The organism is Streptomyces sp. NPDC088246, from assembly GCF_044741025.1.
In the GTDB taxonomy this organism is placed as follows: Bacteria; Actinomycetota; Actinomycetes; order Streptomycetales; family Streptomycetaceae; genus Streptomyces.
Genome location: NZ_JBIURV010000027.1, coordinates 1 through 55267, shown reverse-complemented (window position 1 = coordinate 55267; position 55267 = coordinate 1). Strand labels below are relative to the sequence as shown.

General features: G+C 68.8%; 51 protein-coding genes, 10 pseudogenes and 1 riboswitch (1 of these 62 cut by a window edge). Of the genes and pseudogenes, 21 read left to right on the top strand and 40 right to left on the bottom strand.

The features are described from left to right. Both ACIPEK_RS31330 and ACIPEK_RS31325 read right to left on the bottom strand, forming a co-directional pair. Positions 1–922: the 5' portion of a DUF885 domain-containing protein gene (locus ACIPEK_RS31330; RefSeq protein WP_402002917.1), read on the bottom strand. Its footprint begins 764 nt before the window's first position; the window shows 922 of its 1686 coding nt (coding positions 1–922); the start codon lies at positions 920–922; the stop codon falls past the left edge of the window. A gap of 48 nt (positions 923–970) precedes the next feature. Further along, on the bottom strand, positions 971–1468 hold the full coding sequence (locus ACIPEK_RS31325; RefSeq protein WP_327276536.1) for an Lrp/AsnC family transcriptional regulator: 498 nt from the start codon (positions 1466–1468) through the stop codon (positions 971–973). A gap of 59 nt (positions 1469–1527) precedes the next feature. Here ACIPEK_RS31325 and ACIPEK_RS31320 point away from each other — a divergent pair, with 59 nt between their 5' ends. Next, complete coding sequence (locus ACIPEK_RS31320; protein WP_402002913.1) at positions 1528–2844, top strand: trans-sulfuration enzyme family protein; 1317 nt, start codon at positions 1528–1530, stop codon at positions 2842–2844. Here ACIPEK_RS31320 and ACIPEK_RS31315 read toward each other — a convergent pair. From ACIPEK_RS31315 to ACIPEK_RS31295, 5 genes are all read right to left on the bottom strand, one after another. Next, complete coding sequence (locus tag ACIPEK_RS31315) at positions 2780–4213, bottom strand: GNAT family N-acetyltransferase (protein ID WP_402002910.1); 1434 nt, start codon at positions 4211–4213, stop codon at positions 2780–2782. The genes ACIPEK_RS31320 and ACIPEK_RS31315 overlap by 65 nt on opposite strands. A 309-nt stretch (positions 4214–4522) precedes the next feature. Next, positions 4523–7195 carry a DUF6493 family protein gene (locus ACIPEK_RS31310; protein ID WP_402002907.1) on the bottom strand — a complete coding sequence of 891 codons (2673 nt, stop codon included), beginning with the start codon at positions 7193–7195 and terminating at the stop codon, positions 4523–4525. Then, a complete protein-coding gene (locus ACIPEK_RS31305; protein WP_402002904.1) occupies positions 7192–8565 on the bottom strand; it encodes an SWIM zinc finger family protein in 1374 nt (457 codons plus the stop codon). The genes ACIPEK_RS31310 and ACIPEK_RS31305 overlap by 4 nt, the downstream gene beginning before the upstream one ends. Positions 8566–8638: 73 nt before the next feature. Further along, a complete protein-coding gene (locus tag ACIPEK_RS31300) occupies positions 8639–10219 on the bottom strand; it encodes an alkaline phosphatase D family protein (protein ID WP_402002901.1) in 1581 nt (526 codons plus the stop codon). Positions 10220–10310: 91 nt separating this feature from the next. Beyond that, the gene (locus ACIPEK_RS31295; protein ID WP_402002898.1) at positions 10311–10838 is read right to left on the bottom strand and encodes a hypothetical protein; all 528 of its coding nucleotides are present in this window, start codon (positions 10836–10838) and stop codon (positions 10311–10313) included. Between the two features lie 9 nt (positions 10839–10847). On the opposite strand from ACIPEK_RS31295, the gene ACIPEK_RS31290 reads away from it, so the two are divergent. Both ACIPEK_RS31290 and ACIPEK_RS31285 read left to right on the top strand, forming a co-directional pair. After that, complete coding sequence (locus ACIPEK_RS31290; RefSeq protein ID WP_402002895.1) at positions 10848–10976, top strand: hypothetical protein; 129 nt, start codon at positions 10848–10850, stop codon at positions 10974–10976. A 51-nt stretch (positions 10977–11027) separates the two neighbouring features. Beyond that, positions 11028–11186: pseudogene (locus ACIPEK_RS31285) on the top strand (EamA family transporter); the annotation flags it as partial. Between the two features lie 105 nt (positions 11187–11291). Here ACIPEK_RS31285 and ACIPEK_RS31280 read toward each other — a convergent pair. Then, positions 11292–11399: pseudogene (locus ACIPEK_RS31280) on the bottom strand (alpha/beta fold hydrolase); the annotation flags it as partial. Here ACIPEK_RS31280 and ACIPEK_RS31275 point away from each other — a divergent pair. Then, positions 11395–11832 (top strand): annotated as a pseudogene (locus tag ACIPEK_RS31275) (RNA polymerase subunit sigma-24); the annotation flags it as partial. The pseudogenes ACIPEK_RS31280 and ACIPEK_RS31275 overlap by 5 nt on opposite strands. A gap of 318 nt (positions 11833–12150) precedes the next feature. After that, a complete protein-coding gene (locus ACIPEK_RS31270; RefSeq protein ID WP_402002892.1) occupies positions 12151–12918 on the top strand; it encodes a GntR family transcriptional regulator in 768 nt (255 codons plus the stop codon). A gap of 49 nt (positions 12919–12967) precedes the next feature. Here the strand turns inward: ACIPEK_RS31270 and ACIPEK_RS31265 are convergent, their stop codons facing one another. The 3 genes from ACIPEK_RS31265 to ACIPEK_RS31255 all read right to left on the bottom strand — a co-directional run bounded on the left by ACIPEK_RS31265 (position 12968) and on the right by ACIPEK_RS31255 (position 16053). Further along, positions 12968–14125: an ROK family protein gene (locus ACIPEK_RS31265; protein WP_402002889.1), complete on the bottom strand. Its 1158-nt coding sequence runs from the start codon at positions 14123–14125 to the stop codon at positions 12968–12970. 100 nt (positions 14126–14225) lie between these two features. Continuing rightward, positions 14226–14876 (bottom strand): response regulator, encoded by a 651-nt coding sequence (locus ACIPEK_RS31260; RefSeq protein ID WP_402002886.1) that lies wholly within the window; start codon positions 14874–14876, stop codon positions 14226–14228. Continuing rightward, on the bottom strand, positions 14848–16053 hold the full coding sequence (locus ACIPEK_RS31255) for a sensor histidine kinase (protein ID WP_402002883.1): 1206 nt from the start codon (positions 16051–16053) through the stop codon (positions 14848–14850). Before ACIPEK_RS31255 ends, ACIPEK_RS31260 begins: the two co-directional genes overlap by 29 nt. Before the next feature lie 108 nt (positions 16054–16161). Between ACIPEK_RS31255 and ACIPEK_RS31250 the strand changes: the two genes are divergently transcribed. The 3 genes from ACIPEK_RS31250 to ACIPEK_RS31240 all read left to right on the top strand — a co-directional run bounded on the left by ACIPEK_RS31250 (position 16162) and on the right by ACIPEK_RS31240 (position 18377). Next, the gene (locus ACIPEK_RS31250) at positions 16162–17100 is read left to right on the top strand and encodes an ABC transporter ATP-binding protein (protein ID WP_402002881.1); all 939 of its coding nucleotides are present in this window, start codon (positions 16162–16164) and stop codon (positions 17098–17100) included. Between the two features lie 2 nt (positions 17101–17102). Continuing rightward, the gene (locus ACIPEK_RS31245) at positions 17103–17840 is read left to right on the top strand and encodes an ABC transporter permease (RefSeq protein WP_402002878.1); all 738 of its coding nucleotides are present in this window, start codon (positions 17103–17105) and stop codon (positions 17838–17840) included. Positions 17841–17939: 99 nt separating this feature from the next. Further along, positions 17940–18377, top strand: a complete 438-nt coding sequence (locus ACIPEK_RS31240; RefSeq protein WP_402002876.1) for a hypothetical protein — start codon at positions 17940–17942, stop codon at positions 18375–18377. A 228-nt stretch (positions 18378–18605) separates the two neighbouring features. Here ACIPEK_RS31240 and mug read toward each other — a convergent pair whose 3' ends face one another. From mug to ACIPEK_RS31220, 4 genes are all read right to left on the bottom strand, one after another. Beyond that, on the bottom strand, positions 18606–19169 hold the full coding sequence (mug, locus tag ACIPEK_RS31235; protein ID WP_402002873.1) for a G/U mismatch-specific DNA glycosylase: 564 nt from the start codon (positions 19167–19169) through the stop codon (positions 18606–18608). A 19-nt stretch (positions 19170–19188) separates the two neighbouring features. Next, the gene (gene purB / locus ACIPEK_RS31230; RefSeq protein WP_402002870.1) at positions 19189–20631 is read right to left on the bottom strand and encodes an adenylosuccinate lyase; all 1443 of its coding nucleotides are present in this window, start codon (positions 20629–20631) and stop codon (positions 19189–19191) included. Positions 20632–21300: 669 nt separating this feature from the next. Next, entirely contained in the window at positions 21301–21669 is a 369-nt protein-coding gene (locus tag ACIPEK_RS31225) for a hypothetical protein (RefSeq protein ID WP_402002867.1), read from the bottom strand. A gap of 226 nt (positions 21670–21895) precedes the next feature. Further along, entirely contained in the window at positions 21896–22348 is a 453-nt protein-coding gene (locus ACIPEK_RS31220; RefSeq protein ID WP_402002864.1) for a MerR family transcriptional regulator, read from the bottom strand. 24 nt (positions 22349–22372) lie between these two features. On the opposite strand from ACIPEK_RS31220, the gene ACIPEK_RS31215 reads away from it, so the two are divergent. Next, complete coding sequence (locus tag ACIPEK_RS31215) at positions 22373–22816, top strand: MFS transporter (protein ID WP_402002861.1); 444 nt, start codon at positions 22373–22375, stop codon at positions 22814–22816. Further along, a pseudogene (locus tag ACIPEK_RS31210) lies at positions 22704–22934 on the top strand (hypothetical protein); the annotation flags it as partial. The gene ACIPEK_RS31215 and the pseudogene ACIPEK_RS31210, both read left to right, overlap by 113 nt. A gap of 67 nt (positions 22935–23001) precedes the next feature. On the opposite strand, the gene ACIPEK_RS31205 reads toward ACIPEK_RS31210, so the two are convergent. The 4 genes and pseudogenes from ACIPEK_RS31205 to ACIPEK_RS31190 form a co-directional block, all read right to left on the bottom strand. Next, positions 23002–23559, bottom strand: coding sequence for a GNAT family N-acetyltransferase (locus ACIPEK_RS31205; protein ID WP_402003043.1), 558 nt, complete (start codon positions 23557–23559; stop codon positions 23002–23004). A gap of 126 nt (positions 23560–23685) precedes the next feature. Then, positions 23686–24096, bottom strand: a complete 411-nt coding sequence (locus ACIPEK_RS31200) for a hypothetical protein (RefSeq protein ID WP_402002858.1) — start codon at positions 24094–24096, stop codon at positions 23686–23688. Between the two features lie 291 nt (positions 24097–24387). Further along, positions 24388–24636, bottom strand: a pseudogene (locus tag ACIPEK_RS31195) (DUF664 domain-containing protein); the annotation flags it as partial. Between the two features lie 237 nt (positions 24637–24873). Further along, a pseudogene (locus ACIPEK_RS31190) lies at positions 24874–25038 on the bottom strand (1,3-beta-glucanase); the annotation flags it as partial. 636 nt (positions 25039–25674) lie between these two features. Here ACIPEK_RS31190 and ACIPEK_RS31185 point away from each other — a divergent pair. Next, on the top strand, positions 25675–26847 hold the full coding sequence (locus tag ACIPEK_RS31185) for a PP2C family protein-serine/threonine phosphatase (protein WP_402002855.1): 1173 nt from the start codon (positions 25675–25677) through the stop codon (positions 26845–26847). 25 nt (positions 26848–26872) lie between these two features. On the opposite strand, the pseudogene ACIPEK_RS31180 reads toward ACIPEK_RS31185, so the two are convergent. Beyond that, positions 26873–27453, bottom strand: a pseudogene (locus tag ACIPEK_RS31180) (IS481 family transposase); the annotation flags it as partial. A 192-nt stretch (positions 27454–27645) separates the two neighbouring features. Between ACIPEK_RS31180 and ACIPEK_RS31175 the strand changes: the two are divergent. Continuing rightward, the gene (locus tag ACIPEK_RS31175; RefSeq protein WP_402002853.1) at positions 27646–29082 is read left to right on the top strand and encodes a ricin-type beta-trefoil lectin domain protein; all 1437 of its coding nucleotides are present in this window, start codon (positions 27646–27648) and stop codon (positions 29080–29082) included. A 153-nt stretch (positions 29083–29235) separates the two neighbouring features. Here the strand turns inward: ACIPEK_RS31175 and ACIPEK_RS31170 are convergent. Both ACIPEK_RS31170 and ACIPEK_RS31165 read right to left on the bottom strand, forming a co-directional pair. After that, positions 29236–29577 (bottom strand): annotated as a pseudogene (locus ACIPEK_RS31170) (transposase); the annotation flags it as partial. 57 nt (positions 29578–29634) lie between these two features. Further along, positions 29635–30426 (bottom strand): SMI1/KNR4 family protein, encoded by a 792-nt coding sequence (locus ACIPEK_RS31165; RefSeq protein ID WP_402002850.1) that lies wholly within the window; start codon positions 30424–30426, stop codon positions 29635–29637. A gap of 184 nt (positions 30427–30610) precedes the next feature. On the opposite strand from ACIPEK_RS31165, the pseudogene ACIPEK_RS31160 reads away from it, so the two are divergent. The 3 genes and pseudogenes from ACIPEK_RS31160 to ACIPEK_RS31150 form a co-directional block, all read left to right on the top strand. Continuing rightward, positions 30611–30868: pseudogene (locus ACIPEK_RS31160) on the top strand (integrase core domain-containing protein); the annotation flags it as partial. Between the two features lie 254 nt (positions 30869–31122). Next, positions 31123–31929, top strand: coding sequence for a MerR family transcriptional regulator (locus ACIPEK_RS31155; protein ID WP_402002847.1), 807 nt, complete (start codon positions 31123–31125; stop codon positions 31927–31929). Beyond that, entirely contained in the window at positions 31926–32939 is a 1014-nt protein-coding gene (locus tag ACIPEK_RS31150; protein ID WP_402002844.1) for a BtrH N-terminal domain-containing protein, read from the top strand. The genes ACIPEK_RS31155 and ACIPEK_RS31150 overlap by 4 nt, the downstream gene beginning before the upstream one ends. Before the next feature lie 15 nt (positions 32940–32954). On the opposite strand, the pseudogene ACIPEK_RS31145 reads toward ACIPEK_RS31150, so the two are convergent. The 7 genes and pseudogenes from ACIPEK_RS31145 to ACIPEK_RS31115 all read right to left on the bottom strand — a co-directional run. Then, a pseudogene (locus ACIPEK_RS31145) lies at positions 32955–33113 on the bottom strand (IS5/IS1182 family transposase); the annotation flags it as partial. A gap of 92 nt (positions 33114–33205) precedes the next feature. Further along, entirely contained in the window at positions 33206–34054 is an 849-nt protein-coding gene (locus tag ACIPEK_RS31140; protein WP_402002841.1) for an SGNH/GDSL hydrolase family protein, read from the bottom strand. Positions 34055–34147: 93 nt separating this feature from the next. Beyond that, positions 34148–34804: a LysE family translocator gene (locus tag ACIPEK_RS31135; RefSeq protein WP_402002838.1), complete on the bottom strand. Its 657-nt coding sequence runs from the start codon at positions 34802–34804 to the stop codon at positions 34148–34150. 141 nt (positions 34805–34945) lie between these two features. Beyond that, on the bottom strand, positions 34946–35965 hold the full coding sequence (locus ACIPEK_RS31130; RefSeq protein ID WP_402002836.1) for a hemolysin family protein: 1020 nt from the start codon (positions 35963–35965) through the stop codon (positions 34946–34948). Continuing rightward, complete coding sequence (locus tag ACIPEK_RS31125) at positions 35962–37299, bottom strand: hemolysin family protein (RefSeq protein ID WP_383068512.1); 1338 nt, start codon at positions 37297–37299, stop codon at positions 35962–35964. Before ACIPEK_RS31125 ends, ACIPEK_RS31130 begins: the two co-directional genes overlap by 4 nt. A 174-nt stretch (positions 37300–37473) precedes the next feature. After that, on the bottom strand, positions 37474–37899 hold the full coding sequence (locus ACIPEK_RS31120; RefSeq protein WP_402002833.1) for a GNAT family N-acetyltransferase: 426 nt from the start codon (positions 37897–37899) through the stop codon (positions 37474–37476). A 62-nt stretch (positions 37900–37961) separates the two neighbouring features. Further along, positions 37962–40691: a SpoIIE family protein phosphatase gene (locus ACIPEK_RS31115; RefSeq protein ID WP_402002830.1), complete on the bottom strand. Its 2730-nt coding sequence runs from the start codon at positions 40689–40691 to the stop codon at positions 37962–37964. Between the two features lie 271 nt (positions 40692–40962). Here ACIPEK_RS31115 and ACIPEK_RS31110 point away from each other — a divergent pair, with 271 nt between their 5' ends. Together ACIPEK_RS31110 and ACIPEK_RS31105 are read left to right on the top strand one after the other, a co-directional pair. Beyond that, positions 40963–41190 (top strand): antitoxin, encoded by a 228-nt coding sequence (locus ACIPEK_RS31110; RefSeq protein WP_093893369.1) that lies wholly within the window; start codon positions 40963–40965, stop codon positions 41188–41190. Continuing rightward, entirely contained in the window at positions 41187–41558 is a 372-nt protein-coding gene (locus tag ACIPEK_RS31105; RefSeq protein ID WP_093551070.1) for a fic family toxin-antitoxin system, toxin component, read from the top strand. Before ACIPEK_RS31110 ends, ACIPEK_RS31105 begins: the two co-directional genes overlap by 4 nt. Before the next feature lie 30 nt (positions 41559–41588). Here ACIPEK_RS31105 and ACIPEK_RS31100 read toward each other — a convergent pair whose 3' ends face one another. From ACIPEK_RS31100 to bioB, 4 genes are all read right to left on the bottom strand, one after another. After that, positions 41589–42266, bottom strand: coding sequence for a class I SAM-dependent methyltransferase (locus ACIPEK_RS31100; RefSeq protein ID WP_402002827.1), 678 nt, complete (start codon positions 42264–42266; stop codon positions 41589–41591). Positions 42267–42345: 79 nt separating this feature from the next. Next, entirely contained in the window at positions 42346–43035 is a 690-nt protein-coding gene (gene bioD / locus ACIPEK_RS31095) for a dethiobiotin synthase (protein WP_402002824.1), read from the bottom strand. A 1-nt stretch (position 43036) separates the two neighbouring features. After that, positions 43037–44341 (bottom strand): adenosylmethionine--8-amino-7-oxononanoate transaminase, encoded by a 1305-nt coding sequence (locus ACIPEK_RS31090; RefSeq protein ID WP_402002821.1) that lies wholly within the window; start codon positions 44339–44341, stop codon positions 43037–43039. Continuing rightward, positions 44334–45500: a biotin synthase BioB gene (gene bioB / locus ACIPEK_RS31085; protein ID WP_402002818.1), complete on the bottom strand. Its 1167-nt coding sequence runs from the start codon at positions 45498–45500 to the stop codon at positions 44334–44336. Before bioB ends, ACIPEK_RS31090 begins: the two co-directional genes overlap by 8 nt. A 142-nt stretch (positions 45501–45642) precedes the next feature. Here bioB and ACIPEK_RS31080 point away from each other — a divergent pair, with 142 nt between their 5' ends. Further along, positions 45643–46785 carry an 8-amino-7-oxononanoate synthase gene (locus ACIPEK_RS31080; RefSeq protein WP_402002815.1) on the top strand — a complete coding sequence of 381 codons (1143 nt, stop codon included), beginning with the start codon at positions 45643–45645 and terminating at the stop codon, positions 46783–46785. On the opposite strand, the gene ACIPEK_RS31075 is transcribed toward ACIPEK_RS31080, so the two are convergent. Then, on the bottom strand, positions 46778–46984 hold the full coding sequence (locus ACIPEK_RS31075) for a DUF397 domain-containing protein (RefSeq protein ID WP_383068528.1): 207 nt from the start codon (positions 46982–46984) through the stop codon (positions 46778–46780). The genes ACIPEK_RS31080 and ACIPEK_RS31075 overlap by 8 nt on opposite strands. A gap of 24 nt (positions 46985–47008) precedes the next feature. Beyond that, positions 47009–47869 (bottom strand): helix-turn-helix domain-containing protein, encoded by an 861-nt coding sequence (locus ACIPEK_RS31070; RefSeq protein WP_402002812.1) that lies wholly within the window; start codon positions 47867–47869, stop codon positions 47009–47011. A gap of 204 nt (positions 47870–48073) precedes the next feature. Between ACIPEK_RS31070 and ACIPEK_RS31065 the strand changes: the two genes are divergently transcribed. After that, the gene (locus tag ACIPEK_RS31065) at positions 48074–48505 is read left to right on the top strand and encodes an ATP-binding protein (RefSeq protein ID WP_402002809.1); all 432 of its coding nucleotides are present in this window, start codon (positions 48074–48076) and stop codon (positions 48503–48505) included. A 43-nt stretch (positions 48506–48548) separates the two neighbouring features. Here the strand turns inward: ACIPEK_RS31065 and ACIPEK_RS31060 are convergent, their stop codons facing one another. Then, positions 48549–49487 carry a LysR family transcriptional regulator gene (locus tag ACIPEK_RS31060; RefSeq protein ID WP_402002806.1) on the bottom strand — a complete coding sequence of 313 codons (939 nt, stop codon included), beginning with the start codon at positions 49485–49487 and terminating at the stop codon, positions 48549–48551. A 72-nt stretch (positions 49488–49559) separates the two neighbouring features. On the opposite strand from ACIPEK_RS31060, the gene ACIPEK_RS31055 reads away from it, so the two are divergent. After that, entirely contained in the window at positions 49560–50195 is a 636-nt protein-coding gene (locus ACIPEK_RS31055) for a LysE family translocator (protein ID WP_383068535.1), read from the top strand. Between the two features lie 83 nt (positions 50196–50278). On the opposite strand, the gene ACIPEK_RS31050 is transcribed toward ACIPEK_RS31055, so the two are convergent. From ACIPEK_RS31050 to xerC, 4 genes are all read right to left on the bottom strand, one after another. Beyond that, on the bottom strand, positions 50279–50752 hold the full coding sequence (locus tag ACIPEK_RS31050) for a C40 family peptidase (RefSeq protein ID WP_402002803.1): 474 nt from the start codon (positions 50750–50752) through the stop codon (positions 50279–50281). A 3-nt stretch (positions 50753–50755) separates the two neighbouring features. Continuing rightward, positions 50756–50936: riboswitch (cyclic di-AMP (ydaO/yuaA leader) on the bottom strand. A gap of 426 nt (positions 50937–51362) precedes the next feature. Then, positions 51363–51671 (bottom strand): hypothetical protein, encoded by a 309-nt coding sequence (locus ACIPEK_RS31045; RefSeq protein WP_402002800.1) that lies wholly within the window; start codon positions 51669–51671, stop codon positions 51363–51365. Between the two features lie 7 nt (positions 51672–51678). Beyond that, positions 51679–52314, bottom strand: a complete 636-nt coding sequence (locus tag ACIPEK_RS31040; protein WP_402003040.1) for an ATP-dependent Clp protease proteolytic subunit — start codon at positions 52312–52314, stop codon at positions 51679–51681. 186 nt (positions 52315–52500) lie between these two features. Then, complete coding sequence (gene xerC / locus ACIPEK_RS31035) at positions 52501–53688, bottom strand: tyrosine recombinase XerC (protein ID WP_402002797.1); 1188 nt, start codon at positions 53686–53688, stop codon at positions 52501–52503. 1271 nt (positions 53689–54959) lie between these two features. Between xerC and ACIPEK_RS31030 the strand changes: the two genes are divergently transcribed. After that, positions 54960–55267, top strand: a 308-nt coding sequence (locus ACIPEK_RS31030; RefSeq protein WP_402002794.1) for a hypothetical protein, incomplete at its 3' end; no start/stop codon positions are given.

The window sequence follows — 55267 nt, the reverse complement described above, 5'->3', positions numbered from 1 at the left end:
TCTGCAGCCAGGCCTGGACCTCATCGACCCCTTCGATGTGCTTGCCGTGCACATCGAGATGGGCCAGCGCTTCCCAGGGACCCGCGCCGGGCAGGATCTTCTCGGCCTCGGTCCTCATCTCGGCGAGCAGCCGGTGGTACTCGGACCAGCCGTACGCGTACGCCTCGTCGAGGTCCAGGTCGGTGCCGTTGAAGTAGCGCGACCAGCGCGCGTACCGCTCACGGCCCACCGTGTCCGGCGCGCCCTCGACCGCGGGGGCGTACACATCGCGCATCCAGTCGCGCAGCGCCACGACCGACTCCGTAGCCCGGCGGGCGCCGTCGTCCAGATCTGTACGCAGGGACGCCGGGCCGGCGGCCGCGAAGTCATGGAAGAAACCCGTCCCGCCGTCACCGGCCCACTCGTCGAGCTGGCCGATGAAGGTGGCGGTGGCGCGCGGGCCGCCGAACAGCTTGCGCTCCAGGCCGAGCGCGAGCGACTCGCGGTAGCCCTCCAGCGCGGCGGGAACCGCACGCAGCCGGTCCACGACCGCCGCCCAGTCCTCGTCGGTCTCGGTCGGCGTCACCGTGAACACCTCACGGATGCTGTGCGGCGGGGAGGAGAGGTTGGAGACGGCGCGCAGTCCCTCGTCGGCCTCATGGACGGCGAGTTCTGCCGTGAGACGCTCGCGCAGCAGGCGGCCGCAGCGGCGCTCGGCATCGCTGTCCGCACCAGGCAGCTGTTCAGCGGCATCGAGCTTCGCCAGGGTGGTACGGGCGAGTTCGGCGAGGGCTTCCTGCCCCGCGGGGGAGAAGTCGGGAAGGCGGCGCGAGCTCTCCGCGACACCCAGGTAGGTGCCGGCGATCGGGTCGAGCTCGATGAATGCGTCGACGTAGGTGTCGGCGACCTGGCGGGGCAGCGCGTTGCTGGGAATATCTGACATGCGGACATCCTCGTACGGCGGGGGCCTCCGCGTCATCATCATTCGGCCTCAGTGGCCTGTCCCGGACGATCCTGCGGACGGTGGCAGCAGAGGTCCGCACTCCCACTGCTGGAATATCAGCCGGGTCTCGACCCTGGCCACTTCGCGGCGTGAGGTGAATTCGTCCAGCACGAGACGTTGCAGATCCGCGGTGTCGGTGACCGCGACATGTACCAGGTAGTCGTCGGGCCCGGTCAGATGGAAGAGCGCGCGGGACTCGGGCAGCGTCCTGATGCGTTCGACGAACGGGCCGATGAGCTCTCTGCGGTGCGGACGGACCTGCACGGAGAGCAGCGCCTCCAGGCCGCGGCCCAGCTTCGCCGGGTCAAGACGCAGCTGATGGCCGAGAATGACGCCGGAGCGGCGCAGCCTGGTCACCCGGTCCAGACAGGTCGACGGTGCGACCCCGACTTCGGCGGCCAGCTCGCGGTAGGTGGTCCGGGCATCGTTCTGCAGCAGTCGCAGAATGTGCAGGTCCACCGGGTCCAGAACGACTGAATCGGCCATCTGTCGAACGTAACACGGAGCTTTCGCATATAGACCCGGTGTTTGTTCAGGGTTATGTCATGGACACCGAATCCTCGATGGCGCCCTCGACGACAACCCGCTCCAGGGCGCTGGCCACCGAAGCCGTGCACGCAGGCCGCGACGATCTCGCGGCCCTGGGCCTGCATGCCCCGCCGATCGATCTGTCCACCACCTACCCCTCGTACGACTCCAGGGGCGAGGCCGAGCGGATCGACACCTTCGCCGCCACCGGAGCCAAGCTCGAAGGACCGCCCGTCTACGCACGGCTGGACAACCCGACGACGGCCCGCTTCGAGACCGCCCTCGCCCGGCTCGAAGGAACAGAGAGTGCCGTGTCGTTCGCCAGCGGAATGGCGGCGCTCACCGCCGTCCTGCTGGTCCGGGCGAGCATGGGGCTGCGCCATGTGGTCGCCGTCCGGCCGCTCTACGGCTGCAGCGATCACCTTCTCGGCGCCGGTCTGCTGGGCACCGAAGTGACCTGGACCGACCCTGCGGGCATCGCGGAGGCCATCCGTCCGGACACCGGGCTGGTGATGGTGGAGACGCCCGCCAACCCGACGCTCGCCGAGGTCGACATCCGCGCGATCGCGCACTCCTGCGGTTCCGTGCCGCTGCTCGTCGACAACACCTTCGCCACGCCCGTACTCCAGCGACCCGTCGAGCACGGCGCACGGTTCGTGCTGCACAGCGCCACCAAGTACCTCGGTGGGCACGGCGATGTGATGGGCGGGGTCGTCGCCTGCGACGAGGAGTTCGCGGCCCGCCTGCGGCAGGTGCGCTTCGCCACCGGCGGGGTGCTGCACCCGATGGCCGGGTATCTGCTGCTCCGCGGTCTCGCTACGCTCCCGGTCCGGGTGCGGGCGGCCTCCGCGAGCGCCGCCGAACTGTCCCGCAGGCTGACGGCCGATCCGCGTATCGCCCGGGTCCACTACCCGAAGCTCGGCGGGGCGATGGTCTCGTTCGAGGTGTACGGGGATCCGCACCGGGTGATTTCGGCCGTACGGCTCATCACGCCCGCGGTCAGTCTCGGCAGTGTGGACACCCTGATCCAGCATCCGGCCTCCATCAGCCACCGCATTGTGGATGAGGGAGACCGGCAGGCGTCCGGCGTCGGGGACCGGCTGCTGCGGATGTCGGTCGGTCTGGAGGATGTCGAGGATCTGTGGGCCGATCTGTGCCAGGCGCTGAGCTCACAGGAGGTCGGTCGTCAGGAAGTCCTCCGGCATGAGCCCCTCCGTCCGGAAGTCCCCCGGCATGAGGCACTCCGTCAGGAAGTCCTCCGCCAGGAGGTCAGCGGCCGGCCTGCTCGTACGGCGGCAGCGAACGAACCGGAGTCGCGTCCAGTCGTGCGGTGATGACCAGCGTGCCCTCCTCGATCTGATAGTCCAGCGGCAGGGACAGCGCACGCATGGCCGCGACCATGCCGGTGTTGGACGCCTGGGTGACGGCGTAGGCGCTCTCGCAGCCTGCTTCGATGGCGAGCGTCACCAGTCGGCCGAGGAGCTCGGATCCGATCCCGCGGCGCTGCCATTCGTCCTCGACGAGGAGGGCGACCTCGGTCTCGTTGCCGTCCCAGAGGAGGTGGCCGAGGGCGACAAGCCGGCCCGAGGCCGTCTGCACGGCCAGGGTGCGGCCGAAGCGAGGGCTCAGCAGATGGTCCAGGTAGCGGTCGGCGTCACGGACCGGGCCGTGGTACCGCAGCCGCAGCGTCTGCTCGGAGCAGCGGTTGTGCATGGCGCGGGCCTCTTCGAGGTCGCTGCGGTCCGCGCGGCGCACGGTGATCTCGTTGCCCTCGGGAAGGGTGAGCACCTGCTCGCTGCGCGGCACACGAGGGCCGAGCCGGGCGTCGAGCTCTACCAGGGCGCGGGCCCGGGCGAACTCGGTCGGGGTGAACGGAAGGTAGGGCCGTTCGATGGTGATGGCACCTCCGGACGGGTCGCGCAACCGCATCAGCGTCTCCTCCAGCACGCCCTCGACGGGCGCGGTCTCACCGGTTGCGCGGCCGGTGAGCGAGACGCCGGGCAGCGAATGGATCGTGCAGCGGCCGAGCAGCTGACGCAGAGCGAGGGGAAGTTCGGCGGCGTCCAGGGCCGTGCGTGTGGCGAGGCCCAGGATGCGCGTCGGGGCGTCCACCAGGTCGTGCGCGTCGGCCCGCTCGATCCAGGTGGAGCCGCCCCCCGCGGTGGAGATCGCCCGGCTCAGCTGCTGGGCCTGGAGCGGGGCGGGGGCGCGCAGCAGGAACTCGTCGACCGTGCCCTCTGCCAGCGGGTGCGTCTGCAGGGTCAGGATGTCGACCCGGTGCCGGGCGAGCGCGATGCACAGCGCGGCCAGACTGCCCGGGATGTCCCGAACGGTGGTACGCATCCGCCACAGCACCGTGTCCTCGGGGGGCAGGGCCGGGCCTGCGGCGGTGGGCGTGGTCACGAGCGCGGTCGCGGCGGCGTCGATGCGGTGCGACACGCTGTCGCTGTCGGAGATGAGGTCGGTGCGGGTCGGCGGCGGGGCGTGGCTGTGGCGACGTGCCCACCAGGTGTGGAACGCGGCTGTCACGGCCAGGGCCACGGCCGAGGCGATCAGGAGATACGGTCCGTCCGGCTGGTGTCCGATCAGGTTGGCGATCGCGTCGGCCACCGCGACCGCGGTGAACAGTGCGGCCAGCTCCGTCGCGTCCCGCCGCCAGTGGTGGGAGCGGCGGGCAGTCTTGGCGGATGTCACATCAGTCATGCCTTCACTGTGACTGAGCGGTGTTGCCTGATCGCGAACGCTCTGTGACTGATGGGTTAAGTGTGGATCTGGTCCCCTATCGTCTGTTTTGGTGGACTGATGTCTTGATCGATTGTGGGTCGCAGCAGTACTGCAGCCTCCTCCGGGCCCGGGCCATGAGCCGGCGGCACGGCAGCTCCCGTCCGGGCCCGGACCCCCGGGCGTCGGGCCCGGACGGGAGCCGTCGCGCCGGACGGGACCTGCCCGGCCCGGGCAGCGCCCATCGGCCCGGACGGGTCCCTGCGGGTTACGCCAGGATGTCCTGGGCGGTCATGTCAGTACCGGACCTTGTTCCCAGGACGCCTTCAGGCGCGCTGCTTGGCGTACCAGCTGCGAGGATCCGCCGCGTGCGGCAGTTTCGGCGAGCCCGGGTATCGGCTCGGTACATGTCGCACCACAGTGCTCCACGCATCCGGCTGCCACGGAGAGCAGGTCGCTCAGCCCGCGAGGTCCCTTCTTGTGCGCCAGCAGCCCCGGCAGAGCGACGGTCAGCACGGAGAGCACTGTCCGGTATGCCCCGGTGGCGGCCGCGGCACGGGCGGAATCCGCGAGACGGCTGGGCTTCACCAAGCTGTGGTCGAGGAGGATCGCAAGCTTCTTGCCGAGCAGCGCCGCGTCCAGCCGGTGCTGGGCCGCGAGTATCAGCAGGGCGTCCACCGCCGACAGCCGGTCCTCCGGATGCCGGGCTCCCAGCCCGTACGCCACGGCCAGATGTATGGCCTCGGAGGCGGGCCCGTCGAGTTCGACGAGTGCGGTGAGCGGCTGGGCCGCGCCCCTCAGTTCGTCAGTCGCACAAGTTGCGATGGACGGCAACAGCCATGCGGCCAGTGTCTCGCCGTCCTCGGGCAGCGTGGCGAGCCAGGACCCAGGGTGGTCGCCCCAGTGGTAGCAGATGCGATGGCGCGGCGTATGCGGATGGCCCAGCCAGTGAAAGGAACGAGGGAACTCCCGCTGGATGACCGGGCGTTCATCGCTGGCCATCAGGACACGCAGGGTCCAGTCGGTCGGCTGCCGCATCTCCCAACCATGGGCCAAGGACTTCTGCTTCTCCAGATCGAACCGGAACACAGGCGCGAGTGGCTCGTCGGCCTGCAGCCAGGCGGCCAGCCGGTCACCCTCCGGGGTGCCGAGCAGGGTGGCCGCCGCCGCGGCCTCGTGCTGACCGTTGCGCCGCACGCGCAGCAGGGCCTGGGCGAAATCCGCGCCGCCGGGCCGGATTCCGAGCTGCTGATACGTACGCAGCCGCTCGACCAGCACAGCAGGGTCGAGTGAGCCGGTGTGCCACGTCGGAAAGGCCAGCAGGAACGGTGCGCTGCCGCTCAGCACGGCATCGGCGGCCTCCCACAGCCGGGCCTTCATCACCCCCTCGAGCGCGGCATGGACGCAGGTCCCGGTGCCGGTCCAGGCGGCGCGTCCGTCATGCACGGCCTGCACCGACACCCGTCCGAGCAGTACGCCCACGACGAGCTCGATACCCGCCTCCGAGCGGAGCCGCCGCTCGACCTCCGGCAACGGTTCGTCGTCGAGCCACCACTGACCCGCCAGCGCATCACGCAGCGCGTCGGCCAGCGCCGACCGATCGGTGTGGGCATGGCGGACCAGCCCGTCCAGCGCCCGCTCGAAGGCGGTGACATCCCGCGATGCGGATCTCGCCAGGACCACCACCTCCTCGACGAGCTCGGGCAGCGTCGCCGGTGCCGGTTCGAGACGTTGCAGGGCCGGAGCGGGTGGCAGCAACTCCTCGTACGGCTCCGCCGCCGACCGGTCGTCCAGCAGGTCGCCGAACACCTCGGCCGCAGCTGTGCGGTGTGCCGGCCCCAACAGCGGGGCGGACAGGGCAAGGTCTTCCCTCACCGGGTCACCGACGCCGGGCAGGTACTGTGCCACGAGTTTGAGCGCCCGCTCCTGGATGGCGATGTCCTCATGCCCGAAGGCCTCCGCGACGACGGGCAGCAGTTCGTCGGCCGTCGACGGATCGCGGCGCAGTGCCTTGCCGATCAGTACGAGCTGGGCCCGGACCAGCTTCTTCTCCGTGCGGAACAGCACCGAACCCGACACATCCGCCAAGGCCCGCACGGGCAGTTCTCCGCGCTCGTCCAGACGGCCGAGCACCTCCTGGGCACGGCCGGCCACGGTGGAGATCCCGTCCGCAGCCATTCCGATCCAGTCGGCGACCCGCCCGGCCTCCTCCCGCTCGGTCGGCGCGAGCCGGCGCAACACGGCCAGGAAGAACCGGAGATCGCCGGGTTTTCCGCCACGCAGCAGCCGGGTCACACAACTGTCGACGAGCACCGAGCGCTCCAGCACGCCCTCGTCCGCGAGGACGGCCAGCGCCTCGGGCCAGTGGCACGGGTTGTCGGGTTCGTCGATCCAGGTCACCTGTGGCGGCAGTTCCGCCACCTCGAAGAGCCGCGGCACCATAACGGTCAGATGCGGATCGGCACGGAGGATGTCGCGCAGTGGTTGCGTCCTCTGCCGCCGCCACGGTGCGGTCGATACAGTCTCGGCCCAGCCCTGCACGAAGCCATCAGCGGTGGGCACCGGGCATTGAGCGATCTTCACCAGCCCGGCGATGAGCTCGTACGCGGTCTCCGCTGTCGCGGCCCGCCCCGCCAGCCGATGCGCGACGTCGCCGAGCCAGGCGGGGTCACGGTCCGCCAGGACTTCGAGAACCAGCGGGTACGGGGACCGTGCCCAGCCCAGCAGATCCCGGCCGCCGATCCAGGTGGCGCAGGCCGCGGCGCCGGTGTGACAGCCTGCCCCGGCCACCAGCAGGGCCTTCCGGATCTTGTCCTGTTCGCGCCAGTTCCAGCTCCGCGCCTCCTTGCGGAGCGCCTTCAACTCCGCCAGCGCCGACCTGCGTTCGGCGCTGTCCAGCCGGGCCAGCAGCGGTGGCACGTCTTGCTTGCGACCTTCCCGTACCGCGGTGAGCAGTTCCTTCATCGCACGCCTCCGGCGACCGGTGCACCGCGACGGACCATCCGGACGGCCAGCGCGTGCTTGCACGGGCCCCGCCGTCCGCGGTAGTCCGCCCACCACTGGCACGTACAGCTCAGCATCCCGCCCTTCTCCCTCACCTGGTAGCGGCGCTCGCCCGAGGCCACGGCCGCCACGTCCCCGTCGAGTACGACGGCGCCCGAGCCGGCCAGCTGCCGGGCCGCCATCAGCCGCGGATTGTGCCGCTCGGCCCGGTCGGCGTCGTACGGCAGCTCGCGGTGGAAGTAGGCCGCGTCGGCGAGGTCGTAGCCGACCCGGCCCGCTGTCCCCAGCCGGGTGAGCGCGGCCCGCACCCGCTCCACCGTCAGACCCGACTGCTCCGCGAGGTCGGCGGGTTCGATCCGTGGCTCCCAGGCCAGGAGCACGGAGACCAGCTCGGCGTCGGCCGCGGCATCGTCGGTGGCCAGCGCATCGAGCACCCCGCCCTCGCCGGAGAACCCGCGCGAGGCGTCGGGCGACAACGTCAGGGTGAGCCGCATGCCCGGCAGCACCACCTCCCAGGCGCTCGCGGCCACCGCCCCGTCGGCCACCGGTCCGTACACCCGCAGCGATGTCGCATGACGCAACACCCGCTGCAGTGCCCCCAGCCGCTCGGGGCCCGGCAGACACACCGCCCCCGCCACCGGCCGTGTCGTCGGCCGCAACGTCTTCCCGGCGGGAACCACCCACTGCGCGCCCCGAGAGGCATTCCCCGATGAACGAGGCAGCGAACGCAGGAACCGCACAGCCTCCGCGGCCGACAGCTCGGCCCGCAGATCGAAACCGGCGGACGCCACCTGCGCCTCGGCGAAGCCGCGCAACCACCGGTCGGGCAGGGGCACCTTCTTCTCCACGACCGGACCGTCCATGGTGGTGACGGCCAACTCGTCCGGGCCCACCCGCATGTGCAGAGGATCGTCGCCCGCTATCCGCGAAAGTGCCTCCCGCAGCGGATTGTTCACATCCACATTCGTCGTACCGTGACCCGTCTGCGCGCCGTCCAGACCGTCCCGCAGGACATCGAGGCGCGCATACACCCCGCAACAGCCGGAGAACGATTCGAAGCGCAACCGGTCGCCGTTCCCCGTCACCACCGGGTCGAGCGACGAGGGCAGGGCGCGCTGGTAGTAGCGCGCGGATGCCACGTCCGCCACGGCCAGCAGGCCGCGGGCAGCGATCCTCGGCGATGTGAGGAAACCGGAGAAGAACCGGGGGTGGGGCTCGGTGCCCCGCGGCGTGCGACCCCCGGCGGTCTCCAGGCCGAGGAGCTGTCCGGCCCGCGAGGACTCCAGAGCGGACGGGCGTGAGTAGGCCAATGCCTGAACGGATCGGGTCATGCAAGAACCGTAGAACCCACCACTGACAGCCGGCCTCCGATTACTTCCCGGGGCCGACTGTCAGCGTGCCGGTTCACTGTCCGACGCGCCCCGGCTGCAACACCTTGCTGAACAGCACGGAACCGCCCTGCGCCCGCAGCCGCACGGTCAACTCGCCGCTGCCGCCGTCGATGTCGACCTCGCCGAAGAACTGCGGAGACTCCATCGGCGACACGTTCGCGCGGTCGGGCGCCCGTACGAAGACCTGGTCGGGACCGAACGTTGCGTCGAGTGCATTGGCAGGGAACTGACCGGAGGCCAGCGGTCCGGACACGAACTCCCAGAACGGTGCGAAGTCCTTGAACGCTGCGCGCTCGGGCTCGTAGTGCTGCGCCGATGTGTAGTGCACATCGGCCGTCAGCCAGACCGTGCCGGTGATCCGCCGGTGCTTGATGTACCGGAGCAGTTCCGCGATCTGGAGTTCACGGCCGAGCGGGGCTCCGGGATCGCCCTGTGCGACCGCTTCGAAGTCCGTCGCACCATCGGTGACCACCAGTCCCAGCGGCATGTCCGCGGCAATCACCTTCCACACCGCGCGGGACCGCGACAGCTCGTGCTTGAGCCAGCTGAGCTGCTCGGCGCCGAGGATGCCGGTGGTGTCGTCGGGCTGCCGGCCGGGGGAGTTGGCGTTGCGGAAGGACCGCATGTCGAGGACGAACACATCGAGCAGTGGACCGTGCCGCACCACGCGGTGCATCCGGCCCTCGCCCGACGAGGCATGCAGAGTGGACACCGGGAAGTACTCGCAAAACGCCCGCATCGAACGATCCGCCAGCACATTGACGTTCTTCTCGGTGTAGCGGGAGTCGTCGAGGATCTGCCCGGGATACCAGTTGTTGCGTACCTCGTGGTCGTCCCACTGAACAATCGAAGGCACCTGCGCGTTGAACGCGCGGAGATTGCGATCGAGCAGGTTGTAGCGGAAGTTCCCGCGGTACTCGGCAAGAGTCTCGGCGACCTTCGCCTTCTCCTCCGTGGTGACATTGCGCCAGACACGCCCGTCAGGCAGGGTCACGCTCGGCTCGATCACCCCGTCCGCGTAGATGTTGTCACCGCTGCAGAGAAAGAAGTCCGGGTCGAGGCGGCGCATTTCTTCGTACACCACGTAGCCGCCGATGTCCGGGTTGATGCCCCAGCCCTGGCCCGCGATGTCGCCGGACCACAGGAAGCGCACCCCGTCCCGGCGCCGGGCGGGCGCGGTCCGGAAGGTTCCGTACACCGGTTCGCCGGTGCGGCGGGGGTCTTCAGGGTCGGCGAGCGTCACCCGGTAGTGCACCTGCTCACCCGGCGGCAGCCCGTACAGCGGTGCCGTTCCGGTGAAGTCCGTGGCGGAACCGATCAGCGGACCGTGCCATGTGCGGGCCCGCCGGAAGGACTCCGTCGCCGATGTCTCCACGACCATCCTGGCCGGACGGTCCGACCGGACCCAGACCAGCGCGGACGACGCGGTGACATCGCCGACCTGCACGCCCCATGCCGCGCGCGGCCTGCCGGACAGTGCGAAGGCGGGGGCCGCAGCGCCCACCACGGGGAGCGTGAGCGCCGCCGACGCGACGAGTGAACCGCGCAGCACACCGCGGCGGTCGAGGGACGGAATACGCGGACGGTACGACATCGAGGCGCCTCCGGGGCAGTGGACAGCGGACGAACGGGTGGCTGGTCGACCGACCCCACCCTTGTGCCCGTCGGCGGCGCGCACACCAACCTCAGATGAACACCCGGCCCCGGCCCTCACCGATGTCCGGTCTCGCGTCCCGCTGAGCCGCCGTCGGCAACCGCACACCCTGCGCGATGTCCTGGGGAGCCAGATGTGCGTAGCCGAGAACCAGGCTCACGGTTCGGTCCGTGGAGGACACGGTGCCGAAGTCGCCCAGTGGCCGCAGGGCCACTCCGGCACCGGTCGCGCGCGCCATGAACACCGGCTCGGGGCCGTACCGTTCAGGCAGTTGGGCAATGATGTGCAGACCGGCGGCGTTCCCGCTCACTTCGGTGCCGGGGAAGTGCTCGGCCGGCGCCGCGGTCAGGGTGTCGCGCCGCTCACGGTAGGTGCGCCGGCAGTCGTCGGCGTGGTCGGCTTCAACCTGGCTGTACTCGGAGCGGAACGATCCGCGGAACCTGCCGTTCCAGGGGTGCTCGTCGGCTGCGCCCCGATCCTCGTATCGCTGCTTGGACGGCCGTCGCCCGATGCGCGCGGTCCTGTAGGAGGCCGCGCTCGTCGCCGCCGGGGCCTTCACCGTTCAGGGGTGGGCCGTACGGATCCGGTGGGAATCCTCTGCTCGGTCGGCGCGCTGGAGGGCGAGGTCGGCTTCGCCGTCCTCGCCGTACCGGTGCTGCTCCCGCTGGGACCGAAAGTGCTGTCCGCCACGGTCTGAGGCATCGCCGCCGCGGAGTCCGTGCTGCTCGTCGGCGGGGCCGTTCTGCCGATGCCCACACCCGGCGAAACCAGGGAGCTGCTCTGGCAGGCAGCCGTGGTCACCGCCGCCGGCTTCGTCTGCTGGTACATGGGCATGCAGCGCATCGGCGCCGAACGCGCCACACTCTTCTCCGGCCTGATCCCGGTCTCCGCCGCGCTCGCCGGCACCGGTTCGTACGGGATCCCGCAGGCCTGCGGCAGCCTTCTGATCGGGCTGGGTGTGGTGCTCGGCTCGGGCATCCTGCCTCGGAGCGGAGCGGCGCGGGATGTCGACTCAGCGGATGGTATCGAGAATGACGCGCGCCACGAGCGCCGGATCAGTGTTCATCGGAACATGTCCACAACCGGGCAGCCGCACCAGCCGGGCACCGGGAACGGACCGGACCGAGGCCGCGGTACGGCAGCTCACGGCGCGTGCGCGGCACCATGCCGAGGAGCGCAAACCGCGCTACGACGTCGACCCGGCCCAGCGCCGTGACCTCACGGAGCGGTTCCTCGCCGCGGCGGCGGGCGGTGACATCGAGGGGCTTCTGGCCCTGCTCGCGCCCGATGTGCGCCTTGCCGGCGACAGCGGCGGAAAGTCCAAGGAGCCGCTGCGGGTCATCGAGAGCGCCGACAAGGTCGGCCGCTTCCTCATCGCCGTGGCTCACGGCCGGACCCAGGACCTCGACATGCGGTTCCTGGGGCTCAATGGTGCGCCGGGCCTGCTGGTGCTCTCGGGCGGAAAGCCCGACTCCGTCTTCCAGGTGGACGTCAGGGACGGGCTCATTCAGTGCGTATATATCGTGCGCAATCCCGACAAGCTTGCCAACCTCGGCGGAGTCTGGCCGGACCTCCCGGCCGCTGGTCGCGCTCCCAACCGCCGCAAGGGCCTCCGGTTCGCCCGGGGATCCCTCTGCTGTCCCTGCCCGAAGCCCCACGGTCTGCCCGGCCGCGGGGCCTTGTGCTGCGGGCGGCTCACGGCACCACGAACGTCCTGTGAACGCTCTGTGGCAGAGGGCCGTTTCGCTGCGTGACCGAAGGAGGATTGGTCTTGACCAAGGGTGTGTCCCGTCCTATGGTCTCAACGTTAAGACAGGAACCTTTAATAAATAACGTCGCGGAAAAGCCGCTGGGCGATTGCGGAGGACAGGGTGGGGACCACGCAGCTGGAAACGGTGCAGGAGCCGAAGTACTGGCACCTCAAGACCGTCCTCAGTGAGGCACTCGACTCGGACTTTGCGGTGGGCGAGATCCTGCCCAACGAGCGCGAGCTCGCCGCCCGGTTCGGAGTAGCCCGAGCCACGCTCCGGCAGGCTCTGGAACAGCTTGAACTCGAAGGCAGGCTGCAGCGCCGCCGCGGCGTCGGGACCACCGTCGCCCCGCCGCGCGTCGGGGTCGCCGTCTCCACGGCACAGCGGGACTGGTCCGACGGCGGTGTCGGCGAGGCATGGCAGCCCGTGGACTGCACGACGGCGGTCGCACCGGCATCTGTGGTGGCCATGCTCGACGTGGACGGTGACGAGCCGGTGCACATCGTCCGCCGGATCCGGGTCACCCACGGTCAGGCGGTCGCGGCGGAACTGCTGTACGTCCCGTCGTCGTCCGTGCCCGAACTCTCCGCGATCGACGCCCCGTCCGGTCCCGCCCGGGCCCGCAGTGTCCTGCGCGAACTGCACCGTCTCGGCCTCGACGGCCAGGACCGTTCGGTGGAGCTCGGTTCGGCGCGCGTGGACGACGCCAAGGAGCTCGACCGGCTTCCCGGCGCCCCTGTTCTCGTCGTCACCACCCGTTATCTCGTAGCGGGCGGCACCGCGGCACTCTCCGTCGCCACCTACCGGGCCGACACCTGCCGGCTCACCTTCGGTGACTCGGGCGACCTGGAGATCAGCCATCACGGTCAGGAGCGCCAGGCCTCCTGAGCACGACCGGCTCCGCCGGTCCGCCATGTCTGTGTACGGCCCGTCGCACTCAGCGGCGGGCCGTCACCGTTCCCTCCACCGCGAACAGCTGCTCCTCGACATGGTCGAGAGCCAGCCGCAGAGCGCCCGTGGCCACCGCCGCCTCACCGAGCAGCGACAGCGTGACCCGCGGCGGCCGGAGGCAGTATCGGGACAGCTCACGGCGGAGCGGATCCAGCACACCGTCCAGCCCCGCGGCCCAGCCGCCGATCACCACAAGCTCGGGGTCCAGCGCCAGCGCCAGCGCCGCGACGTCATGCACCAGGCGCTGAATGAACCGCTCGACCGCCGCCTGCGCCCGGACATCGCCATGCCGTGCCTTCGCGAACACGGCGGCGACCGCAGGCTCGTCCAACGGGTCCAATGGTGTGTCCGTCGTCGACAGGAGCTTCTCCGGTGTCGCCTCGCGGCCGAGGAGATGCAGTGCGCCGATCTCCCCCGCCGCACCTCCGAAACCGCGGTGCAGCCGCCCGCCGATCAGCGAGCCGGCGCCAGGGCTCAGCCCTGCCAGGACGAACACGATGTCGTCGGACTCGGTGGCTGCCCCCTTCCAGTGCTCCGCGACCGCCGCGGCATTGGCATCGTTCTCCACGAGGACGGGGCAGCGGAAGGAGCGCCTGAGCCGCTCACCCAGCGCCAGGCCAGTCCAGTCCGGCAGTGCGGTGCCCAGCCGTACGGTCCCGTCGGCCTCCACGATGCCCGGGCTGCCGACCCCGACCGCACGCAGACTGCTCCGGGCCACGCCCGTCCGTCGCAGGACATCGGCGACCACTGCCCTGACCTTGTCGAGCCGGTCGTCGGCGCAGGCAGTTTCCGACACCTCGCGTGAGCCCGCCCCGATGATCCGGCCGTCCAGCCCCGACAGCAGTGCGGAGATCCGATGCGGGCCGATCTCGATGCCGAGCAGATGCCCGGCCTCGGCGCGGAACCGGAACCGGCGGGCCGGTCGCCCCTGACGTCGGGTCTCACCCCCGTCGGGCAACGACTCCACGACCAGTCCGGCCTCGAAGAGCCCCTCCATGACGCCCTCGACCGTCGGCCGGGACAGACCTGTGATCCGGGTCAGGTCCGTGAGGGTGGGGGAGCCGGCGCCCCGGAGGGCATGCAGCACCACCGCGGAATTGATCCGTCGCAGCAGTGACGGATCCCCACCGGTCAGCCGGCTCACGGTGTGTCCTCCCAGCTCGTGCGCATGTCAGGCGGATGCTACTCGCTGCCCGGGTGCAGGGCGACTGCGGGCCGGAACGGGTATCCAGGGCCGGCGGCCCTCAGCTCGGAGCGACGAACCCGGACTCGTACGCCGCGATCACCGCTTGGGTACGGTCCCTCGCACCCAACTTGGCCAGTACGGAGCTGACATGGGTCTTCACCGTCTCGACACCGACCACGAGCTTGGCGGCGATCTCCGCGTTCGACAGGCCACGGGCCATCAGCCGGAGGACCGCGGCCTCACGCTCGGTCAGCGACGCCCGGTCCATGGCCTCCCGCGCCTTGCTCGTGCCGTACTCGGCGGCCAGTTGCCGGACTGCCGCCGGGAACAGCAACGACTCGCCCTCTGCGACCAGGCGCACCGCATGCACGATCTCGGCGGGCCGGGCACGCTTGAGGAGAAAACCGTCCGCTCCGGCGCGCAGCGCCTCGTACACGTACTCGTCGTTCTCGAATGTGGTGACTACCAGGATCTTCGGTGGTTCCGGCACGGTCCGCAGCACCACCCGCGTCGCCTCGATGCCATCCATCAGCGGCATCCTGACGTCCATGGCCACCACATCGGGGCGCAGCTGATGCAGCAACGGGATCACTGCGGCGCCGTCACCCGCCTCGCCCACCACCTCGATATCGGGCTGAGCCTCAAGAACCGCGCGCAGCCCCGCGCGGACGAGGGGTTCGTCATCGACCAGAAGAACGGTAACCGGCATCAGGCCAGCCTAGGCCGTTCAACGGAAGACTTGCGTGCACCCTCCATTCGCCGTCGTACGGACCTGTCTTGGCCTTTCCGCCCAACAGCGCGGCCCGCTCGCGGATGCCCCGCAGCCCGCTCCCACCGCCCGGCGTACCCATCGAATCAGTGAGCGGATTGGTCACCTCCATCTCCAGCCGGCCGTTCGCGACGCTGATCCGCACCCGGACGGGAACCGCCCCGGAGTGACGGAGCACATTCGTGAGAGACTCCTGAAGGATGCGGTACCCCTCACGAGAGACCGCCCCCGGAACCTGCTCCAGCGGACCGGAAACGTCCGCATCGATCTTCGCCCCCGAACCACGCGCGGAGTCCAGGAGCCGGTCCGCTTCCGCGAGCGTCGGCCGCTGCCCCACCGGTGTTCCCGATTCGCGCAGCACCCGCAGAACCCGCTCCAGATCGTCGAGTGCGTCCCTGCCGGTCTCCTCGATCGCGGCCAATGCCCGCTCGGTGAACTCCGGGTCGTCAGCCGCCCGGGCCGCACCCGCCTGTACGACCGCGACCGTCAACGCGTGCCCGATCGAGTCATGCAGCTCCCGTGCGATGCGATTGCGCTCCAGCAACTGCTCGGTGCGCTCCTCCAGAGCGGTCAACCGCTGCACCGGTGAGGGACTGAGGAGCCGACGGGCGGTCGCAGTGATCAGCTCTCCGCTCGCCGCAACCACGGCAAGCAGTACGAGGATGGGCAGAGGTGCCAGCAGGGCGTACCACCAGCGCGGCTCCAGTCCACGGACCAGCCATTCGCCGCTCGGGCCGTCGCCCGCCGCGGCGAGGACGAGATCAACCGTGGTCGCCGGCAGCCACACTGTTGCGAACCCCACGGCGACGCAGAGCAGCAGTCGTATCTCCAGCCACAACACGGTTCGCCGGCGATCCGCCCAAGTGGCCGCAGTGCTTGTGGAGATCGCCGCATGGGGGCTGTCCCGTTCGGCAGGCGTGAGCAGGAGCTGTGCCTGAACACCCTCGGCCAGCCGCATGGCGGGCAACAACCCCACTGGCACAGCGAAGACCATGGGCACCCACGGAGTGTCCGGGGAGATGAACTCCCACACGCTGTAGACCGCACCCGGGATGAGGAGATGCAGCCACCGGGTGTAGATGACAGGTGCGGCGAGCGGGCGGAGAAGGCGGAACATGCTGCCATCGTGTCAGCCCGCACGGGCCCGGCGTCTCCCCCGAGCGGGGGAGACGATCCCCACCCCCGGGGGAGGCCGGGCTCCGGGTGTGACCGCGACGCTGAGGACATGACCAGCATCGATGTCCATGAGCTCACAAAGGAATACGGCACGACCCGCGCCGTGGACAGCCTCACGTTCAGCGTGCGACCCGGCCGCGTCACCGGCTTTCTCGGCCCCAACGGTGCCGGGAAGTCCACCACCATGCGACTCGTTCTCGGCCTGGACCGGCCCACCGGCGGCACGGCCTCGATCGGCGGGCAGCCCTACGCCACGCTCGACGATCCGCTGCGCCGGGTGGGCACCCTGCTCGATGCCCAGGCCGCCCATGGCTCGCGTACCGCACGGAACCACTTGCTGGCCCTCGCAGTCAGCAACGGCATGGGTGCGCGCAGAGTGGACGAAGTCCTTGAGGAGGCAGGCCTCGGCGCGGTCGGTGGAACGCGCGTCCAGAGGTTCTCACTCGGCATGCGGCAGCGGCTGGGCATAGCGGCCGCCCTGCTCGGTGAACCGGAGGTCGTGATGCTGGACGAACCGTCGAACGGGCTGGATCCGGAAGGCATCATCTGGATCCGCGAGTTGATGAAGCGGCTCGCCCGAGAGGGCCGCACGGTCCTGGTCTCCAGCCATCTGATGAACGAGACATCATCGTTCGCCGACCACCTGGTGGTCCTCGGCAGGGGCCGGCTCCTCGCCGACCTGCCGATGCAGGATTTCCTTGACTCCCGCAGCCGGCCCCGGGTGCGGGTGCGCACGACCGAATCCACTCGGCTGCGTGATGTCCTGATCCGTAAGGGATATGAGCCTGCGCAGGGTGACGACGGTCGTTGGACCGTCGAGGGCGCGAAGGCCGGGGAGATCGGCGCGATAGCCGCCGCCGAAGGCATTCCCGTTCTTGAACTCATCGACGAGCAGGCCACGTTGGAACAGGCCTACCTCGACCTCACCTCCGACGCCATGGAATTCGCGTCTGCGGCGACCTCGTCCACCAACCGTCAGGAGGCCTGACCATGTCGACCGCCGCAGTTCTGCGCTCCGAGTGGATCAAGATCAGATCGGTGCGGTCCGTCATCGGATCCTTGATAGCGGTCCTGCTCGTGACGCTTGCCGTCACAGTGCTCGCATTCGCCACCGTCGGCCAGGCCGAGGCGGACAACGCGGACGCCGAGCCGCTCTTCAACGCCTTCTACGCATTGAACTTCGGCCAGATCGCGGCCATCAGCTTCGGGGCAACCGCGATCTCTTCCGAGTACCTCAACGGCGCCCTGCGGATATCGCTCGCCGCCGTGCCGAGCCGCAATCTCTTCTACGCGGCCAAGATGACTCTCGTCGGTGCACCGGCTCTCGTCGTCGGCCTTGTCGCCAGCTTCAGCGCCTTCCTGGTGGGACAGATGTTCATGGGGAAGTACGCGATCGGCCTGGGGGAGCCGGGTGCCCTGCGGGCGGCCTTCGGCGGAGGGATATATCTGGCCCTGATGGCTCTGTTCGCAGCCGGATTGACGGTACTGCTCCGTAGCGCCGTGGCCGTGCTCAGCCTGCTCATCCCGTTCATCCTCATCGTCTCCTTCGTGGTCGGAGATGTCGCAGGTGGTGCGGCACAGTATCTGCCCGACCGGGCAGGACAGTTGGTGCTCCACCAGAACCCCGGAGGCAGTTTCGGACCGTGGAGCGGACTCGCTGTGGCAGCGACGTGGGCAGCGGCCGCACTGCTGGCAGGCTGGTGCGCGATCCGGCGAAGGGACGCATAGCCCGCTGCTACGTTCTCAAAGATGGAGCAAGACGGCTGAAAGCCCCTCAAAGCTCATGACGCGGAGCGGCTTGTCAGTGCTGGGCGGTTTACTAGCGGCATGACCACCGCACATCACCTCCGCCTCATCGACGGGATGCGCACCCGGGACTTCCCCGCGGAGCGCATCCGGTCAGGCTCGGGAGTCAGCGGGCCCGGCTATCACACAGCGTCCTTGCACGCGGACATCGATCACTGGGACGACGACGAGGTAGGGCGACTGGAGCACCGGGCCCAGTGCCTCGCAGAGCATGACGCGCTGCTGACGCTGCTCGCCGGCCGCTGGGGCGAGCCGCAGACGATCAGTCTGTGGACTGCACAGGAGCGGATGATGGCCGGTGAGGAGATTCCGGAGGCGTGGGCCGAGACGGTTGGGGGCTGCGAGTACCTCCAGCTCTGGTGGATCGAGGACCGATGGGTTGCCATGGGGCTCTACCTGGAGGAGGAAGGTCCCGGTTGCGAGCTGAGCGTTGTGGTGACGGAGATAGATCCGCCGTGACAAGAGCAGGCTGCTGCCCTCTGAGGCGGAACGCGGCAGCCGTCCGCTGAGTCGGCCCGGGTATCCGCCTCCCGCGGACGGGTCCTGTCACCAACCCTCCGCGACGGGCAACCCTCTGCGACGGCCCCGCCGCCGCTCACCGTGATGGGCCAGGCACCAGACCTCTGTTACGGGCACAACCACAACCGGACGGCCATCGGCGTCAAGCGCCGTGCAGGCGCCGGAGCGTCAGGCTCCTTCGCTGGTGATGACGCCGTCGCACTCGACAGAGGTGCGGAGGCGTCCGTACTCCTCCGCCATCGTCTGAGCGGTCCAGTGGGCGTTCAGGCCGCTGGGGTTGGGCAGGGCCCAGACGCGGGCGCCGCCGACCGTGTGGTCCTGCGGACCGATCCGGGCGGTTCGTTTGCCGAAGGCGGTGCGGTACGCAGTGATCCCCACGACTGCCAGCCACCGCGGTCGCAGCTGCTCGACCTTGGCTGCCAGGATCTGTCCGCCCTCGCGGAACTCCGCGGTGGACAGCTCGTCCGCCCGTGCGGTGGCCCGGGCGACCACATTGGTGATGCCCAGGCCATATCGCAGCAGTTCGGTCTGCTCTGCAGGCTTCAGCTGCCGAGGGGTGAAGCCGGACCGGTGGAGTACCGGCCAGAAGCGGTTGCCGGGGTGGGCGAAGTGGTGGCCCGTTGCCCCTGTCATCAGGCTCGGGTTAATCCCGCAGAACAGCACACGCAGGCCGCCCGCGACCACATCGGGAACGGTGCTGTCGCAGGCGGCCTGGAGCTCTTCGGGTGTCATCCGGCTGTGGCGGCGGCCGTCAGAGGATGGAGCCCGGTGTGTATGCGGCGGCCTCGGGGTGCTGCTTGGTGATCTCCTCGATGCGGGAGATCAGCGCGGTGACCTGATCGCCCGCCGCTCCCGTGAAGGAGAGCTTGTCGGCCATCAGTGCGTCCAGCTGTGCGCGGTCCAGCGGGATGCGCTCGTCGGCGGCCAGCTTGTCGAGCAGCTCGTTGCGCTCGGCGCCCTGCTCGCGCATGGCCAGGGCCGAGGCGACCGCGTTCTCCTTGATCGCCTCGTGGGCGACCTCACGCCCGACACCGGCGCGCACCGCACCCATCAGGACCTTGGTCGTGGCGAGGAATGGGAGGTAGCGGTCCAGCTCGCGGGCGACGACGGCCGGGAACGCCCCGAACTCGTCGAGCACTGTCAGGAAGGTCTCCAGGAGACCGTCGAACGCGAAGAACGCGTCGGGGAGCGCCACGCGGCGGACCACGGAGCAGGACACATCGCCCTCGTTCCACTGGTCGCCGGCCAGCTCGCCGGTCATCGACGCGTAGCCGCGCAGGATGACCATCAGGCCGTTGACGCGCTCGCAGGAGCGGGTGTTCATTTTGTGCGGCATCGCGGAGGAGCCGACCTGCCCCGGCTTGAAGCCCTCGGTCACCAGCTCGTGCCCGGCCATCAGACGGATCGTCTTCGCGACGGACGAGGGCGCCGCGGCCAGCTGCACCAGTGCCGTCACCACGTCGTAGTCGAGCGAGCGCGGGTAGACCTGACCGACCGATGTGAAGGCCTGAGCGAAACCGAGGTGCCCGGCGATGCGCTGCTCCAGCCCGGCGAGCTTTCCGGCGTCGCCGCCCAGCAGGTCGAGCATGTCCTGGGCCGTGCCCACGGGGCCCTTGATGCCCCGTAGCGGGTAGCGGCCCAGCAGGTCCTCAAGCCGCCCGTAGGCCACCAGCAGCTCGTCCGCCGCAGTCGCGAAGCGCTTGCCGAGCGTGGTCGCTTGCGCGGCGACATTGTGCGAGCGGCCGGCCATGACCAGCTCGCGGTACTCGCCCGCCAGCTTGCCGAGCCGGGCCAGGACCGCCACCGTGCGGTCGCGCACCAGCTCCAGGGAGAGCCGGATCTGAAGCTGTTCCACGTTCTCGGTGAGGTCACGGGAGGTCATGCCCTTGTGGACCTGCTCATGGCCGGCGAGGGCGTTGAACTCCTCGATGCGGGCCTTGACGTCGTGACGGGTGACCTTCTCGCGCTCGGCGATCGAGGCCAGGTCGACCTGGTCGACGACACGTTCGTAATCGGTGAGGGCGGCGTCCGGCACCTCGATCCCGAGGTCCTTCTGAGCGCGCAGCACCGCCAGCCACAGCTGGCGTTCCAGCTTCACCTTCTGCTCGGGGGACCAGAGGACGGCCAGCTCCGTGGAGGCGTAGCGGCCGGCCAGGACATTGGGGATGCGAGGCTTCGCAGACACAGCAGTCACGTGTCCAGAGCTTACCTGCCGTCCTCAGTGGTTCGTGAGCGTCCACAAAGTCCATAAGATCCAGGTCAGAGGCTCCTGGACCACCGTCTCACACACAGCGTGTGAGACACGCGTGAGACGAAACGGCCCCGGGCCGGTGATTCCAGCACCGCCAGGGCCTCGAGACGAAACCCTTCTGATCAAGGGAGTCGAAGTGCCGGGTCCGGCAGAACGCGTGAGACGACGAAGCCCCGCCGGGAAATCCGGTGGAGCTTCGTGGCGCACCGGGCTACGACGGCGTGCAGCGTCCGGCGCGGGCACCGTTGTACCCCGGTTCTCCGCTTTCGAGCGCGCGGAGTAACGATGTGGTGACGACACGTGTCGTGCGGTCGATGCGTAGCACGCGGCACGGGAACTCCCCGCGACGAACCAGGTCGTAGCCCTTCGCCCGCGAGAACCCCAACGCCCTGGAAGTGTCCTCTCACGCTCCCGGATCCGCCCCAGGTGGCGCGGATGCGCGAAGGGCTGTATTGGGTGCCTGCACCTCGTCGACCTGACCTACGGCACCGTCCGCTGGACGGGCCCGCTCAGCACCATCGACAGCGAGAAGCGCTGGGCCGATGCCCGGTGCCTCCTCCACGACGACACGCTGCCCACCCCGGACCGCGTCGCCGGATTGCTGCTGATCCTCTACGCACAGAAGATCGCCACCATCAGCCACCTCACCGTCAACGACGTCCACATCAACGACGACACCGTCGCGATCACGTTCGGCACCTTGCCGATCGTCCTTCCCGCGCCGCTGGCCAGTCTGGTCCGTGAGCTCGTCGTGACCCGCCGCGGCAAAGCCAAGATCGACAAACCTGACGACGTCCCCTGGCTCTTCCCCGGCGGCTGTCCCGGACGCCCCTCGGTGATGGCCGGATCCGTCAGCGTCTCCACAAGATCGGGATTCAGCCCCGACAGGACCGCTCCACCGCCCTCTTCACCCTCGCCGCCGAACTCCCCGCAGCCATCCTCGCCCGGATGCTCGGCGTCCATATCCAGGTCGCCGTCCAATGACAGAAGGTATCCGCCGGAGACTGGGCCGCCTATGCAGCCGACGTCAGCCGTCGCAACGGCGTCACGGAATCGGAATAGCATCTGCGGTTATCTATGACGGGACCTCTGCTTGTCAGACCTAGGTGTTGCGGGACAGCACGTTGTTGATGGCGGCGGCATGCCGTGGCGTGCTTCCGCGGAACCAGGCGATGACCGGTGGTTTCGGGCCCGGTCGAGGGGATACCTAGCGAGCAGCCGGTGTGCGGTTGGGCGCCCATAGCTGGTCGGCGTCGCCGACGGCGAGTCGGCTTTGGTAGACGTCGACCTTGTGGGCGATGAGTTTCAGGTTCTCCTGGAGTTCGGCAATTTTGGCGAGCACCTGGTCATGATGCGACTCAAGCAAGTCCAATCGCTCGTCTTCGTTGCCGTGCCCCGCCGCGACGAGTTCGGCGTAGCGGCGGATGCCCTTGATGGGCATGCCGGTCGCCCGGAGCCTGATGCAGATGGTGATCCACTCCAGGTCGAGGCGGTAGCGGCGCCGGCCGCCGTGGGTGCGGTCGACGGGGGTGACGACCAGGCCCGCACGTTCGTAGTAGCGCAGGGTGTGCGTGCTCACTCCGGTACGGCGAGCAGCCTCGGCGATGCTCAGCCCCATTTCGGGCACGGGCTCGGGAAGTTGTTGGTCGACTTCGACCACGCTCTAAAATCTAGCGTCCCGGACATGCCCGAATCCATGCCTGTACTCAGTCCTCGCCGTCGGCTCGTGGTGCTCGCGATCTGCTGCGCCAGCGTGATTGTCGTGGTGATGGACATCTCTATCGTCAACGTCGCACTGCCGTCGATTCGTCGCGACCTGCGGGCCTCGGTGTCCGGCCTGCAATGGACGGTCGACGCGTACACCCTGGTGCTGGCCAGCTTCTCGGTGCTGGCCGGGTCCACCGCTGACCGGGTCGGCCGTCGGCGCATCCTCCAGGTCGGCCTCGCTGCCTTCGGGCTCGGCTCGCTGCTGTGCGGCCTGGCGCCGAGCATCGGTTGGCTGATCGCGGCGCGTGCTCGGCCTGCTCAAACTCGACGTCCTCGGGGTACGGATGCAGTCCGCGATGGCATGCGCCGTCACCGAGATCCGCCGCATGACCGGGCGCCAGATCGATCTCGACAACCCTGACCACGTCGACCTCAACGACCGGTTCGCCTTCGAGCTCATTCAGAGCTCGGACACCGTCGGCATGTTCCGACTGGAGTCGCCCGGGCAGCAACTCCTGGCCGGCCGGCTCCAGCCCCGCTTCTCCAGGCTTCGGCATGTCTCATGAGAAAGGTATGGCCTCGGAGTGGGTCGCCTGAGTCAGGCACTCAGAGTTCGCTCATCGAGTGCAGCTGCGCGAATTCGTCAGCAACCATGCCCATCACGACGAGATCATGGTGCCGCCCGGCGAAGAACACATGATCTCGGAGGCGACCTTCCTCGACGAAACCGAGTCGACGATGAAGTGCCAGCGACGCCTCATTGTGTGCGAAGATCCGCGCTTCGCACTTGTGATATCGCCGCTCGGCGAACATGAAGCGCAACAGCATCACCACGGATTCTGCCGCGTATCCCTTGCGCCGATGTTCAGCGCCCATCGTGACGCCGTACTCGAACCACCCCGCACGGGGATCGGCCTGGTGCGAGCCGACAGCACCGACCACTTCCCCCGTTTCGATGGCTTCGATTGCCAACCCGAAGCAGTCGCCCTCGGATTTGGCCGTGGACTGCTCCTTCGCCCAGATGCGGAAGTTCTCGGCGGAACGGGGTGGGTGCAGCAGGTCTCCCAACCGCTCCTCGTGCATGGCGAAGCGCATGAACGAGGTCCAGTCGTCGGGCTCGATTCCGCGCAGTCGTATCCGTTGACCAGTCCAGAAAGATGCCATCGCCCATTCGATCACGTCGAAGTGTGCGATGGATAGATCTTTCGTCATCCTGGAACAGCCCGTGACCTGGCACTTCGAGGTCGCCAACACTCACCCGTGAACTGGCCTGGCGTGAGAACGCAGCCGTCACTCACGGGTGGCCCGGCTGAGAGGAAGTGGGACAACAGCGGCTGAGCGGTTCGCCGCGTGTTCGCGGAGTGCGGCGCTCTCGGCGAGGAGGGCCATGATGACGCTTGTGGCAGCGTCGACCTGGTCTTGAAGCTGATGGCACTCGCCGCGGCTTTTGCGGTGATTGCGGCGAAGCTCGGCGAGTTCAGCGTCGCGCTGTTGTTCCTGGAGACCGGCGAGGCTGGTTCCGACTCGGTTGTCGCACTCGGCGAGGAGTTCGGTGGCCCGGTTCATTGTCGCCCTGCTGGCCTGGGTCTCGCGGCAGAGATTGTTCTTGGTCAGCTTCCCGTCGGTGTGCTGGGGGTTGCTCGTGAGGAGTCGTTCCATCGCGTCGCGGAGGGCCTGCTCGGTCTTGGGCGAGACGGTCACTGCTCAGCCTTTCTGATCACGAGGGACGCTGTTGGCGCATCGGGACGGTTGGCAGCGGTCCAGAAGGGGCCCGTGGTGTCCGTCGGAGGCCATCGCCGAAGTCACCAGCCTGCTTTCACCCGGCGATACCTGCCGCTGAGATCCTGCAGACGTTCACTGCCTGGCTTGGTTCACTTCCAGCAGCAGCGTTTGCCGACGCGTTTTGACAGCAGTTGTTGATCAGAGGGGCGGCGGATGTTCGCGAGAAAATGACGTCAGTGGCCGCAGCGCGCATGTCGGCCGAATGCGTCGTCAGGCCGGTGGGTGGTCACCGGTTGCCCCGTCGATGAGTTCTCGCAGGATGTCCATGTGGCCGGCGTGTCGCACGGTGTCCTCGATCACGTGGATGAGAGCCCAGCGCATGGAGACGGTGTTTCCGTTCCAGGATGTGCCAAGGGTTGAGAGGCTGAGCTCGCTGATTGTCTTGTCAGCAGCGGTGCAGGCTCGGTCGTAGAACTCCACCATTTTTTCGGTGGATTCGTGTGCGGCTATCGCCGGTCGGGGTGACTCCTTGGGTGTAGTCGGCGGCGGCCTGTGCGGGCGTGGCCTATGGGCGTCAGGAGGACGGTCAGGGCGGTGGCCAGGGGCCGATTGCGCAGTGGATGTCTGGTCATGGGCGACGACTCCTGGCGGTCAGCGGCCGAAGTCGAACCAGTCGATGTTCACGAAGCCGGCGGGCTGACCGCTGGCGAAGGTGAGGTAGACGTCGTGCTTGTCGGTGACGGCGCCGATGTTGCTCGGCCAGTTCCACCAGTTGCCGCCGTGGTGGGCCCCGAGCATCCAGAAGGCAGGCCAGTAGCCCTTGGCGGCTGCGCCCGTCACGTTCGGCATCTGCAGCCGGGCCTCGACGCGTAGCTTGACGCCGGCGGGCGGCTGGAAGTCGGACCGGATGGTTTCGACGCGGACCTCCGGCCGACCGGTCGCCCACGTGGCCCGCGGCCTCGGCATCCACAAGGAAGCAATGCGAGGCCGGGTCCGTCAGGCCGAGGCCGACCAGGGCAGCCGGCCCGACCTGCCGACCATCGCCGAGCGGACCGAACTCACACAACTCCGCAAAGAAATAGCCGCGGTCCCGTCCGTGCGGTCGCCGGAGTCGTCGATCACGAACACTCCGCCCGCTGGACGTGACTGGTCATCACCGCCCATACCCAACTCCGCCTCGGTCGGCCCCTCGCACAGAACCCTGCGGCCGCACCCGGTACTCCGGTCGGCCTGGTGTTCTCTCACAAGCCGTCCGGCCCCCCACATACTCAGGCGGTTGATGCCGCACTCCACCGCGTGCCGCTTGAGACCCGGTCCCAGGGGCCATGGCCCTCCAGCACATCACGCCAGGGATATCTCGTCCGCGTTCGCCACCGGTTCCCACCGAGCAGTTGCCGACGAGGCCACTTCCCGGGCCCACCAGCCGGGCTTGCCGCCTGCCGGCCAGAGCAGCTCCAGCCGGCAAACCGCGCCTTGCGTTCTGGTGGACGGCCCATCGGCCAACGGACATATGGTCCGCAGTCGTCGACTGCTGCCGGAGGGTGCACTGTGGAAGGTGTGGACCCCGGACAACGCCTTACCGATCTGAAACAGCCATGGCAACGGCGGCACGCACTCCTCGCGATACCGGTCGTGCTCGTCGTGGTGATCACACTAGTGGACCTGCTGGCCCCCCAGGACATCCACCTCGGACCGATCCTCGTCATCGCGCCCGCGATCACCGCGTCTTTCGCCGGCACCGGGCTGACCGGACTGACCGGGCTCCTGGCCGTCGCCGCCGAGGTATACATCGGCGTGCAGGAAGGCACGCTGGACTCCCGGAACGTAGCGGTCCAGGTCGCTGCACTCGCCCTGCTCACATGCCTGATCATGTTCTTCTGCTCCGTGCGCGAGCGGAAAGGCAGAGAGCTGGAGAAGGCGCGGTCGGTATCCGAGGCCGCCCAGCAGGTGCTGCTGTGGCCGCTCCCTGACCGGATCGGTCCGTTGCGTACAGCGTGCCTATACCTGGCCGCTGAGGAGGAGGCCCAGATCGGAGGCGACCTGTACGCAGCGATCCACGCCGACGGCCGGGCGCGCGTGATGATCGGCGACGTGCGAGGCAAGGGCCTGGGAGCCCTCGGCGAGGCCGCCCTGCTGCTCGGCGCCTTCCGCGAGGCCGTCCACCAGCACACCACCCTGCCGGCCCTGGCAGCCGCCCTGAACCGCAGCGTCTGCCGCTACCAGGCCGACTTCACTCCCAAGGACGAAGCCGGAGAAAGCTTTGTCACCACCCTGCTACTGGAGATACCCGACCAGGAACGCATCACCCGAATGACCAGCTGCGGGCACCCCGCACCCCTGCTGCTCAGACCGGACCATGCCGTCACCGTCCCGGACCTGCACCCCGCGCCCCCGCTCGGAGTCTGCGCGGGAGAGGCGACGCCCGGCGACTACACCGTCGACGAGGTGCCCTTCGAACCCGGCGACACGCTTCTCCTCTACACCGACGGCGTAATCGAGGCCCGCGACCGGCACGGTGGCTTCTACCCCTTCGCCCGACGCGCCGCCCAGTGGACCGGCAGCCCTCCCGAGGTCCTGCTTCACCACATCCGGCGCGACCTCCTGGCCCACGTCGGTGGCCACCTCGACGACGACGCCGCCCTCATCGCCCTCTGTCGCACATCCGCCCACCCACCCCGGCCACCACGTACAAGTCGTCCGGTGGGCGGGCCCCGGCGAAACAGCGAGTGATCTCGCCTCCGCCGACGCGCTGTGTTCACTGCACTGTGAGGTCGGGGACGAGGCCGGGGGGTGGTTGGCCCTTGAGCGGGGTGTGTCCGCGGTGGTGATCGTAGGTATGTAGCAGGCTCCGTTGTCGGCGCGTACTCGTTCGACGGTGATCCCGCACGGGGTGAAGAAGGTCTGGGCCCGCTGCCGGAAGTCGGTGGCGGATTCCTTCTTCTCATCGGCCAGGGTCTCGCTGTGGGCGAGGCGGGAGTGGTCGTCGACGGCGGTGTGATGGAGCAGCAGCCGGCCCCGGAGCGGGTCTTGCAGCCCGCCCGGCGGCCAAGCGTTCTGTGGCCGCCGCGGGGATATTGCCGAGCTTCTTGATGTCCACGTGCACCGGTTCGCCTGGCCGGTCGCTTTTGTTTCGGCGTATGAGACGGCCGGTTGCCCGGTCGAGGTGGGGCAGACGGGCCAGGCCGAAGCGGGTCAGCACGCGGTACACGGTCGAGGGGGACCAGGCCCAGCAGGTGGGCGAGCCGGCCGGGCCCAACGTCGCAGGAGCCGGACCTCGATGATCCGCCGTTCGGTCCGCGTCGGGGTCCGGCGCGGGTTGGTGTGCGGGCTGCTTGAACAGTGTCGACCGGATGACGGTAACCCGAACAGCGATGGCGGGGGCAGGTCGATCCGAAGGCGGATGCTCCGAAGGACAACAGGTGCACTGCGTCCGGCCGCCGGCCGGGTGTCCGTGCGGCGAGTCGCTTGGCTCTGTCCGGCCCGTGCGGTGATCATCCGCTGGAGAGGCACACGGTGAGGAGGTCGCGGGTGAGCGGAAGCCGTCGTCGTCCACGACGCGTGTCCCGCGCGCTGTCGGCCGCTGTGGGCATCTGTGCCGTGCTGGTCTCCGGCTGTTCCCCCGAGCCGGTTCTGTCCCCCGACCCCGGCACGGTGGCCGCTTCGCAGAAGGAGCCTTCTCGGTGCCTTCGAACCCTGGTGGGTGTGGCGCACCCCGACGACGACCTGTTCTTCCTGAATCCCGAGATCATGCGGACCATCCGGGCGGGGTGCCCGGTGGACACCGTCTATTTGACCGCGGGCGACGATGACATCAGGAACCGTGTGAAGGCGCTGGAGTACGTGGATCGCAGGGAGTACGGGGTGCGGGCGGCCTATGCCGAGATGGCGGAGGCGGCCAATCGCTGGGACCAGTCCGACGTGCAGTCGGGCGGCTTCCGGGTCCGGTCGTTTCAGCTCGCCGACCGAGCCCGAAGCGCCGACGTACGGCTGACCTTCCTGGATCTCCACGACGGCCTTCCCCAGGGGCAGGAGGCGAACAGCGTGCTCAGGCTCTACGACGCAAACAGATCGAGCGTCTACGGGTTCCTGGGCGGCGTGAGCTTCAGCGAGGAACGACTGCTCACAACACTTTCCGGATTGGTCAGGCGCAGCCGGGCGGAACGCATCCTCACCATGGACTACGACAATGCGTCCTTCGCCTTCGGGCTCGGCGGCGGCGTCGACCACAGCGACCACGGCATCACGGCCCGGTACTTCCGGAGGGTGAGCTACGCCCTCGGAGTTCCCGTCACGTCGTACCTCGGGTACAGGATGTCGGCGAAGCCGGCGAATCTCACCCCCGGACAGGCCACCGAGAAGGGTGAGGTGGCTCGCTGGTACATCGCCAGCCGGAAGTGCCGTGTCACTGGCTGGTGCACGAATGTCCAGCCCTACCGCGGGCCTTTGCAAAGAGATTGGGACCTGTGGACTCACCGGCAGTACGAAGAGGTTCACCGGGCTCCACGAGCCGGTGAGATCCTCGGTGACATCGGCCGCACCACGTTCTTCACCGGCGCGGATCCGGCACAGTGCCTCGACGCGGCCGACGGTCCGAGCGGAGCCCGGGCGGTTCGCATCCACGCATGCGACGGGTCATCCGTGCAGCAATGGGAGATGAGGCGCGACGCCACCATCAGGCTCCGGCACGAGCCGGTCCTCTGCCTGACGGCCATCGGCCCGGGGGTCGGGCTCGAACCGTGCCGCAAGGACAGTGGGAGTCAGAAGTGGGCACGTGCGCCGTGGAAGAGCACAACATGGAAGCGCACAGCATGGCGGATCGAGGGGGACGGCAACCGCTGTCTGTACCAGGACGACCGCGAACTCCCTGCCCGATGGGATGACCGGAGCCGGCAGAGCCCCCGGCTGACACTCTCCGTCTGCGGCACGCCGGCGCGGCCCGAACAGTACTGGCAGTGGGGCGACTGACCTCGCCGTTTCGGTCGGGATGAGGCGGCTTCACTGATCACCGACTGTGGGGAGGCGATTTTGGTGCCTGGGCATGGCCGGGCCCCGGCGCGGTGGTCGGGTTCTCCGGATTCTTCGGGTCGTGGGTGGAAAGGGGACGGCGGGTCGGTCAACTGGTCGGGGCAGTGCGGCGAGGCGGTGGAAGGCCGTGGCCAGTTCGTTTCTCCAGGGCCAGATCGTCGAGATCCGTAGGCGGAGGAGGCGTCCGCCGCGGGTGAGGCGGGCAGCGACGTGCAGCAGCCGGTAGCGGAGTTTCCTGGGTTCGGCAGCGGCGAGTTCGCCGTCCAGCAGGAGGACGCGGGTCCAGGCGAGCAGTTCGATCGCCGCGAGGCTGAGTTCGAGCCAGGTGGCGTTGATGTCGAAGTGGCGGGAGGGGAAGCGGCCGAAGCCTGTGCTCTTGCCGCACCGGATGTGGTCTTCGACGGTGGCGTGTCCGCGATGGCGGACCTCCACGTAGTCGCCGTGGGACAGGCACGCCCGGATGTGATGGTCGGCCCTGCCTCACCACATGCCTTACTGGCTGAGGATCTGTGAGTTGGGTGCGAAACGATTCCTGTCTTCCGGGCCGATGATGTCGTCGAGGTCGGTGAAGTAGAACGACGTCGTCATGCCAGCCACCACATCGAGGAGGAACTGGCTGCACGAGACCGAATGTGCCTCCCGGAGCGGGCCGCGCCCCTCATTGAGGATGACGGTCCATTCCTCCGGTTCGACATCAGGCCGGACCAGCCAGTACAGGAAGTGTCCCGCACCTTCCGCGTACCCCCAGGGCACCAGCCTGGCGTTGCCCTCATGAAGTTCCGACGGCTTGTCCTCGCCCGCCTCCCATAGTTCGGCGAGGATCTCCTCGCGTTCCGCGGTCTGGGCGACCAGGTCGTACATCGCATCCGGGCAGCCCGGTTCGAGCAGCCAGAGAATCCCTGCGAAGAGCCCGCCGCCGTATATCTCGACGAGCCGCTTGTAGTCGGCCGGCAGGGCGGTGCCCAACGCCTCCTCCACAGCGGACCACTTCACGGTTCGGCCACCGCCGGGCGGCGGACAGAGGCGCACCAGAGGTTCGGTATGGCGCAGGCTCCGGGCCGTCCGTATATCGCTCGGCAGGGCGCTGAACCGTGGCGGGGTCCTGGTGGCGTCAAGTACCACCGCACGCATCCGGTCGCCGACCGCGGCGCGGGGGGTGTCCGACCACCATGAGGGGTGTTTGGTCCGGTCGATGAAACCGTCGTGCCCGTCTGCGTGGACGGCGGTCCCTACCGGAGCCACGGCCGTGACGACCACGTTGAACTCCTGATGATCGGCCAGCATGACGTCCACCCTGCACCATGCCGGCAGGCAGGCAGGAACACAGCGGGTAGCTGGGTCGGTGCCTCACGCCACCCCCGCGCGCCCAGGATCGCTGAGACAGAAGGCCGAACGACTCGGTTCGCTGAGAAGACGACTCGATTCAGTGAGACGGGACACGAGCATCTACTCTTGATCCAGGAAACCGGTGTTGCGACGACCGATTGAGTCCGGGCAGTACACGAGCGGGGCGTTCGCCGGCGCCTGCCGCCGGGCGGGCGTGATCCAGAGCATGAGCGCCGTCGGCAGCTCGGCGCACAACGCGCTTTCCGAGTCCTTCAACGCGACCTGCTGGCGGGAAACGCTCCAGGCCCGCGGTGCCTGGGCCGACGAGCGCGAAGCCCGCCTCGATCTCTTCCGCTGGCTGCACCGCTACAACACCCGACGCCGCCACTCCAGCCTCGGACAACGCAGCCCCATCGCCTACGGGACAGCACGCGACACACCATCAACTACCCTCCAGCCGCATAGCCCGTGCCCAAGATTCCGGGTCAAGCCCCGTCCACTCCTGGACCGGGTTCCTCGACTCCTTCGGCCACGTCTCCGAGCCCCCCGCGTGCCCCGGACGCCCCGAGTGATGGCGAAGAGGAGTAGGGCGGCCTTGGGGCCAATGGGTACAGCGGTGGACTGTCCCACCGTGGGAGGGTCCACCATGATGGCGTGCACGACGAACTTCTCACCATCGGGCGCTTCGCCCGCCTGTGCCGGCTCAGCGTCAAGCAGCTACGGCACTACGACGAGATGGGGCTATTGGCTCCGGCTCGCGTGGACGCCGGCTCCGGCTACCGCTATTACGCACCTGAACAGGCACGTGATGCCCTGACCATCGCCCTGCTCCGCGAGATGGATCTACCCCTGGCTGTGATCGCCCAGGCGCTGGCTGCCGAGCCTGAGCACAGGGCGCAGATCCTGCGCGCTGAGCGGGACCGGCTGGCCGAGCGGATCAGCAGGGACCAGGCACGGTTTCAGATGCTGGAGCGGCTGGCGGAAGGTGGCCTGCCCGGCTATGAGGTGACGATGAGCAGGGAGCCGGAGCGACGGCTGGCAGTGGTGCGAGCGGTCTGCACCCCTGCGGAGATCGGGGAGAGGGTCGAGGAATGCATAGGCCGGCTGCTGTCCGTGCTCGGCAAGGCGGGAATCGCATGGGAGCCACCGCTGTGGGGCTTGTACCCGCTGGACCTGGGAGAGCGGATGGCGATCGCCGTCGGAGCGCAGACGCCGCAGGGGCAGGGGGCACCCGGCCTGGAGCTCGAGGCGCTGTCCGGCGGACTCGTTGCCGAGACCGTGCACATCGGGCCCTACGCCCAGCTGCCCCTGGCCTACAACGCACTTTTCGCCGCCGTCCACGAGCGCGGACTGCGCCCGCAAGCACCCGTACGTGAGGCCTATCTCGTCGGACCGGCAGAGGCACCGCAAGAGGAACTGATGACCCGGCTGATCATCCCCGTCCAGGAGAGCATGGCATGACCACGATAAAAGACATCGATGCCCGCGGTACGCAGCACTGCGAGACGACAACTCTGGGGGTGCTGCTGCGGCACCAAGGACTCGATCTGTCCGAGCCCATGCTCTTCGGCCTCGGCTCCGGCCTGTCGTTCATCTACTGGGACAGCAAGAACATGGGCTTCCCCTTCCTCGGCGGACGGGTAAAACCTTTCGACCTCACCAGAAACCTGGCCACCAGACTCAAGCTGGAGCTCCTGGTCCAGGAGACCGCCTCGCCCCGCAGGGCATGGGAGAGCGTGGCGGCTCCCATCGACGCAGGCCACCCCGTCGGACTGCAGCTCGACAGCTACTACCTGGACTACTTCGGGTCGAAGGCGCACTTCGGCGGTCATGTCGTCGCCATGTACGGCTACGACGACCATGACGCCTACCTGGTGGACACCGACCAGCAAGGCGGAGAGGTGTCCACCAGCCTGACCAGCCTCGCCCAGGCCAGGGCCGCGCGCGGCCCGATGACCGCCAAACACCGGTCCTTCACCCTCACCGCTCCGAGGGACCTGCCCTCCCCGCAGGGCCAGATCATTCCCGCCATCACCGCCTGCGCCGACGCCTTCCTCGACCCGCCCATCGCCAACCTCGGCCACCGAGGCATTGAGAAAGCCGGAAAGCTGGTACACACATGGCTCCAGCGCACCGACAACCCGGAGCGGGACCTGCCGCAGGCTGCCCTCCTGATGGAGAAGGCCGGCACCGGCGGCGCCCTGTTCCGCAACCTCTACCGCGACTTCCTCGCCGAATGCACCCAACTGATCGACAGCAGCCACCTGCGCACCGGCCACGCGCTGTACACGGAGGCAGCCACCCTGTGGACGGAAGCCGCAGCACTGATCACAAAAGCCGGTGAAACAGGCGATGCGCAGTGCCTCGTACAGGCAGGCACCATCCTGTGCGATCTTTCACGAATGGAGCGCGAGGCCATGCAGGCGCTCAGCTGCCTGGGGAGCGATACCCCAAGCGCAATCCAGCCCTGACAGCGAGCGTCTTCCGCTGGCCGGATGCAGGCAGAGGACGGCCTGGACGAGGTCCGTGATCCGGGTGGTTGAGCAACGGAGCTTGCGGAGGAGCCGACAGGACTTGAATGCGTTGAAGGCCTGCTCGACGAGGGCGCGGATCTTCGCGTGGGATCGGTTGGCAGCCTTCCATCCTCGCGCGGCACTCGTGCCGCAGCTACTTCGCTGTGAACGGTGTGCCGGACGTCGTCAGGCCAGCGCCGCGGTCCGGCTTGTGGGTTGCTACGTCAAGAGAGCGGCGTCGCATCCACCTGGCGCCACGTCGCCACCGGGCCGGGGGTATGGGCGTCCTCGGGGGTGACCCAGAACGCTCTTCCCAGTTCGGCGCTGTACTGGGCGCCCGTCCGCCCGTCTCCGGACGAACGGCCGGTCAGACGGCGGCCGATCCAGGGCATGAGGTGCCGGCGGGCAAAGCGGAGGTCCTCGACGCGTCGTATCGCCCATTTCGGAGGTATGGCGGCCGGGAGCGCCATCCGCCAGTCGTTCTCCGGCGGCAGCCCCAGCGTCTGCCAGACCGCCTCCGCCACGCGGCGGTGGCCGTCGGCCGTCAGATGCAGCCGGTCGACGTCCCACAGACGGGGATCGCCCAGGGCCGGTGCTCCGTAAAGATCGACGACCGACGCTCCGTGGCGGGCAGCCAACTCGTCGACCAGGGAGAACAACTCCTCCATCCGAGGACGGAATCGTTCCATCACCGGGCCGTTGCGACCGGGGCTGCGCATGAGCACAAGCTTCCTGCACGAGGGCGCGAGACGCTCCACGGCCTCTTCGAGCCTTCCGCGGACCATGCCCATGTCGCAGTTGGGCCGCAGCGTGTCGTTGAGACCGCCGACGAGCGTGATGACATCCGCCTGCATGGCGGCGGCCGCATCGACCTGCTCGTCGACGATCTGGGCGATCAACTTGCCCCGTACGGCGAGATTCGCGTACCGGAATCCCGGAGTGCGGACCGCGAGCCGTCCGGCGAGGACGTCTGCCCAGCCCCGGTATGAGCCGTCGGGCAGCAGGTCCGACATGCCCTCGGTGAACGAGTCGCCGACCGCGACAAGACTGGTGTAGGAGGCATTCATTTCCATGGCGATGCGATCGTATCGCGGTGGGGTCCCGCCCGTTCCAGAAGGCGAGGGCCAGGTACCGAGCGCCGCAGCGCGCTGTCGGCGGTTGCGTCCTCAGTCGCTCAGGGCCAGCCGCAGCCCGAACCCGGCGATGACGGTCCCGGTGATCCGGTCAAGCAGCTGACGGGCCTGCCGGCGCTGCAGCCAGCCCCGCAGCACCTGCGCGAAGGCGACCAGCAGGGCCGACCAGAGGAAGCCGAGCGCGATGTGCACCCCGGTCAGCAGGAGGCCTGTGGCGAAGTGCGGGGCGCCTGCCGGGATGAACTGGGGCAGGACGGCCACGTAGAACACGCCCATCTTCGGATTGAGCAGATTGGTCAGGGCGCCCTGCCGCCACCCGGCAGCGAGCTTGTCGGTTCCTTGAGAGGTCAGGGCACAGGCCTCGGCCCCCGGCGCCTCCACCCCCTCGGCGCCCCGGCCGCGCAAGGTGTTGATGATCATGCGTCCGCCCATCCAGAGCAGATACGCGGCTCCGGCGTAACGCAGCGCTTCGTATGCGACGTGCGAGGCGGTGAGCAGTGCCGTGACACCGAGCGAGGTGAGTGCGCCCCAGACCAGGGTTCCGCTCTGGATGCCGAGGACGACACCGAGTGCACGCTTGCGGCGACCGAGCGCCGAGGTGCGAAGGATGAGGGCCGTGTCGAGGCCCGGAGTGAGGGTGAGGACTCCTACGACCAGGGCGAATGACCATATTGCAGTACTGATTGCCATGGACTGTCAGCTTAACCGAGCCGCGGGGTGGCCCCTTCTGCGGGAGGGCGCAGCCGAACCCGCACCGCGCCCCCGCCGGCCACAGGTCGGCCGGCCTGCGATTGAACCCGCACCTGGCCCCCAGCGGCCCTCAGTCACCGGTCAACGCGCCTGTGTTCGGCCCACCAGTTCGCGTAGCACGTCCTCCATCGTGACCATTCCGGCGAGTCGATCGTCCTCGTCCAGAACCGCCGCCAGATGTGTGCGACTGCGCCGCAGCGCGGTCAGCACGTCGTCGAGCGGTGTGGCGGCCCGCACGCGGGCGATCGGCCGCATTGCCGACACGGGGAACGGCACATCGCGCGGTGTGGCGTCCAGGGCGTCCTTCACATGGAGGTAGCCCAGGATCCGCTCCTCGCTGTCCATCACCGGAAAACGCGAGAAACCGGTCTCGTACGAGAGTTGTTCCAGCTGTTCCGGCGTCGTCCCGATCCTCGCGTACACCACCCGCTCCACCGGCATCACCACATCCCGCACCGGGCGACGGCCCAGTTCAAGGGCGTGGTGCAGCCGCTCGGCCGCGCGGTCGTCGACCAGCCCGGCGTCCCCGGCGTCCTTCACCAGCCGGGCCAGTTCGTCGTCGGAGAACGTGGCGGACACCTCGTCCTTCGTCTCGACCCGCAGGAGCTTCAGCAGCCCGTTGGCGAAGGCGTTGACGGCGAAGATCACCGGACGCAGCGCTCTGGCGAGGGCCACCAGCGGCGGTCCGAGCAGCAGCGCGGTCCGCACGGGCTCGGCCAGAGCGATGTTCTTCGGCACCATCTCGCCGAGCAGCATGTGCAGATAGGTCGCCACGGACAGCGCGATCACGAACGAGATCGGATGGATCAGTCCGTGCGGCACACTCACCGCGGTGAAGACAGGTTCCAGCAGATGCGCGATGGCCGGTTCGGCGACGATGCCGAGGACCAGCGTGCAGAGGGTGATGCCCAGCTGCGCCGCCGCGAGCAGCGCCGATACGTGTTCGAGGCCCCAGATGACGCTTCGCGCCCGCCGGTTCCCGTTCTCGGCCTCCGGCTCTATCTGGCTGCGGCGTACGGAGATCAGCGCGAACTCCGCGCCGACGAAGAAGGCGTTGACGACCAGTGTCATCAGTCCGATGAAGAGCTGGACGGCGGTCATCGTGCGTCCTCCGTCTGCTCGTCGTCTCCGGGCAGCGGCGCATGCAGCAGGGCTCGCGCGGCGCGGCGTCCGGAGGCGTCCACCACATCGAGCCGCCAGCCGGCCAACTCGATCGAATCACCGACGGCAGGGATGCGGCCGACCTCGGTGGCGACAAGTCCGGCGAGTGTCTCGTACGGTCCGTCCGGCACCCGCAGTCCGATCCTCTTCAGCTGATCGAGGCGAGCGGCGCCGTCGGCCGACCACAGGGTCCGTCCGTCGGCATCCTCACCCGCCGGTGCCAGGTCCGGCGTCTCGTGCGGGTCGTGCTCGTCACGCACCTCGCCGACCACCTCCTCGACGATGTCCTCCAGAGTCACGACGCCGGCCGTGCCGCCGTACTCGTCGATGACGACGGCCATGGCGAGCTTGCCGGACAGCCGGTCCAGGAGCCGGTCCACCGTGAGGGTCTCCGGTACGAGCAGGGGCTCGCGCAGCATCTCCGAGACGCGTGTACGGGGCCGCTGCTCGGCGGGGACGGCCAGCACGTCCTTGATGTGTGCCACGCCGACGACGGTGTCCAGGTTGCCCCGGTAGACGGGGAAGCGGGACAGCCCGGTCGCACGGGTGGCGTTCGCGACGTCCTCGGCGGTCGCCTGCAGCTCAAGTGCGGTGACCTGCACCCGCGGGGTCATGACGTTCTCCGCAGTGAGCTCCGCCAGATTGAGGGTGCGGACGAACAGTTCCGCGGTGTCGGCCTCCAGCGCGCCCGCCTTCGCCGAGTGCCGGGCCAGCGCCACCAGCTCCTGCGGGCTGCGGGCGGAGGCCAGCTCCTCGGCAGGTTCCAGGCCGATGCGACGCACGATCCGGTTCGCGGTGTTGTTGAGGTGGCTGATGAACGGCCGGAAGATGGCGGTGAACGCCCGCTGCGGGGTCGCCACGGCCTTCGCCACGGCGAGCGGGGAGGAGATCGCCCAGTTCTTCGGGACGAGTTCGCCGACGACCATCAGGAACACGGTGGACAGTGCGGTTCCCAGGACGAGGGCCAGGGAGGATGCCACGCTGGGGGACAGGCCCACAGCCTCCACCGGACCGCGGATCAGCTTCGCGATCGACGGTTCGGAGAGCATGCCGACCACCAGGTTGGTGACGGTGATGCCGAGCTGTGCGCCGGAGAGCTGGAAGGTCAGGCTGCGTACGGCCTTCATGGCGCTCGCCGCGCCGCGCTCACCCTGCTCCACGGCCCGTTCGAGCTGACCGCGCTCGACGGTCGTCAGAGAGAACTCAGCCGCGACGAAGGCGCCGCAGGCGAGCGAGAGCAATACCGCCACGAGCAGCAGAAGCACTTCGGTCATCGGTTCACCTCCGTCCCATGATCCGGCAGGGGCAGGAGGATCGCTCGATGTCGGGGATGTCGACTACTGGGAGGCTCGCCCATGGGCGGACGCTCACACCTTTCGGAAGGATCGGTCAGGAGACCACCCATCGTAAAGGATCGGCAAAGTTGTCCGCTCTTTCGGGTGATCGTGTCAGTCCGTGAGGGGCTTCACCCAACGCCGCCAGTGATCCTCGCGGTGGTAGCCACCCGCAGCCCACGTGTGGTGTGCCCGTTCGTTGGCTTCCAGGACCATGGCGTCCACCCGTCGCCCGCCCAGGGAGACGAACCGCTGTTCCGCTGCTTCCATCAAGGCGGTGGCGATGCCTTGCCGGCGGCAGTCCGGGTGTACGGCCAGCCGGTAGGCGGAGCATCGCCAACCATCGAAACCGGCTATGACGGTTCCCGCGAGAAGGCCGTCGCGCTCTGCGAGAAGCAGGGCCCCGGGGTCCCTCGAGATGAGTCGCGCCACCCCGTCCTGGTCGTCGCTGATGCCCGTTCCTTCCGCGGCTTCGCGCCAGAACCGCAACACGGGGTCGATATCGATGAGGCCGGCGCAGCGGATGTGGAGATCACTCATGGGGCGAGCCAAGCAGAGGAACGGCCCGCCCGGCGAACGATTTCCGTGCGGAGATCCGGCCGTCAGAGTTCCGCGTCGAGGATGTTCAAGAACGCCGTGCCGTCCACACTCCCGTCGGGTCGGGGCAGTGCCAGCTCCGCCCAGATGACCTTGCCCTGGGGGGTGTAGCGGGTGCCCCAGCGTTCGGACAGTTGCGCGACGAGGAACAGGCCGCGGCCTCCCTCATCCAATGCAGCGGCATATCGCAGATGGGGCGAGGTGCTGCTGCTGTCGGCCACCTCGCAGGTCAGGGTGAGGTCGCGCAGCAGCCGTATCGTGACCGGCGCGGAACCGTGGCGGATGGCGTTGGTGATCAGCTCACTGAGCACCAGCTCCATGGCGAACGCAAGCTCGGACAGACCCCAGTCGTCGAGCTTCTCGGCCACGGCGGCACGCATCCCTGCCACAGCGGCGGGATCGAACGGCACGTCCCAGTCGGCGACGTGGTCGGGCGGGATCGCCCGTGTGCGAGCGATGAGCAGTGCCACATCGTCCTTCGGCCGGCCGGGCAGGAGCTCGCCGAGCACCGCCCGGCAGCTCTCCTCCGGCGGCCGGTCGGGATGGGACGCCAGCGCCTGGCGCAGCAGCTCCATCCCCACGTCGATGTCCCGGGTGCGGTCCTCGATGAGCCCGTCGGTGTAGAGGACGAGCTGCGTGCCCTCAGCCAGCTCCAGTTCCGCGGTCTCGAACGGCATACCGCCCAGGCCCAGGGGCGGCCCGGCCGGCAGATCGGGGAACGACACACTGCCGTCGGGCTGGACCAGTGCGGGCAAGGGATGCCCGGCCCGCGCCATGGCGCAGTGGCGGGAGACGGGATCGTAGATTGCGTACAGGCAGGTGGCGCCTGTGATCACCGCACCGGCGGTCGTCTCCACATCCTCCTGATCGATACGCCCGACCAGGTCGTCGAGGTGATTGAGGATCTCGTCGGGCGGCAGGTCGAGTGTGGAGAAGTTGTGCACGGCAGTGCGCAGCCGTCCCATCGTGGCGGCTGCGTGCAGGCCGTGGCCGACGACATCCCCGACGACCAGCGCCACCCGGCTGCCCGGTAGCGGGATCACATCGAACCAGTCGCCACTCACCCCGGAGAGTGCGGGCAGATAACGATGGGCGACCTCGAGGGCGTTCTGCTCGGGCAGGGCACGCGGGAGCAGGCTGCGCTGCAGAGTCACGGCCATGGCGTGCTCACGGGTGTAGCGGCGGGCGTTGTCGATACTGACCGCCGCCCGGGCGACCAGTTCTTCGGCCAGGGACAGGTCGTCCTCCTCGAACGGCTGCGGCTTCTCCGAGCGCCAGAAATTGGCCATGCCAAGGACGACGCCCCGCGCCTGGAGGGGCACCGTTATGAGCGAATGGATGCCGTACTCGACGATCCTGCGTGTCCGCTCCGGTTCCTGGGCAAGCCAGCCGGGTGCGGCGGACAGGTCGGGTACCAGCTCCGGCCGGCCGCTGGCGAAGGCCCGTGCCTGCGGCGTGGAGGGGAGGAAGTCGATCAGGCGGCCGGGCTCATAGAGCGGATGGTCGTCCCGGATGCCCTGGATGGCGGTGCGGCGCATGTCCGCGCCCGTACTGGTCGGCTCGTCCCCGTGCAGGACCGGGTCGGCCAGATCGACGGTGACGAAGTCGGCCAGCCGGGGGACCGCGACCTTCGCCAGTTCCTCGGCCGTACTCACCACGTCGAGGGTGGTACCGATGCCGAGCCCGGCGTCGTACAGCAGTCTCAGCCGCTGGCGGGCTACCTCCGCCTTTCCGGACAGCGCCCGCAGCTCTGTGGAGTCACGCAACGTCGCGACCGTTCCCTCGGGGCCACCGTGACGATCCGTGGGCCGCTGGTTCACCGCGAGCAAGCGGTTCCCCGCGAGGAGCACTTGGTCCGTGGCCGCACGGCCCGAGGTCAGCAGTTCCACCATGCCGGGATCAAGGCCGGGCAAGTCCGAGATGTGCCGCCCCTCGGCGTCGTGCGGCAGATCCAGCAGCCGTCGGGCCTCGTCGTTCGCCAGCAGCAGCCGACCGTCGTTGCCGACGATGAGCACGCCTTCGCGTACGGCGTGCAGCACCGCGTCGTGATGCTCGTACATGCGAGTCATCTCGGCGGGGCCCAGACGGTGGGTCTGCCGCCGCAGCCGCCTGGCCACCAGCGCCGTCCCGGCCGTGGCCACGACGAGCGCGGCGGCTCCGGTACCGAGGATGATAGGAATCTGTCGTGACACCACGCTGGTCACGTTCTCGACCTTCATGCCGGCCGAAACCAGGCCCACGACTTTGTGGCCGAGGTTGTAGATGGGGACGGTCGCCTGCACCTCGTGGCCGAGCGGGCCTTTGACGGTCTCGGTGTACACATGGCCGGCCAGCGATGGCCCGATGGTGCCGACGAACCTCTTCCCGATCTGGCTCGGCTGGGGATGCGTATAGCGGATCCCCTTCGTGTCCATCACCACGATGAAGTCGACGCCGGCCGCTTTCCGGGCCGCCTCGGTGAGCGGCTGGAGCACTTTGGAGGGATCGGGTGACTTCAGCGCGGCCAGGACGCCCGGTGAGTGCGCGAACGTCTCCGCGACGGCAACCGAACGCTGTCTCGCCTCCGCGTTCGTGTCGTGCCGGGACTGCAGCAGGAGTGCCAGCACCGCGGCCGCCACGAGGAACACCACCAGAGCCACCTGCAGGGCGAAGACCTGCCCGGCAAGGCTCCAGGGGTGTTTCTCCGTGAGTGACCGAACCGGTGCGTTCCGGAATCGGCCGAAACGTCTGGCCACATTGCCCTTTGTAGCACCGCAAGGTCGACGGCGCGTGAGGCGAAGCAGGCCGGGGAGGGCCTTTCGGGCGGGAACACACGGCCGTCGCAATCCGCTTCCGAGGGGCCGCCGCATCCCGGCGGTACCGTTCTCCTTGCCCTGGGCGGCGCCCTCGCAGAGCCGACGGAGCATTCGGAGGACGAATTCCGCCATGTGGTCACCGGCGACCGGTGTACGGGGCACCGGAGGGCTCCCCTTGCCGGTGCTAGCGCACCCGCGCTAGCGTATTTCTGTGCCCAAGACTCAGCTGAACGTGAGAGTGGACGAGGCCACGGCCGAGGCCGCGCGACAGCGCGCGCTGCAGAGGGGAATGAGCGTGAACCGCTACATAGAGGAGCTCGTGAAGCAGGATGCGGGCGAGGTCGGACACACCTTTGTCGAAGCCGCGGCCGACTTCATGAAGCAGTACGAGTCGGTGTTCGCCGAGGAGTTCGGCCCGGAGTGCAAAGGCACGCGTTGAACCTCCAGATCGACCTTTCCTGGCTGCTCATGGTGGCCGAGCACAAGACTCCCGGCGATCCGCAGGTCGTCGACTGGGGTGCGCTCGTGGCCGCGGTGGCCCGCCATGAGGCCGAGATCTTCGGCAGCCCCGTCTACAGTGACCCGCACTCCAGGGCTGCTGCCCTTCTGCAGTTGCTGCTCCATGTTCCAGCGCTCGAACATTCGAACGCGATGTTCTCCTCGGCCGTCGCATACGGCTATCTCGTCGCCTCCGGGCTGAAGGTCATCACCTCGCCCGAGCAGGTGCGCGACCTGGCTCGACTGGTGAAGGAAGGCAAGGCGGACGTCCGGGCCATCGCCGACGAACTGCGCCAGTGGAGCCTGTGACACCGCCGGTACGCGGTGGCGGCCGATGCGTCAGTCGACCACGGCCGGCCGCCGCGCCACGCCCAGCACACATGCGGACGTGGGCAGCCGGATTCCCCAGTCGGGCATCCTGACCCTGCGGTAGGCCTCCACCGTGAACCCGGCCCTTTCGATGGCGGCCAGGGTGTCGCGCGCCGTGTGGCACCCGCCCGTCACCAGCGGCCAGACCGTACGGTCCAGCGCCCGCTGGGCCGCTGCCATGGCCCGGTCGTCGGCCCGCACATGCTCGAAGAAGCGCAGCTCGCCGCCCGGCCGCAGCACCCGTACGAGCTCCGCGAGCGAACGCTCCACATTCCGTACTGTGCACAGCACCAGCGAAGCGACGGCCCCGTCGAACGCCTCGCTCTTCACCGGCAGGGCCTCCGCCGCGCCCGGCACCACATCCACCGGAATTCCGGCACGCAGCGCCGACCGCACCGCCAACTGCCGCAGGATGCGCTCGGGTTCGATGGCCACCACCTCCGACACCGCGGGCGGGTAGTGCGCGAAGTTCAGGCCGTTGCCCGCACCTATCTCGATGACCCGGCCGGACATGCCGGCCAGCAGCTCCGATCGCACCGCGCCCAGCCCCGCCCCGGTCTCCGCGGCCACACTCATCCGGGCGTAGAACCGGGCGAAGACGGGGTGGTGCACCGCGTCCTCCGGGATTTTCGTGCTGCGCAGACGCATGACGGACCTCCTCGACACGACGCTCGACCGGAAAGGTACGGCTACTTCGATTCTCCCGCGTCCCGCGCGGCTCAGCCGCTCAATCGGCCGGCCGATTACCGCCCAGGTCCGCCGCCAGCCAACTCCCGGCCAGGACACGGAAGTCGGCAGGCGCCAGCGCCCCCGCACCGGCCGGTACGGCACCCAGCAGGGGGGCGCCCGCAGCCACCGGAAGGTCCGCCAGATTGCAGCGCGCCGCGAGGTCCGGCTCGGCGGGCATGCTGCCCACCACCACACCGAGGCACTCCAGTCCCCGGGCCCGCAGGGCCTCCGAGGTCAACGCGGTCGTATTGAGCGTGCCCAGTCCGGCCTCCACCACGACCAGGACCGGTGCGCCCAGCAGCCGTGCCGCGTCGGCCAGGGTCGCGCCGTCGTCGTCGAACCGTACGAGCAGTCCCCCCGCACCCTCGACCAGCACCAGATCGTGTTCGCTCGCCAGCTTCTCGGCCGCCTCGGCGATCTCGTGCGGCCGTACCGGCGGGAGACCTGCCCTGCGTGCGGCCGTGGCGGGTGCCAACGGCTCGGGGAACCGGGCCAGTTCGACCGCGGTCACATGGCCGCCCGCCAGCCGCACCACCTCTGCGGCGTCCCCGGGCTCACCGGGGGCCAGGCCCGTCTGCGCGGGCTTGAGCACCGCCACACTGCGATCCCGGCACGCCGCCGCCACCGCCGCGGTCACGACCGTCTTGCCGATCTCCGTGCCCGTACCCGTCACCACCAGAACCGTCATCTCAGCCCTCCCGCGCAGCCGCGCACACGGCGCGGGAGATCCGCGCCACATCCTCGTCACCGGTCACATACGGCGGCATCGTATAGACGAGATCGCGGAACGGCCGCAGCCACACGCCCTCCCGTACCGCCGCCCGGGTCGCGTTCTCCATGTCCACCTCGTGATCGAGCTGTACGACGCCGACAGCGCCCAGCACCCGCACATCCCGTACCCCGGGCAGCTCCGCCGCAGGGGCGAGACCGTCCCGCAGCCCGCCGCCGATCCGCTCGACCTCCTTCTCCCAGTCCTGGCCGAGCAGCAGGTCGATGGAGGCGCACGCCACCGCGGAGGCGAGCGGATTGCCCATGAACGTGGGCCCGTGCGCCAGCACCGGTACCTTGCCGCGCGAGATGCCCTCCGCCACCCGCGAGGTGCACAGTGTCGCCGCCATCGTCAGATAGCCGCCGGTCAGCGCCTTGCCCACGCACATGACGTCGGGCGAGATCCCCGTATGCTCCGCGGCGAACAGCTTCCCCGTACGGCCGAAACCGGTGGCGATCTCGTCGAACACCAGCAGCACGTCATGCGCGTCGCATGCCTCGCGCAGCACTCGCAGATAGGTGGGGGAGTGAAACCGCATACCGCCCGCGCCCTGTACCACAGGTTCCACGATCACCGCGGCCAGCCGGTCGGCGTGCTCCGCGATCAGTTCCCACAGGTGCTGTACGTACGCGGCATCCGGCTCCGTGTCGAAGCCGGCCGGCGGCTCGTCCGCGAAGATCTGCCGGGGCAGTACGCCCGACCACAGCTCGTGCATGCCACCTTCGGGGTCGCACACCGACATCGGCTGCCAGGTGTCCCCGTGATAGCCGCCGCGCCAGGTCAGCAGCCGCTGCTTGGCCGGCCGCCCGACCGAGCGCCAGTACTGCAGACACATCTTCACCGCGACCTCGACCGACACCGACCCGGAGTCGGCGAGGAAGACATGCTGCAGCGGCTCCGGGGTGATCTCGACCAGCCGCGTGGCCAGCCGCACGGCGGGCTCATGGGTGAGCCCGCCGAACATCACATGACTCATCCGGTCCAGCTGACCGCGTGCCGCTTCATTGAGCACCGGATGGTTGTAGCCGTGCACCGCCGACCACCAGGACGACATGCCGTCGACCAATTCGTGCTGCCCGTGGGCCGGTTCGGCGAGCCGGAGCCGTACCCCGGACGCGGACTCCACGACCAGCGGCTCCTGACGCCCCGGCATCGGGCCGTACGGATGCCAGACGTGGGCCCGGTCCAGGGACCGCAGTTCGGCCGGGGAGAGGGTCTCAGGCATTGGGGGCGACATCCGTACCCGCGCCGCGACGGCGGACTGCCACCAGGTCCGTGCGTGCAGCCGGAATCCCGCTGGGCTCGGCAGCGGGTTCTGTGGGCGCGTCGCCACAGGGTGCGCATCCCCCGTCATGCGAACCGCAGCCGCCACCCGCCTGAGCGCGGTGCGCAGGCAACGTCGTCGTTCCCGCTCCCTCCACCTCGAAACCGGCGTCCGCGATCATGTCCAGATCCGCCTGCCCCGCTTGTCCCTCACTGGTGAGGTAGTCGCCCAGGAAGATCGAGTTGACCAGGTGCAGCGCGAGCGGCTGCATCGAGCGCAGATGCACCTCGCGCCCGCCCGCGAGCCGCACCTCCACGTCCGGGCAGACGAACCGGACCATCGCCAGAATGCGCAGACACCGCTGCGGGGTGAGGTTCCACTCCTTGGCCAGCGGAGTGCCCTCGAACGGGATCAGGAAGTTCACCGGCACCGAGTCCGGGTCGAGCTCGCGCAGCGAGAAGACGACATCGACCAGATCGGCGTCGCTCTCACCCATCCCGGCGATCAGCCCGGAGCACGCCGAGAGCCCGGCGGCCTGCGCCTGCTGCACGGTGTCCACCCGGTCCGCATAGGTGTGGGTGGTGGTGATGTCCCCGTACGTCCCCTCGGACGTATTGAGGTTGTGGTTGTACGCGTCGGCGCCCGCCGACCGCAGCCGGTCGGCCTGTCCGTCGGAGAGCAGACCGAGGCAGGCGCACACCTCCACGCCTTCGTTCTGTTCCTTGATCGCCTCGATGGTCTGCGACACCCGGTCGACATCACGGTCCGTCGGTCCGCGACCGCTGGCCACCAGACACACCCGCTTGGCGCCCCCCGCCACCCCGGCGGCGGCGGCCTTCGACGCCTCGTCCGGCTTCAGCCAGGTGTACTTGAGGATCTCGGCCTTCGAGCCGAGCCGCTGCGAGCAGTACGAGCAGTCCTCGGGGCAGAGCCCGGACTTGAGATTGACCAGATAGTTCAGCTTCACGCGCCGCCCGAACCACTGACGGCGCACCTTTCCGGCCGCGGCCACCACTTCGAGCAGGTCGTCGTCGGAGGTCGCCAGTACGGCGAGTGCTTCTTCGCGGGTCGGCAGTTCGCGCCGCAGTCCCTTGTCCACCAGCGTGTTCAGGAGGTCCATGGCGTTGATCCTGGCCTACGGCACCGCCCGCAGCCAAGGAGGAACCGGACAACAGAGCCCGTCTGAGGTGTGTGTATTGCCACACCATGACCTGCTGCGCGCCCGGTTAGGGTCTGTGAGCTGCCTACAAAAGGGACCGCTCATGCCCTTCGCTCCGTTCGACTGGATCGACGACGAGGCGCGCCGCCGCGCGGACGCCGGGCTCGTCCGTACGCTCCGCCCTCGGCCCGCCGAACCAGAACTGCTGGACCTCGCGAGCAACGACTATCTGGGCCTGACCCGGCACTCCGAGGTCACCGCCGCCGCGGCCGAGGCCGCGCGCAGGTGGGGAGCGGGGGCGACCGGATCGCGGCTCGTCACCGGCTCCACCGCATTGCACGCCGAACTCGAACGCGAGCTGGCCGATTTCTGCGGTTTCGAGGCGGGCCTGGTGCTGTCATCGGGCTACGCGGCCAATCTCGCCGCCCTCACCGCGCTCACCGGCCGCGGCTCGCTGATCGTCTCCGATGCGGGCAACCACGCTTCGATCGTGGACGGTTGCCGGCTCTCCCGGGCCGAGATCGCCGTCGTCCCGCATGCCGATCCCGATGCCGTGCGCAAGGCCCTGCAGGCCCACGGGGGACGCGCGCTGGCGGTCACCGACTCGGTCTTCTCGGTCGACGGCGACGCCGCGCCGCTGCCCGAACTGGCCGACGCCTGCCGGACGGAGGGCGCCGCACTGCTCGTCGACGACGCGCACGGCCTCGGAGTGCTGGGCGAGGGCGGCCGGGGTGCGCTCGCCGCCGCCGGTCTCGCGGGCGGCGAGGGAATCGTCACCACGCTCACCCTCTCCAAGTCCCTGGGCAGCCAGGGCGGGGCGGTCCTCGGTCCGGCCCGGGTCATCGAACACCTGGTCAACACGGCCCGTACGTTCATCTTCGACACAGGCCTCGCACCGGCCGCGGCGGGCGCGGCTCTCGGGAGCCTGCGGCTGATCCGTCGCGAGCCGGAACGCGCCGGCAGGGCCCGTGCGGTCGCCACCGCTCTGTACGAGCGGCTGACCGAGGCCGGTCTGACCGCCGTCCGCCCCGACGCGGCCGTGGTCTCGGTGCGGGCGCCCTCGGCGGACGCGGCGGTGCGCTGGGCGGCCGACTGTCGCGCCGCGGGAATCGCGGTGGGATGCTTCCGGCCGCCATCGGTGCCGGACGGTGTCTCCCGGCTGCGGCTGACAGCGCGAGCCGATCTGACCCAGGAGCAGATCGCCACCGCCGTGGCGATCGTACGGCGGACCGCTCCCGTCAGCTGACCGAACCCCGGTGCAGACCGGAGACGAAAGATGTCCAGGCCGCCGCGGAGAACCGCAGCGGTGGCCTGGACACATCCTTGGAGTCCCGCACGGCCAGCCGCCCGCCTCCGAACGGCGCGGCCTCCACGCAGTTGTTCATACCCGTGCTGCGGCTGCTGCGCCGCCACCGTAACTCGTGTTGTGCGAGGCAATCCGACATGAGCCCCCCTCGGGCAGTCCAGGGTCACCGACCGTCGCGGTCGATCGTGGCGATGAGGTCCAACGAGTGCTCCGGCGACAGCGCGTGTGCCTGCATCGTGCGGAAGGCCGAGCTGTACGCCTCAAGGTCTTCTTTCCGCTCCAGATAGAGGCTACTCGTCAAATGGTCGAGAACTACCACGTCCAGATCAGAAGTGTTCGGAAATGAGAAGATAACGAAAGGGCCGGTGAGGCCGGCATAGCCACCGACCGAGAACGGCAGCAACTGAAGCTCCACATGGGGCAGTTGAGCCACGCGAGTCAGATGACGCAGCTGGTTTCTCATCACCCGGCGCCCGCCGACCTCGCGCCGGAGCACCGCCTCGTCGAGCACCGCGCTCAGTCGCAGCGGCGGATCGGTCCGCAGCACGCCCTGCCGGGCGAGCCGTACCTCCACCAGCGAGTCCAGCTGGCCGGCGGGTAACCCGTCCAGCGAGGCCCGGGTCACGGCACGTGCGTAGTCGGCCGTCTGCAGGAGCCCCGGCACCACCGAGGTCTCCAAGGTCCGCGCGGTCCGCGCCTGGGACTCCAGACTGATGAAGTCGCGGTACTGCGGCGGGATCAGACCGCGATAGGCATGCCACCACCCGGTGCCGCCACCGCCCGCCGAACCCGCCAGCGCCGCCAGGAGCGTCCGCAGCTGTGTGTCGTCCACGCCGTACGCGTCCAGCAGCCGGGTCACATCGGCCGGCCGCATCCCACTGACGCCGGTCTCGATCCGGCTCACCTTCGACTGGTGCCAGCCGAGCATTCGTGCGGCGTCCCGGCTCGTCAGTCCGGACGCATGGCGCAGGCTCCGGAGCTCCTCCCCGAGCTTGCGGCGCCTCACCGCAGGGCCGTGCTGCATCTTCGGCCTCCCTCCCTCTTCTGCCGAGCGGACAGTGTGACGCCCGCATACGGTCTCGCGTGGCAGGGTTCACCGCATTGAGCGACAGATATATGCATATCTTGGTGGATCGCCGTCACAGAGGGCAGCATCAGTGGCAATCTGGCGCGAAGCACAACCGGGACCGGTCGCGGGTCGGTCCACGTGGAAAAGGGGCGGCTCGCCATGGCAGACCATCAGGAAGCAAGCGTCACTCTGCCGAGCGATCCGGTCTCGGTCTCGTCGGCCCGGAGATATGTGGCAGGGGTGCTGACCGAATGGGGTCTGGCCATCGACACCGAGTTCGCCGACAGTATCCGACTCATCGTCTCGGAACTCGCGACCAACGCCGTCCAGCACACCTTCGGACAGTCGCCCACCTTCACCGTGGACCTCAGGCTGGAGCGGGAGGAACAGCTGCATCTGGGTGTGACGGACAGTCACCCGCGCCGGCCCCGGCGGCTGCCCGCCGCCGTTCAGCAGGACAACGGACGCGGCATGGTGATCATTCGCTGTCTGGCCAAGGAGCGCGGGGGCCGGCTCACCGTCACCCCCACTGCCGACGGCGGCAAGACGGTCTGGATCGCGCTCCCCTGGAGCAGCCCCGTGCAGAGCTGACCGCCCCTGCGAACCGCCGCCTCCCTGTCTCCCGATCGCGTGATCACCCGCCCTCGCCGCCCGGCCGCTGCGCCCGGGCCGCGCGCCCGAACCCACTGCGCAACAGCGCCTGGAGTGTTGCCGCCGCGGCGCTCGCCCGGTCGCCGCGGTGCACCATCGAGATCGTCCGCCGGAACGAAGCGGGTTCCAGCCGCCGCACGGACAACGGCGTCGACGACATCGCGGCAACCATCTCCGGTACGACAGCCATTCCGATGCCCGCGCTGACCAGCGCACACACCAGCGCATAGCCGGGCGACTCGCAGACCACGGCGGGTGTCGCCCCTGCTTCGGCCAACGCCTGCTCCACCCCGCGGCGCGGTGGATGCGTCGGTGCGCTGCTGACCAGCGGCCGCCCCGCAAGTTCCGTCACCGGCAGTCTCCCCGTGGCTTCGGACAGCATCTGCCCGACCGCCGTGATCAGGACCAGTTCCTCGACCAGCAGCGGTTCGGCGAATACCCCGGAGGGCCAGGCCGCTGCGGCAGCCGGCTCGTACACATGGGTCAGCGCAAGATCGACTTCGCCGGCGGCCACAGCCGTGACCCCGTCCGGCGGCTCGTACTCGGTGACCGCCAGTTCCACATCCGGGTGGGCGCGACGGAAGGCGCTCAACACCGGCGGCAACAGATGGATGCCCGCGGTGGTGAACGTGCCGACCCGGAGGCGTCCGCCGGAGAGTCCGGAGAGACGGGCCAGTTCGTGGCGGGCCAGGTCCATCTCGTCGAGGATCCGCCGTGCGCGTCCGACCAGCAGCTCACCGGCGGCCGTGAGGCGGGCCCCTCGGTGGTGGCGCACCAGCAGGGCGGCGCCCGCCTCCCGCTCCAGCTTGGCGATCTGCTGGGAGAGCGCGGGCGCGGTGTAGCCGAGTCGGGCGGCGGCCCGGGTGATCGATCCCGCCTCCGCGACTGCCACCAGCGCCGCGAGCCGTGTCGGGTCGTACATTAAGCGTTCCTTTTGGCAGACCCAGAAGATTGCAAGTACACGCTAAAGGCTCTGCCGGGCCAGGGTGGACCCATGGACGCACAATTGATCGCCTTCATCGGGGTCGCCGCTGGAATGGTCGCACTGCCGGGCGCGGACTTCACCGTCGTCGTACGCAACGCGCTCGCCTCCCGGTCAGCGGGGGTGGCGACCGCGCTGGGTGTTGCCGGTGGACTCCTCGTGCACACCGCGCTGGCCGTCGCCGGGCTTGCCGCTGTGCTGGTGACGCTGCCCGTACTGTTCCGCACCGTTCAGCTGCTCGGCGGGGCCTACGTCCTCTACCTCGGCATCAGCGCCCTGTACGCGGCTCGGCGCCGCACCACGGGCAGGGCGGGCGAGGCCGAGGACGAACCAGCAGGGCAGGGAACCGTACGAGCACTGCGCCAGGGCTTCCTCACCAACGCCCTGAATCCCAAGGCGCCGGTGCTCTTCCTGAGTCTGCTGCCGCAGTTCGTTCCCGACGGGCAGCCGCCGCTCCCGAGGACCTTGCTGCTCGCAATGATCGTGGTGCTGCTTGCGCTGATCTGGTTTCCCGCAGTGGCCCTCATGGTGGACCGACTGGGCCGGTGGCTGCGCCGGCCGCGTACCGCCCGCGCCATCGAGGGCGGCAGCGGCGCGGCGCTCACCGGTCTGGGGCTGGTGCTGGTGTCCGGCCCCCTGCTGCACTGAGTAACGAGCGGGTCAGCGGCGGAGACCAGGGCCTGTCCGGTGGATCACGGCCGGGGGCGCGGGCCTGATCCGCCGGACAGGCATCAGCGGACTCGCCCGTAATAGACGCTCTTCGTCCAGATCTTCTCCAGCCGGACCACCGCGCCGGTCCTCGGCGAGTGCCAGATCCTGCCCTTGCCTGCGTAGATCCCCACGTGGTAGATGCTGCGGCCGTAGTGGAAGAAGACCAGGTCGCCGCGTTGCCTGTGCGAGGCCGAGATATGGCGGCTCTTGTTGTACTGCTGCTGGGCCGTGCGCGGGAGCTTCTTGCCCGCCTTTTTGAACGAATAGACCGTCAGGCCCGAGCAGTCGAAGCGGTTGGGGCCGGTGGCCCCCCACCCGTATGGCGATCCCTTCTTCGACGCGGCGACGTTGAGTGCCTTCATCGAGAGGGTCGCTGCCTGGGCTTGGGGCGTGGCGCCCGGGGCAAGCATGGTGCCGCCGACGGCGGCCAGTGTCAGAACCGAGGCCGTGCCGGCCCGGGCGAGCAGAGACGGGACATGAACCTGCGCAGCCATGCGCAACCCTTCGTCAGCCGCCTGTGAAGGATGACCTGTCGGGTTCGGGCTGGCGAAGTTGCCCGGCCGCGCTCGGCGGCTTCACCCCGAGGGTCGACCGGTGTTCCGGTCGACCCGTTGTGCTCGGGTCCTCCACTCCTGCCGATCCACTTCTGTCGACCAGGCATCCGGGCGGCGGCAGGACTCGGCGTCCGCCCGGACCGCCCCGCCGCGGTGGCGGGGGCTTGTCGTCCCAGGGATCTTGACGCACCGACTGCCGGATTTCCGAGGGGAAACGAAGATATGTGAGTCTCCTCACTGATGACCCGTTTGGGTGGGGCTGATGATTTCGACGGCCGTGCAGGTCAGTCGGACCGGTCTCGCACCAGGGGTGGAAGGATAGATTCCGCTCACTGTCCCGCAAAAAACGCAAGTTGAGATGTCGCTCGCGAGGGGGAATCCCTACGCCGAACGAGCTAGGAATTTCGATGTGCCTGCCGGGCGTGTCGCGCAGGGGAGTTGAGCGAAGTCCGTCGGAGTCGGAGGCGGAGTGGGTTGAGCGAACCCCGTCGGAGGTGAGGGCAGGGGGAGTTGGCCGGACCCGGCCGGGGTCGGAGACGAAGTGGGCTGCTCAATTGGCCTGAGCGGGGGGTACGGTGACGCGTCCGGCCCGCCGTTCCCCGTCCAGCACGCGCAGCGCCCGCGCCAAGGTGGCGGCGTGGATCTGCGCCTCGCCGCGCTCATGCATCAACGCGAGGGCGTCCCGCAGTGCGCCCGCCCGTGAGGCCAGTGCCTGTGCGGCGCGCAGCGCGCCGTAGGTGTCGCTGCCGCGGGCCGGGTTGATCCGGCCCAGTTGGTCCAGGACTTCGAGGTAGCAGTCGATGAACTCCCCCTCGGCGCGCGTCAGTGCGGGGAGCGGCGGCAACTCCGGTGGCTGCATCGGGCGTTCACTTCGCGCTGTGCGGCGGGAGTGACGACTTCCGGTTCTCCATGATGTGGTCCACCAGGCCGTACGCCTTGGCGCCCGCCGCGTCGAGGATGAGGTCGCGCTCGATGTCGGTGGCGATCTGCTCTGCGCTGCGGCCCGTGTGACGGGCCAGCAGTGTGGTGATCATCTTGCGGACCCGTTCCAATTCCTGTGCCTCGATCTCCAGATCGGACGGCTGGCCCTGAACCGGCTCGGTGAGCTCGGGCTGCTGCACGACGACCCTGGCGCCGGGCAGTGCGTGCCGCCGGCCGGGAGCGCCCGCGGCGAGCAGTGCGGACGCGCAGGAACCGGCCTGTCCGAGGCAGTAGGTCTCCACCTCGCAGGTGAGGTACTGCATCGTGTCGTAGATCGCGGACATGGCTCCGAACGAGCCGCCGGGGGAGTTGATGTAGAGCGAGATGGGCCGGTCAGGGGTGTCGTGTTCCAGATACATGAACTGGGCGATCAGATCGGTGGCCGCGGTGTCGTCGACCGGGGTGCCGAGGAAGACGATCCGTTCGGCGAGCAGCTTGGAGTACGGATCCAGGGTGCGCGTCCCGTTGGTCGTGCGCTCGGTGAACTCGGGCAGCACGTAACGGGCGGTGGGGCGGAACAGCATGGCGTTGCCTTTCCTCCGGAGCTGTACGGGGATCTGCACAAGCGTCTGTAAGAAATGTACAGGACGTACAGAAGGTTATGATGGGGAGCCATCCTAGTGATCCACTAAAAGTCCCAGACCAGAGGCTGTTCTAGCTGTTCGCCGAGGACGGATATCTCACAATCTGTCACGACGTCTTGATCATCAGGCTGCTTCGCCCTCACTGAAACCGAGTAGAGAAGTGAGGTGGTCCGAGGCGACGCGGAGGTCCTCGGGGCTCGGGCGGACGTACACCCGCTTGGTGAAGTTGGCGTTGGCATGCCCGGCCCATGCGGCGAGGACGACGTCCGGCACGCCGTTGACGGCAAGTAACGTGAGGCACGAGTGGCGCGCGTCGTAGAGCCGGACCTTCCGCAGCTCCAGCTTCCGCTGCAGGGAGTACGCGGCCTCACGCAGGTGGTGAGTCGTGAGCGGCTGGCCGAGGTGGTCGACGAAAATATAGCCAGAGTGCTGATAGGGCGCGCCCATCGACATCTGCTCTACCTCTTGCGTCACCTGAAAGGCGAGCATCGCCTCCTTCACCGGCAGCGGCAGCGGCAGTGTGCGTTCGCCCGCCTCGGTTTTGGTGTCCTTCTCCAGCACCCGGGCGTTGCCGATCATTGTCCTGGTGTTGGCGATGACCAGCGTTTCGGCGTCGAAGTCGATGTCCTCCCAGCGCAGACCGGCGACCTCAGCGGGACGCAGGCCCATGAGGCTGAGTATCAGCGGGGCAAACAGGCGTTCGTCCCTGATGCCGAGAAGGAAGTCCTTGACCTCGACGACGTTCCACGGCGCGGGACGCTTGTTGGTGCGCCTGTCCTCCTTGCGGGCGCGGCGAGGGATCTTCACGTACTCGGCGACGTTGACATGCACCAATTTCCGTACGACGGCCCGACCGAGGGCCTCTTTCAGGCGACTGCGCACCCCTTGGGCCGTCGAGGGGCGCAGCCCTGTGCCGGCTTGGCCGCCGCGCCTGCGGGCGCCGACGAGTAGCCAGGCGACCATGGACTCGACGTGTTCCTCCGTCAGTTCCTGCAGGCGCATATAGCCGAGGTAGGAATGCACGTGGACCAAAGCGTTCTTGTACCCCTGGACCGTGCTCTCCTCCAGGTCCTCGGCCTTCTTGGCCAGCCAGATGTCGAGCCACTCGGACACCGTGATCTTGCTCGGCATGACGAATATGCCCGTCGCCCGCTGATTGCGGATGCGGGCGATCTCGTTACGCACCTCTGTGGCAGTGTCCATCGTGACGGTGCACTGCTTGCGCTTGCCTTGGACGTCATGGCCCATGTCGACGACGGCGCGGTAACGGACCTTGCCGCTCTGCAACGTGACCTTCTTGATCTGCGGCATGTACCCCCTTAACCGGCCTACTTCAGTAGGCTTCCTGAAGTGCCTACGGTAATCCGCGATTCCTCCTGCCCGGGAGGCTCTCTGCCTGGTCAGGCCCGCACGGCCATGCTCCCGTCATAGATCAGTGAGAGCGCGCGTGAGACAACGAAGCCCCGTCAGCACGCTTCGGCGAGGTTTCGTCGCGCAACGGGCTACGACGTCGTGTGGCATTCGGCGCGGGCAGCGTTGTACTCCGGCTGTCCGCTATCAAGCACGCGTAGCAAGGACGCGGTGACGACGCGAGTCGAGCGGCCAACCCTGAGTACCCGGCAAGGGAACTCGCCCCGACTAACCAGTGCATAGCCCTTCGCCCGCGAAAAGCCCAACGCCTTCGATGCGTCCGTGACGCTTCCCGTTCCGTCCCACGTGGCTCGAATGCGTGCGGAGCTGTACTGCGATTCCGGCAGCTCGGGGTTTCTTTGTGCAATTGGATTCTCCAGGTCATTTCGGGTCCGCGATCAATGAGTCTGGCTAAGAGCGCGTGTGGCTGTCAGGTCGTGGCTAATGACCGAACGCAGCAGTGGCGTATCCATGATCTGCGGGATCGCCGGTTTGGGTAACCGGCGATCCCGCGCTATGTTGCTCCGTCTTGAGCCACCTTGCTGAGTCTCGTTGGCCTGTTCCCGATGACGCACCACGTGGAGTGCGTGGCGATTCTTGAGCCGATCGCAAAGGGAGCCTGACCTGCGATTTCGCGGCGGACGGTGGGCTGCTTGACCTGTTTCCGAGCAGGCAACGGGTCGAGTGGACAGCCTCGTTGTGGAGATGTTCTGACCTGCATGTTCAGGGCGAGCTAGCGACCGTACTGGTTACGGCGCCAGGGTGACGCCGCGGATTCTTGACGCTCAGGTGACGCTCGGTGTTAGAAGTGGGTGGAAGAGCACCCCTCGGCCCGCGGCTGTAGGCAACGGCAACGGCGCAGTCCCCCGCCGCTTGTCCGGATACCAACGGCGGAGATCTTGGCGCGGCACTCTGGGCAGGCATTGAGAGGTAGGAGGCGGCCGGGTCCGCGTCGAAGGCGCCCGCGAGGAGTCCGTCGGTTCGGCGGGTGAGTAAGGGGTGGTCCAGCCGACGCCTTGGCAACTGACGAGCGCTGCTTTTACCGCCGGGCGCGGCTACGGACCGCCCATGCCGATGCGAGCACTCCGACTTCGGGTTGAAGACGCCCCGACCGGTTGAAACTGGGGTCTGCGGGGGTCGGTTCGCGGGTCGGCCAGGGCACGGGGACGTTGTTGGCGTCCGGCGCGTCACTCTGGGAGTTCTTCGACTACGGGGTCGGCCAGGGCATCGAGCTGGCCCACTTCGGCGGCGGAATCATCAAGGGCACCGCGGGACTGCTGAACTTCGTCCGCTCGGTCAACCCCACCGACCCGTACAACCTGACGCACCCCGCCGAGTACTACAAGGGCGTCAACATGACGCTCGCCGGCCTCGCCTCCACCGCCGCCAACCCCGACCGCGCCCTCAAGAACGCCTGGGACGCCGCCAAGGGCGACCCCTCCGAATTCATCGGCCGACTCGTACCCGAACTGGTAGGCAC

Excerpts from the sequence above, each read along its gene's own strand:
- ACIPEK_RS31125 (WP_383068512.1), bottom strand. The coding sequence starts at position 37,299 with ATGACCGAAGTGCTTCTGCTGCTCGTGGCGGTATTGCTCTCGCTCGCC.
- ACIPEK_RS31045 (WP_402002800.1), bottom strand. The coding sequence starts at position 51,671 with ATGCAGCCACCGGAGTTGCCGCCGCTCCCCGCACTGACGCGCGCCGAG.
- ACIPEK_RS31065 (WP_402002809.1), top strand. The coding sequence starts at position 48,074 with ATGGCAGACCATCAGGAAGCAAGCGTCACTCTGCCGAGCGATCCGGTC.
- ACIPEK_RS31070 (WP_402002812.1), bottom strand. The coding sequence starts at position 47,869 with ATGCAGCACGGCCCTGCGGTGAGGCGCCGCAAGCTCGGGGAGGAGCTC.
- ACIPEK_RS31260 (WP_402002886.1), bottom strand. The coding sequence starts at position 14,876 with ATGCCGGTTACCGTTCTTCTGGTCGATGACGAACCCCTCGTCCGCGCG.
- ACIPEK_RS31060 (WP_402002806.1), bottom strand. The coding sequence starts at position 49,487 with ATGTACGACCCGACACGGCTCGCGGCGCTGGTGGCAGTCGCGGAGGCG.
- ACIPEK_RS31325 (WP_327276536.1), bottom strand. The coding sequence starts at position 1,468 with ATGGCCGATTCAGTCGTTCTGGACCCGGTGGACCTGCACATTCTGCGA.
- ACIPEK_RS31205 (WP_402003043.1), bottom strand. The coding sequence starts at position 23,559 with ATGGCATCTTTCTGGACTGGTCAACGGATACGACTGCGCGGAATCGAG.
- ACIPEK_RS31150 (WP_402002844.1), top strand. The coding sequence starts at position 31,926 with ATGACCACGATAAAAGACATCGATGCCCGCGGTACGCAGCACTGCGAG.
- ACIPEK_RS31140 (WP_402002841.1), bottom strand. The coding sequence starts at position 34,054 with ATGGAAATGAATGCCTCCTACACCAGTCTTGTCGCGGTCGGCGACTCG.
- xerC (WP_402002797.1), bottom strand. The coding sequence starts at position 53,688 with ATGCCGCAGATCAAGAAGGTCACGTTGCAGAGCGGCAAGGTCCGTTAC.
- bioD (WP_402002824.1), bottom strand. The coding sequence starts at position 43,035 with ATGACGGTTCTGGTGGTGACGGGTACGGGCACGGAGATCGGCAAGACG.
- ACIPEK_RS31055 (WP_383068535.1), top strand. The coding sequence starts at position 49,560 with ATGGACGCACAATTGATCGCCTTCATCGGGGTCGCCGCTGGAATGGTC.
- ACIPEK_RS31050 (WP_402002803.1), bottom strand. The coding sequence starts at position 50,752 with ATGGCTGCGCAGGTTCATGTCCCGTCTCTGCTCGCCCGGGCCGGCACG.
- ACIPEK_RS31250 (WP_402002881.1), top strand. The coding sequence starts at position 16,162 with ATGACCAGCATCGATGTCCATGAGCTCACAAAGGAATACGGCACGACC.
- ACIPEK_RS31075 (WP_383068528.1), bottom strand. The coding sequence starts at position 46,984 with ATGTCGGATTGCCTCGCACAACACGAGTTACGGTGGCGGCGCAGCAGC.
- ACIPEK_RS31305 (WP_402002904.1), bottom strand. The coding sequence starts at position 8,565 with ATGACCCGATCCGTTCAGGCATTGGCCTACTCACGCCCGTCCGCTCTG.
- ACIPEK_RS31090 (WP_402002821.1), bottom strand. The coding sequence starts at position 44,341 with ATGCCTGAGACCCTCTCCCCGGCCGAACTGCGGTCCCTGGACCGGGCC.
- ACIPEK_RS31310 (WP_402002907.1), bottom strand. The coding sequence starts at position 7,195 with ATGAAGGAACTGCTCACCGCGGTACGGGAAGGTCGCAAGCAAGACGTG.
- ACIPEK_RS31130 (WP_402002836.1), bottom strand. The coding sequence starts at position 35,965 with ATGACCGCCGTCCAGCTCTTCATCGGACTGATGACACTGGTCGTCAAC.
- ACIPEK_RS31165 (WP_402002850.1), bottom strand. The coding sequence starts at position 30,426 with ATGCTGGCCGATCATCAGGAGTTCAACGTGGTCGTCACGGCCGTGGCT.
- mug (WP_402002873.1), bottom strand. The coding sequence starts at position 19,169 with ATGACACCCGAAGAGCTCCAGGCCGCCTGCGACAGCACCGTTCCCGAT.
- ACIPEK_RS31100 (WP_402002827.1), bottom strand. The coding sequence starts at position 42,266 with ATGCGTCTGCGCAGCACGAAAATCCCGGAGGACGCGGTGCACCACCCC.
- ACIPEK_RS31300 (WP_402002901.1), bottom strand. The coding sequence starts at position 10,219 with ATGTCGTACCGTCCGCGTATTCCGTCCCTCGACCGCCGCGGTGTGCTG.
- ACIPEK_RS31245 (WP_402002878.1), top strand. The coding sequence starts at position 17,103 with ATGTCGACCGCCGCAGTTCTGCGCTCCGAGTGGATCAAGATCAGATCG.
- ACIPEK_RS31080 (WP_402002815.1), top strand. The coding sequence starts at position 45,643 with ATGCCCTTCGCTCCGTTCGACTGGATCGACGACGAGGCGCGCCGCCGC.
- ACIPEK_RS31135 (WP_402002838.1), bottom strand. The coding sequence starts at position 34,804 with ATGGCAATCAGTACTGCAATATGGTCATTCGCCCTGGTCGTAGGAGTC.
- ACIPEK_RS31215 (WP_402002861.1), top strand. The coding sequence starts at position 22,373 with ATGCCCGAATCCATGCCTGTACTCAGTCCTCGCCGTCGGCTCGTGGTG.
- ACIPEK_RS31120 (WP_402002833.1), bottom strand. The coding sequence starts at position 37,899 with ATGAGTGATCTCCACATCCGCTGCGCCGGCCTCATCGATATCGACCCC.
- ACIPEK_RS31255 (WP_402002883.1), bottom strand. The coding sequence starts at position 16,053 with ATGTTCCGCCTTCTCCGCCCGCTCGCCGCACCTGTCATCTACACCCGG.
- ACIPEK_RS31315 (WP_402002910.1), bottom strand. The coding sequence starts at position 4,213 with ATGACTGATGTGACATCCGCCAAGACTGCCCGCCGCTCCCACCACTGG.
- ACIPEK_RS31320 (WP_402002913.1), top strand. The coding sequence starts at position 1,528 with ATGGACACCGAATCCTCGATGGCGCCCTCGACGACAACCCGCTCCAGG.
- bioB (WP_402002818.1), bottom strand. The coding sequence starts at position 45,500 with ATGGACCTCCTGAACACGCTGGTGGACAAGGGACTGCGGCGCGAACTG.
- ACIPEK_RS31240 (WP_402002876.1), top strand. The coding sequence starts at position 17,940 with ATGACCACCGCACATCACCTCCGCCTCATCGACGGGATGCGCACCCGG.